58 protein-coding genes and 1 riboswitch (1 of these 59 running past the window's edge) are annotated in these 57,671 nt (G+C 41.4%); of the genes, 38 read left to right on the forward strand and 20 right to left on the reverse strand.

Translation table 11 applies throughout. The features are described 5' to 3' along the window. The first annotated feature begins 166 nt into the window (after positions 1–166). On the forward strand, positions 167–691 hold the full coding sequence (locus J7I93_RS11990; RefSeq protein ID WP_214726098.1) for a D-glycero-alpha-D-manno-heptose-1,7-bisphosphate 7-phosphatase: 525 nt from the start codon (positions 167–169) through the stop codon (positions 689–691). Positions 692–755: 64 nt separating this feature from the next. Here J7I93_RS11990 and J7I93_RS11995 read toward each other — a convergent pair whose 3' ends face one another. Beyond that, positions 756–956, reverse strand: a complete 201-nt coding sequence (locus J7I93_RS11995) for an alpha/beta-type small acid-soluble spore protein (protein WP_144543346.1) — start codon at positions 954–956, stop codon at positions 756–758. Positions 957–1,115: 159 nt separating this feature from the next. Between J7I93_RS11995 and J7I93_RS12000 the strand changes: the two genes are divergently transcribed. Beyond that, a complete protein-coding gene (locus J7I93_RS12000; protein ID WP_214726099.1) occupies positions 1,116–2,027 on the forward strand; it encodes a TIGR01777 family oxidoreductase in 912 nt (303 codons plus the stop codon). Between the two features lie 157 nt (positions 2,028–2,184). Here J7I93_RS12000 and J7I93_RS12005 read toward each other — a convergent pair whose 3' ends face one another. The 4 genes from J7I93_RS12005 to J7I93_RS12020 are packed head-to-tail and all read right to left on the reverse strand — an operon-like array spanning position 2,185 to position 5,832. Continuing rightward, a complete protein-coding gene (locus tag J7I93_RS12005; protein WP_214726100.1) occupies positions 2,185–2,964 on the reverse strand; it encodes an energy-coupling factor transporter transmembrane component T family protein in 780 nt (259 codons plus the stop codon). Next, positions 2,951–4,645: an ABC transporter ATP-binding protein gene (locus tag J7I93_RS12010; protein WP_214726101.1), complete on the reverse strand. Its 1,695-nt coding sequence runs from the start codon at positions 4,643–4,645 to the stop codon at positions 2,951–2,953. The genes J7I93_RS12005 and J7I93_RS12010 overlap by 14 nt, the downstream gene beginning before the upstream one ends. After that, a complete protein-coding gene (locus J7I93_RS12015) occupies positions 4,629–5,225 on the reverse strand; it encodes an ECF transporter S component (protein ID WP_214726102.1) in 597 nt (198 codons plus the stop codon). The genes J7I93_RS12010 and J7I93_RS12015 overlap by 17 nt, the downstream gene beginning before the upstream one ends. After that, a complete protein-coding gene (locus J7I93_RS12020; protein ID WP_214726103.1) occupies positions 5,218–5,832 on the reverse strand; it encodes a YkoF family thiamine/hydroxymethylpyrimidine-binding protein in 615 nt (204 codons plus the stop codon). Before J7I93_RS12020 ends, J7I93_RS12015 begins: the two co-directional genes overlap by 8 nt. A gap of 262 nt (positions 5,833–6,094) precedes the next feature. Next, positions 6,095–6,195, reverse strand: a riboswitch (TPP riboswitch). Positions 6,196–6,422: 227 nt separating this feature from the next. Here J7I93_RS12020 and J7I93_RS12025 point away from each other — a divergent pair. The 4 genes from J7I93_RS12025 (at position 6,423) to J7I93_RS12040 (ending at position 11,961) form a co-directional block, all read left to right on the forward strand. Next, a complete protein-coding gene (locus J7I93_RS12025) occupies positions 6,423–7,289 on the forward strand; it encodes a Cof-type HAD-IIB family hydrolase (RefSeq protein ID WP_214726104.1) in 867 nt (288 codons plus the stop codon). 446 nt (positions 7,290–7,735) lie between these two features. After that, on the forward strand, positions 7,736–9,253 hold the full coding sequence (locus tag J7I93_RS12030) for a coproporphyrinogen III oxidase (protein WP_214726105.1): 1,518 nt from the start codon (positions 7,736–7,738) through the stop codon (positions 9,251–9,253). A 140-nt stretch (positions 9,254–9,393) separates the two neighbouring features. Then, entirely contained in the window at positions 9,394–11,019 is a 1,626-nt protein-coding gene (locus J7I93_RS12035) for a long-chain fatty acid--CoA ligase (RefSeq protein ID WP_214726106.1), read from the forward strand. A gap of 150 nt (positions 11,020–11,169) precedes the next feature. Continuing rightward, positions 11,170–11,961, forward strand: coding sequence for an enoyl-CoA hydratase (locus J7I93_RS12040; protein ID WP_214726107.1), 792 nt, complete (start codon positions 11,170–11,172; stop codon positions 11,959–11,961). Between the two features lie 297 nt (positions 11,962–12,258). Here the strand turns inward: J7I93_RS12040 and J7I93_RS12045 are convergent, their stop codons facing one another. Further along, the gene (locus J7I93_RS12045; RefSeq protein ID WP_214726108.1) at positions 12,259–12,444 is read right to left on the reverse strand and encodes a YhzD family protein; all 186 of its coding nucleotides are present in this window, start codon (positions 12,442–12,444) and stop codon (positions 12,259–12,261) included. A gap of 298 nt (positions 12,445–12,742) precedes the next feature. On the opposite strand from J7I93_RS12045, the gene J7I93_RS12050 reads away from it, so the two are divergent. Continuing rightward, positions 12,743–13,642, forward strand: a complete 900-nt coding sequence (locus J7I93_RS12050) for an ABC transporter ATP-binding protein (protein ID WP_214726110.1) — start codon at positions 12,743–12,745, stop codon at positions 13,640–13,642. Beyond that, positions 13,635–14,885, forward strand: a complete 1,251-nt coding sequence (locus J7I93_RS12055; protein ID WP_214726111.1) for an ABC transporter permease — start codon at positions 13,635–13,637, stop codon at positions 14,883–14,885. The genes J7I93_RS12050 and J7I93_RS12055 overlap by 8 nt, the downstream gene beginning before the upstream one ends. 51 nt (positions 14,886–14,936) lie before the next feature. On the opposite strand, the gene J7I93_RS12060 is transcribed toward J7I93_RS12055, so the two are convergent. After that, the gene (locus J7I93_RS12060) at positions 14,937–15,569 is read right to left on the reverse strand and encodes a LysE family translocator (RefSeq protein ID WP_214726112.1); all 633 of its coding nucleotides are present in this window, start codon (positions 15,567–15,569) and stop codon (positions 14,937–14,939) included. Between the two features lie 223 nt (positions 15,570–15,792). Between J7I93_RS12060 and J7I93_RS12065 the strand changes: the two genes are divergently transcribed. From J7I93_RS12065 to J7I93_RS12090, 6 genes are all read left to right on the forward strand, one after another. Continuing rightward, positions 15,793–17,028, forward strand: a complete 1,236-nt coding sequence (locus J7I93_RS12065) for a metallophosphoesterase family protein (RefSeq protein WP_214726113.1) — start codon at positions 15,793–15,795, stop codon at positions 17,026–17,028. A gap of 30 nt (positions 17,029–17,058) precedes the next feature. Next, entirely contained in the window at positions 17,059–20,058 is a 3,000-nt protein-coding gene (locus J7I93_RS12070) for an AAA family ATPase (protein WP_214726114.1), read from the forward strand. Positions 20,059–20,448: 390 nt separating this feature from the next. Next, positions 20,449–20,802 (forward strand): CidA/LrgA family protein, encoded by a 354-nt coding sequence (locus J7I93_RS12075; protein ID WP_214726115.1) that lies wholly within the window; start codon positions 20,449–20,451, stop codon positions 20,800–20,802. Positions 20,803–20,804: 2 nt separating this feature from the next. Beyond that, a complete protein-coding gene (locus J7I93_RS12080; RefSeq protein WP_214726116.1) occupies positions 20,805–21,494 on the forward strand; it encodes an LrgB family protein in 690 nt (229 codons plus the stop codon). Between the two features lie 239 nt (positions 21,495–21,733). Beyond that, positions 21,734–22,678, forward strand: a complete 945-nt coding sequence (gene yhaM, locus J7I93_RS12085) for a 3'-5' exoribonuclease YhaM (protein ID WP_214726117.1) — start codon at positions 21,734–21,736, stop codon at positions 22,676–22,678. A 125-nt stretch (positions 22,679–22,803) separates the two neighbouring features. After that, positions 22,804–22,989: a sporulation YhaL family protein gene (locus tag J7I93_RS12090; protein ID WP_214726118.1), complete on the forward strand. Its 186-nt coding sequence runs from the start codon at positions 22,804–22,806 to the stop codon at positions 22,987–22,989. Positions 22,990–23,103: 114 nt separating this feature from the next. Here the strand turns inward: J7I93_RS12090 and J7I93_RS12095 are convergent, their stop codons facing one another. Then, on the reverse strand, positions 23,104–23,988 hold the full coding sequence (locus J7I93_RS12095; RefSeq protein WP_214726119.1) for a peptidylprolyl isomerase: 885 nt from the start codon (positions 23,986–23,988) through the stop codon (positions 23,104–23,106). A 407-nt stretch (positions 23,989–24,395) separates the two neighbouring features. Here J7I93_RS12095 and J7I93_RS12100 point away from each other — a divergent pair, with 407 nt between their 5' ends. Both J7I93_RS12100 and J7I93_RS12105 read left to right on the forward strand, forming a co-directional pair. Further along, positions 24,396–24,482 (forward strand): YjcZ family sporulation protein, encoded by an 87-nt coding sequence (locus J7I93_RS12100; RefSeq protein ID WP_483297133.1) that lies wholly within the window; start codon positions 24,396–24,398, stop codon positions 24,480–24,482. A gap of 63 nt (positions 24,483–24,545) precedes the next feature. Then, the gene (locus J7I93_RS12105) at positions 24,546–24,635 is read left to right on the forward strand and encodes a YjcZ family sporulation protein (protein WP_214726120.1); all 90 of its coding nucleotides are present in this window, start codon (positions 24,546–24,548) and stop codon (positions 24,633–24,635) included. A gap of 64 nt (positions 24,636–24,699) precedes the next feature. Here the strand turns inward: J7I93_RS12105 and J7I93_RS12110 are convergent, their stop codons facing one another. From J7I93_RS12110 to J7I93_RS12125, 4 genes are all read right to left on the reverse strand, one after another. Continuing rightward, entirely contained in the window at positions 24,700–24,879 is a 180-nt protein-coding gene (locus tag J7I93_RS12110; RefSeq protein WP_009331432.1) for a hypothetical protein, read from the reverse strand. A gap of 165 nt (positions 24,880–25,044) precedes the next feature. After that, positions 25,045–25,593: a DUF3267 domain-containing protein gene (locus J7I93_RS12115; protein WP_214726122.1), complete on the reverse strand. Its 549-nt coding sequence runs from the start codon at positions 25,591–25,593 to the stop codon at positions 25,045–25,047. Positions 25,594–25,862: 269 nt separating this feature from the next. Then, the gene (locus tag J7I93_RS12120) at positions 25,863–26,438 is read right to left on the reverse strand and encodes an HTH-type transcriptional regulator Hpr (RefSeq protein WP_214726123.1); all 576 of its coding nucleotides are present in this window, start codon (positions 26,436–26,438) and stop codon (positions 25,863–25,865) included. Between the two features lie 301 nt (positions 26,439–26,739). Next, the gene (locus J7I93_RS12125; protein ID WP_214726124.1) at positions 26,740–27,099 is read right to left on the reverse strand and encodes a YtxH domain-containing protein; all 360 of its coding nucleotides are present in this window, start codon (positions 27,097–27,099) and stop codon (positions 26,740–26,742) included. 323 nt (positions 27,100–27,422) lie between these two features. Between J7I93_RS12125 and yhzF the strand changes: the two genes are divergently transcribed. Further along, a complete protein-coding gene (yhzF, locus tag J7I93_RS12130) occupies positions 27,423–27,632 on the forward strand; it encodes a membrane protein YhzF (RefSeq protein ID WP_214988108.1) in 210 nt (69 codons plus the stop codon). A 51-nt stretch (positions 27,633–27,683) separates the two neighbouring features. On the opposite strand, the gene J7I93_RS12135 is transcribed toward yhzF, so the two are convergent. The 3 genes from J7I93_RS12135 to J7I93_RS12145 form a co-directional block, all read right to left on the reverse strand. Next, a complete protein-coding gene (locus J7I93_RS12135) occupies positions 27,684–28,211 on the reverse strand; it encodes a tryptophan transporter (protein WP_214726125.1) in 528 nt (175 codons plus the stop codon). A 127-nt stretch (positions 28,212–28,338) separates the two neighbouring features. After that, positions 28,339–29,421, reverse strand: coding sequence for a 3-phosphoserine/phosphohydroxythreonine transaminase (serC, locus tag J7I93_RS12140; RefSeq protein ID WP_214726126.1), 1,083 nt, complete (start codon positions 29,419–29,421; stop codon positions 28,339–28,341). A 207-nt stretch (positions 29,422–29,628) separates the two neighbouring features. Beyond that, positions 29,629–30,048: an HIT family protein gene (locus J7I93_RS12145; protein WP_214726127.1), complete on the reverse strand. Its 420-nt coding sequence runs from the start codon at positions 30,046–30,048 to the stop codon at positions 29,629–29,631. Positions 30,049–30,725: 677 nt separating this feature from the next. Here J7I93_RS12145 and J7I93_RS12150 point away from each other — a divergent pair. From J7I93_RS12150 to J7I93_RS12160, 3 genes are all read left to right on the forward strand, one after another. Beyond that, a complete protein-coding gene (locus J7I93_RS12150) occupies positions 30,726–31,466 on the forward strand; it encodes an ABC transporter ATP-binding protein (protein ID WP_214726128.1) in 741 nt (246 codons plus the stop codon). After that, positions 31,459–32,667 (forward strand): ABC transporter permease, encoded by a 1,209-nt coding sequence (locus tag J7I93_RS12155; RefSeq protein ID WP_214726129.1) that lies wholly within the window; start codon positions 31,459–31,461, stop codon positions 32,665–32,667. Before J7I93_RS12150 ends, J7I93_RS12155 begins: the two co-directional genes overlap by 8 nt. Before the next feature lie 76 nt (positions 32,668–32,743). Then, on the forward strand, positions 32,744–33,469 hold the full coding sequence (locus tag J7I93_RS12160) for an EcsC family protein (protein ID WP_214726130.1): 726 nt from the start codon (positions 32,744–32,746) through the stop codon (positions 33,467–33,469). A 166-nt stretch (positions 33,470–33,635) separates the two neighbouring features. Here J7I93_RS12160 and J7I93_RS12165 read toward each other — a convergent pair whose 3' ends face one another. Next, the gene (locus J7I93_RS12165; RefSeq protein WP_214726131.1) at positions 33,636–34,844 is read right to left on the reverse strand and encodes a M20 family metallopeptidase; all 1,209 of its coding nucleotides are present in this window, start codon (positions 34,842–34,844) and stop codon (positions 33,636–33,638) included. 161 nt (positions 34,845–35,005) lie between these two features. Here J7I93_RS12165 and J7I93_RS12170 point away from each other — a divergent pair, with 161 nt between their 5' ends. Next, the gene (locus J7I93_RS12170; RefSeq protein WP_251025819.1) at positions 35,006–35,677 is read left to right on the forward strand and encodes a phosphatase PAP2 family protein; all 672 of its coding nucleotides are present in this window, start codon (positions 35,006–35,008) and stop codon (positions 35,675–35,677) included. Positions 35,678–35,693: 16 nt separating this feature from the next. Here the strand turns inward: J7I93_RS12170 and J7I93_RS12175 are convergent, their stop codons facing one another. Then, positions 35,694–37,100: a hypothetical protein gene (locus tag J7I93_RS12175; protein WP_214726133.1), complete on the reverse strand. Its 1,407-nt coding sequence runs from the start codon at positions 37,098–37,100 to the stop codon at positions 35,694–35,696. 249 nt (positions 37,101–37,349) lie between these two features. Here J7I93_RS12175 and liaF point away from each other — a divergent pair, with 249 nt between their 5' ends. From liaF to J7I93_RS12190, 3 genes are read left to right on the forward strand one after another with little or no spacing between them, the layout of a single operon-like run. Then, entirely contained in the window at positions 37,350–38,174 is an 825-nt protein-coding gene (liaF, locus tag J7I93_RS12180) for a cell wall-active antibiotics response protein LiaF (RefSeq protein ID WP_214726134.1), read from the forward strand. A 10-nt stretch (positions 38,175–38,184) separates the two neighbouring features. Next, positions 38,185–39,222: a sensor histidine kinase gene (locus tag J7I93_RS12185; protein ID WP_214726135.1), complete on the forward strand. Its 1,038-nt coding sequence runs from the start codon at positions 38,185–38,187 to the stop codon at positions 39,220–39,222. 1 nt (position 39,223) lies between these two features. Next, positions 39,224–39,880: a response regulator gene (locus J7I93_RS12190; RefSeq protein WP_214726136.1), complete on the forward strand. Its 657-nt coding sequence runs from the start codon at positions 39,224–39,226 to the stop codon at positions 39,878–39,880. A 20-nt stretch (positions 39,881–39,900) separates the two neighbouring features. Here J7I93_RS12190 and J7I93_RS12195 read toward each other — a convergent pair whose 3' ends face one another. Continuing rightward, positions 39,901–40,413, reverse strand: coding sequence for an antibiotic biosynthesis monooxygenase family protein (locus J7I93_RS12195; RefSeq protein ID WP_214726137.1), 513 nt, complete (start codon positions 40,411–40,413; stop codon positions 39,901–39,903). Between the two features lie 414 nt (positions 40,414–40,827). Here J7I93_RS12195 and hemE point away from each other — a divergent pair, with 414 nt between their 5' ends. The 5 genes from hemE to J7I93_RS12220 all read left to right on the forward strand — a co-directional run bounded on the left by hemE (position 40,828) and on the right by J7I93_RS12220 (position 47,356). Next, positions 40,828–41,874, forward strand: coding sequence for a uroporphyrinogen decarboxylase (hemE, locus tag J7I93_RS12200; protein ID WP_214726138.1), 1,047 nt, complete (start codon positions 40,828–40,830; stop codon positions 41,872–41,874). Positions 41,875–42,017: 143 nt separating this feature from the next. Further along, on the forward strand, positions 42,018–42,956 hold the full coding sequence (gene hemH, locus J7I93_RS12205; RefSeq protein ID WP_214726139.1) for a ferrochelatase: 939 nt from the start codon (positions 42,018–42,020) through the stop codon (positions 42,954–42,956). Between the two features lie 26 nt (positions 42,957–42,982). Then, positions 42,983–44,422 (forward strand): protoporphyrinogen oxidase, encoded by a 1,440-nt coding sequence (hemY, locus tag J7I93_RS12210; protein ID WP_214726140.1) that lies wholly within the window; start codon positions 42,983–42,985, stop codon positions 44,420–44,422. Positions 44,423–44,542: 120 nt separating this feature from the next. Then, positions 44,543–45,115, forward strand: coding sequence for a TetR/AcrR family transcriptional regulator (locus tag J7I93_RS12215; RefSeq protein WP_214726141.1), 573 nt, complete (start codon positions 44,543–44,545; stop codon positions 45,113–45,115). Between the two features lie 72 nt (positions 45,116–45,187). Beyond that, positions 45,188–47,356: a YhgE/Pip domain-containing protein gene (locus tag J7I93_RS12220; RefSeq protein WP_214726142.1), complete on the forward strand. Its 2,169-nt coding sequence runs from the start codon at positions 45,188–45,190 to the stop codon at positions 47,354–47,356. 48 nt (positions 47,357–47,404) lie between these two features. Here the strand turns inward: J7I93_RS12220 and yhfH are convergent, their stop codons facing one another. Continuing rightward, positions 47,405–47,539, reverse strand: coding sequence for a protein YhfH (yhfH, locus tag J7I93_RS12225; protein ID WP_069187882.1), 135 nt, complete (start codon positions 47,537–47,539; stop codon positions 47,405–47,407). Between the two features lie 358 nt (positions 47,540–47,897). Between yhfH and J7I93_RS12230 the strand changes: the two genes are divergently transcribed. From J7I93_RS12230 to J7I93_RS12260, 7 genes are all read left to right on the forward strand, one after another. After that, complete coding sequence (locus J7I93_RS12230) at positions 47,898–48,632, forward strand: MBL fold metallo-hydrolase (RefSeq protein ID WP_214726143.1); 735 nt, start codon at positions 47,898–47,900, stop codon at positions 48,630–48,632. Between the two features lie 13 nt (positions 48,633–48,645). Beyond that, positions 48,646–49,635, forward strand: a complete 990-nt coding sequence (gene lplA / locus J7I93_RS12235) for a lipoate--protein ligase (protein WP_214726145.1) — start codon at positions 48,646–48,648, stop codon at positions 49,633–49,635. A 193-nt stretch (positions 49,636–49,828) separates the two neighbouring features. After that, positions 49,829–51,385, forward strand: coding sequence for a fatty acid--CoA ligase family protein (locus tag J7I93_RS12240; protein ID WP_214726147.1), 1,557 nt, complete (start codon positions 49,829–49,831; stop codon positions 51,383–51,385). A gap of 119 nt (positions 51,386–51,504) precedes the next feature. Then, positions 51,505–52,281 (forward strand): enoyl-CoA hydratase-related protein, encoded by a 777-nt coding sequence (locus J7I93_RS12245; protein WP_214726148.1) that lies wholly within the window; start codon positions 51,505–51,507, stop codon positions 52,279–52,281. A 186-nt stretch (positions 52,282–52,467) separates the two neighbouring features. After that, positions 52,468–53,478, forward strand: a complete 1,011-nt coding sequence (locus J7I93_RS12250; RefSeq protein WP_214726149.1) for an ABC transporter substrate-binding protein — start codon at positions 52,468–52,470, stop codon at positions 53,476–53,478. A gap of 435 nt (positions 53,479–53,913) precedes the next feature. After that, complete coding sequence (locus J7I93_RS12255; protein ID WP_214726150.1) at positions 53,914–54,945, forward strand: ABC transporter permease; 1,032 nt, start codon at positions 53,914–53,916, stop codon at positions 54,943–54,945. Continuing rightward, a complete protein-coding gene (locus J7I93_RS12260; protein ID WP_214726151.1) occupies positions 54,920–55,714 on the forward strand; it encodes an ABC transporter ATP-binding protein in 795 nt (264 codons plus the stop codon). Before J7I93_RS12255 ends, J7I93_RS12260 begins: the two co-directional genes overlap by 26 nt. Before the next feature lie 313 nt (positions 55,715–56,027). Here the strand turns inward: J7I93_RS12260 and J7I93_RS12265 are convergent, their stop codons facing one another. Continuing rightward, the gene (locus tag J7I93_RS12265) at positions 56,028–56,579 is read right to left on the reverse strand and encodes a helix-turn-helix domain-containing protein (RefSeq protein ID WP_214726152.1); all 552 of its coding nucleotides are present in this window, start codon (positions 56,577–56,579) and stop codon (positions 56,028–56,030) included. Between the two features lie 134 nt (positions 56,580–56,713). Between J7I93_RS12265 and J7I93_RS12270 the strand changes: the two genes are divergently transcribed. Continuing rightward, the gene (locus tag J7I93_RS12270) at positions 56,714–57,442 is read left to right on the forward strand and encodes an AzlC family ABC transporter permease (protein WP_214726153.1); all 729 of its coding nucleotides are present in this window, start codon (positions 56,714–56,716) and stop codon (positions 57,440–57,442) included. Continuing rightward, positions 57,435–57,671, forward strand: partial view of an AzlD domain-containing protein gene (locus tag J7I93_RS12275; protein WP_214726154.1) — the 5' portion only. 69 nt of this gene lie beyond the right edge of the window; the window shows 237 of its 306 coding nt (coding positions 1–237); its start codon is at positions 57,435–57,437; its stop codon lies beyond the right edge, outside the window. The genes J7I93_RS12270 and J7I93_RS12275 overlap by 8 nt, the downstream gene beginning before the upstream one ends.

Below are 57,671 nucleotides of genomic sequence, written 5' to 3' on the forward strand. Positions count from 1 at the left end.
GTACGGTGGTGTGAGAGGTCGGGGGTTAGTCACCCCCTCCTACTCGATTTAGGCTGTTATCCAATTACTTCAGTTAAATCTTTTTCAACGGCATTTCTCTGTAATAAAGGTACTTTGAATTGGGTACCTTTATGATAGACGTTGGAAATAGGAAAGAGGGAGAAAAATGGGAAAAGCAGTTTTTCTCGACCGGGACGGTGTCTTAAATGAGGTTTTATCTGACAGGGTTAAATTTGTAAACAAGCCGGAACAGTTATTTTTGCTTGAAGGCGCAGCTGAAGCAGTTGCAGAATTGACAAAAGCAGGTTATGAGATTTTTGTCGTGACCAATCAGGGCGGCGTCGGACTGGGATACTTAAAAGAAAAAGAATTAATGAGAATCCATGATAGGCTGCAGGAGCTAATTGCAGAAAAAGGCGGCCATATAAAGGAAGTAGCTTATTGTCCGCATAAACCAAAAGCGGGTTGTGAATGCCGGAAGCCAAATGCAGGTATGCTGCTGGATCTAGCAGAAACATATAATCTTGATCTTGCGAGCAGCATTATGGTTGGCGATCACGAGCGAGATATTGAAGCAGGTAAGAAGGCAGGCTGTAAAACAGTTTTCATTGGTTCAGATCCGACAAAAGCTGATCTTCAGGCAAATTCACTGTTTGAGGCAGTAGAAGATATTTTGGAAATGCTTAATTAAGAGAATAAAAGCCGCTTCGCAGATTGCTGAAGCGGCATTTTATTTTTCGATAATTGCCTATAAACTAGCGTGCTCCGCCAAGCTGCTGTTCAGCCATTTGGACAAGGCGCTTTGTAATTTCTCCGCCTACTGATCCATTTGCTCTTGAAGATGTTTCCGGGCCAAGGTTCACACCGAATTCTGTTGCGATTTCATACTTCATTTGATCAATTGCCTGACTGACTCCTGATACTAAAAGCTGATTAGAATTGTTGCTTCTTGCCATGTAAATCATCTCCTTTGGTGTAGTTTTCTTGATTGTTACAATCATAGCTTCAGAAAGTGAATAAAAATTTATTCATAGGTCCAATTGGTAATTAAAGGTATTTTGACTGCCGGCAAGTTTGTTATACTTTTTCATAGGGAGCATAAAGGGGGAAAGGAAATGAGTAAAAGGATTGTGCTTGCGGGAGGAAGCGGTTTTTTAGGCCAAGCTCTTGCTGACCATGTAAAAAAAAGGGGCTATACTGCTGTGATTTTGACCAGAGGCAGTTCTGCTGAAAAGAACGGGATTACATATGTACATTGGGATGGCAGAACGCTGGAGGATTCTTGGGTTCGTGAAATCGAAGGCAGTTATGCCATCGTCAATTTTACAGGAAAAAGTGTTAATTGCCTGTATACAAAAAAGAATCGGGAAGAAATCCTTGCTTCAAGATTGGATTCAGTCAGGATTTTAAAGGAAGCTGTTAGGGAAAGTTCAGCGCCGCCGCAGGTATTTGTTCAGGCTGGTTCTCTTGCGGTATTTGGAGATACCACCGATGTATGTGATGAGGATGCAGCTCATGGTGATGGATTTTCAGTTTCCGTTTGCCAGCAATGGGAGGAGGCCTTTTTTAATGACACACTGCCGAAAACAAGGCAAGTCATGCTGCGAATCGGATTTGCGCTCGGAAAAGACGGCGGGGCACTTGGTCCGCTGCAAATGCTGGCCCGTTATGGACTTGGCGGTACGATTGGGTCCGGCCGCCAATATATCAGTTGGCTGCACATGGACGACCTGAACGCTATGTTTATGGCATCCATCGAAAATGAGAACTATGAAGGTATTTATAATGCTACTGGAACGGCCCCTGTTACCAATAAAGAATTCATGAGGGTATTGCGCAAGGTCATGAATAAAAGCTGGGCTCCGCCTGCACCTGCACCATTAGTAAAACTGGGTGCGTATACGATCATGAGGGCTGACCCCAGCCTGGCGCTGACAGGCCGGAACTGCATTCCGAAGAAACTGCTCGAGCACGGATTTAACTTTAAGTTTACAAATCTGGAAGCAGCTTTGCGGGATATTATTTAAATGGGAAAACAGACGTGCTTGGGCGGCACGTCTGTTTTTCTAGGGAGGGGATAGTCCTTTATGTGCGTTTATAGCCTTAAGATACTCTTTCAGTGTCTTACATGAAATTTTACCAGCATCTAAACTCTGTTTAACCGCACATATATTCAACATACCCTCACAGCTCACCGTTATACAGCTGCAAATAGCCAAGCTTCCAGGAGGTGTATGCACTTAATAAAACCGCTGCCACCATAATAACGGAAAATGCCAAGTCTTTCCACGTGACGGTGATTTTATGATAGAATTGCCTGTTCTTATCGCCGGTAAAACCTTTCGATTCCATTGCCATGGCTGTTCTTTCTGCTTTGCGTATGGCCCCGGCAAGGAGAGGGACTGCATATCTTTTAAGCTCAGCTAGTTTTTCGGAAAAAGACCTTGCTTTACCTACTCCCCTTATCCGGTGAGCACTTCTGATAATCTCAAATTCTTCTTTTATTAATGGCAGAAATCGATAGCCAGCCATAATGCCATATGCAAGCTTCGGTGAAAGCCGGCATTGCTGCATTAAACTGAGCAGAAACTCTGTTGGCTTTGTGGTTAAAATAAACAAAAGGGACAGCGATGTAAAGCTTAACACGCGCAGCCCAAGTGAGAGGGCACGCTGAAAGCCTTCCTCAGTTAATGTTAAGATGCCCCAAGTCCATAGGATGGTTTCTCCTTGATCTGTCCTTGAAAAAAGAACAGCTGACCAGATGTATATGAATGCCATAAATAAGAAAGGCGAGAATAACAACAGCCACTTCTTAATTGACACCCTTCCAAGTATGAGTGTAGTACTCGCTGTTATTATCAGGGTGAGCAAGGGTGTGAGCGGATCAAAAAAGATAGATAAAATTAGTACGCAAATCACTACAGTGAGCGCTTTTATACTGGGATTAATGTCATGTAAGAGCATAATCTCCACTCCCCGTACGGATATCGTTCTTGAACTTTTCATAGTATGGAAGCTGAAGGGAGGCCTGCTTCATTATTTCCTGTTTGTTCCATAGGTCATCTGGCGTTCCCTCATAAATCATTTCTCCATTTGAAAGAATAATCACTTTATGTGCATAGGACTGGATTAGATCCATATCATGGGTGACCATAATGACGGATCCTCCATCGTGTATCTTCTCCTCTAAAAGAGCCATAAGTTCACGTGCAGTATTGGCATCCTGTCCAAATGTAGGCTCATCAAGCAGCAGCAAATCCTGCTTATTCACAAGCATGGTTGCAACACTTAACCGCCGTTTTTGCCCTTGGCTTAAGGAAAAAGGGTGAAGATGTGCCTGCTGATGTAAACGAACCTGCTTCAGTATAGTTTTAGCTGTTTCATTTATTTCCGCTTCTTCCATCTCCATAACTTTTAGGCTGAAAACAATTTCTTCAAACACAGAATCTGTAATAAACTGATGTTCCGGATTCTGGAAAATGTAGCCCATTTTCTGCCTCAATTCATTCTCCTTCCATTGGGGGAGAGAACGTCCAAGAAAGGAAATCTCCCCGGAGGAACCCCAATTTAATCTGGAGAGAAGTCTGGAAAGTGTGGTTTTACCGGATCCATTCGGTCCTGCTATTGCAATAAATTCCCCCTTTTTAACAGAAAAACTAATATCTTTTAACAGTTCATTTCCGCCTTTGCTAAAAGAAAGTCTTTGGACTTCAAGAATACTTTGATCCGCTAAGCCAGTTAAGACATTTTTCTTTTTTTCAAAAAGCCGAACTGCTGAATCAGGGTCTGCTAATCCCTTAATTAGTTCATTTTGGTTTAGCGGAAGGGCGGACCCGGAGTAAAATCCGGCTTTCTTTGCTATAAGGCCAGCTCTTACTGTGCTTGGCAGCCAGATTCCTTCTGACTGAAGCTCCTCTGCATAATCAGTAAAGCAGGCATCCGGCTTGCCATTAAATAAAATTTCGCCTCCTCGGTTCAAAACCAGACAGCGGTCAATTTGATCAATCCACTCATCCAGTTTGTGTTCAATGATCAGCAGTGTAAGTGAAAGCTTAGTTCTAAGCTTCTTGATGATGCTGGCAAGCTCGCTGCTTGAGGCAGGATCCAGATTTGCTGTCGGTTCATCAAGGATCAGGATCTCCGGTTCCAATGACAAAACACATGCCAAAGCCAGCTTCTGCTTTTGCCCTCCTGAGAGGGTGTGAATCCTAGCATGTTTATATGGGAGAAGGTTGACAAGTTCAAGTGCATGATCAATCTTTGGCCCAATATCCTCAGGAGGAATATTCATGTTTTCCAGTCCGAACGCCAGTTCATCCTCGACGGTTACCATACAAAACTGGCTTTCAGGATCCTGAAATACCATTCCAATGCTTCTATTAATCTCACCTGGTCTGAATGCGCTCAGCCATTTTCCCTTAAAAGAGACCAATCCTTCAAGATGGCCATCTACAGCCTCGGGGTACAATTTATTTAGGCAAAGTGCAAGTGTACTTTTTCCGCAGCCGCTGGGCCCGAGAATAAGAACTGCCTCCTCAGGAAAAAGGTTTAAATTCACACCATTAAAAACAGGGTTTTTCTCTTCTTCATGCCTAAAAGTAAGCTGCTTTGTCTTTAGAATAGCCTCGTTAAGCCGTAATTCCATTGTCCGGTTTTCCCCTTTTCCGTTCCTTGCCGATCGGGAAGCTGCTCAATGCACCTGTTTTTGCCAGACTTTCACTCAGCCATTTTCCGAGTAAACCTGCCAGTAAAGCGCCGCTTGCTAGCCGGACGAAAAACATGGCTGTCACATAACCTGGTGAAAGTGCAGCATAGCCTGAAATAAAATAACCCCATATAAAGCTTGTGACAGATGAGCCCATACCTGCCGCGATTAAAATCCAAGTGCGGTAATTACTCCATTTTGCAGCCGCAAAAACAGCTTCTGCGCCAATTCCTTGTATCATGCCCGAAATGATAAGGCGTGGACCGACGGCATTGCCAATCATGACCTCGACCGTTGCGGCAATGGTTTCCGATAAAAAGGCAGCCCCGGGCTTTCTGATAATATAGGCAGCAATAATCGAAACGATAAACCAGATTCCAAAGATAATATCATAGCCAATCAAGCCGAACATCCCAAAAAGTACGTTCCCGAATTGAAGAAAAACGAGATAAACCACCGCAAACACAACAGCCAAAACAGAAAGGACGATCACTTCACGAAGCTTCCATTTTTCAAGCATATGATTCAGCCCCCTTATTGGAAGGGCTGTTCGCAGACATATTAACTGTCATAACAATATGGGTGGAATCACTTTTTTTACATCCCTCGAATGCATCTTCAAGCGTTTTAAAAACAGCATGTGCATCTCCATCAAGTCTTGAAGCATAATGGACACCTTTTGAAAAAGTGCCCTGTGATTTTGCCAGCTCCACCTGGTCCATTATGACATCCATATATGTAGGGATTCCCATTGGATAAAGGGCAAATTGGGCGGCAACTTTCTGAAGGATACTTGAAGACTTTTCCTTATTTGCTCTCTCTTCATTTTCAGCTAGGTAGGCATCGCCTGCCGTATCTCCAGGACAGCCGTTTGAAAAAGTGCCATTGAAAACAACATGGTCGCCATGCTTGGCTGCTTCCAGGTAAATGGCTTTTACAACATCAAAGACATGAATGGAACGGCCGCGCACACATGTGCTGACATCATCAGTTTCCATCCATACCTTGCTTGTGTCCACTTCATTCAGTGCCGATAAAATAATATCCACAAACCGGTCAGACATAGGATAAATAGAAAATCTGCACCCTGTAATCTCGCTTGTTCCACATAAGAAATTTTCTTGCATACTGTCATTCCTCCTAATTTTTTATAAAAATAGGCTCTGTTAATCTTGCCTGTTGATTTCCGCTCCACGCACTCAGCGAACCGCAGGCGGTCCGGAAGCCTCCTCGGCGTCTAGCGCTTGTGTGATCTCCCTATGACTCACTTCACCCGCAACAATCAACAAGGGGCTGAAATCAACATTTAGCTTTATCACAGCCTAAAAATAAAAAACTGCATTTCCATGAGGAAATGCAGTTGAATGTTATCAATACATAAAAAATGATAGCCGTTCACCTGCACTTCCCCACGCTGGTATTATCCAGATCGGGTCATAAGGGTCAGAACGGAATGTTCTTCTCAGCCAAAAGCTCCCCTAGTGCAAACTTGATATGCAGTTTTTATTTGACTCCATCTTAATACGCGAACATTGAATTGTAAATGGATAATTTATAATTCTTTGAATTAAACAGTCTCTCAAATTGAAGTAGTCATTGCCAATTCCTACAAGCTAAAGAAAAATGTTTGCATTGTCCATGTCATGTTCTAATCAATTGCATTTCTTCATAAAAGTGTAATAGGACAATTTTACACCGAGAATAGGGGGCAAAGTAGATGATATACCGAATGCTTGCTTTAAATATTGATGGAACACTTCTCCAATCAAATGGAAGACTTCATAAATCCACTAAAGAAGCGATTGAATATGTACAGCAAAAAGGAATTTATGTAACGCTTGTAACGTCAAGGAGCTTTCCTTCTGCAAAGAAAGTGGCGAAAGCGCTGAAACTTAATTCTTTGCTGGTCACACACAGAGGGGCTTATATTGCCGCTTCTCCGGAAAAACCAATTTTTGTAAAACGTATACAGGAAGATGAAACGTTTGAAATAGTGCGCCTGCTTGAAGGCTTCACATGTCAAATCAGGCTGGTGCACGAAAAATATTCCCTGGCAAACAAAACAAAACTAAATTCCAATATGCTTGCTAAAACAGTATTTACTACAGGAGATCCCATCTTTTACTCACAGCAATTTGTAGATTCATTGAGCGATACCATTTTGGATGAACCTGTCACACCTCCAAAAATCGAAGTCTACTTTGAAGATAAAGAGGACCTGCAAGATGCTCATGATTCTATTAAAGGCATGTTTCAAAACATCGACATCATAAAACTGAATGACCTTCGCATGGATATTGTTCCCGCAGGAGTATCCAAGGTGAACGGATTGCTTTATTTGGGAGAACATCTGGGAATCTCAAGAAACCAAATGGTCGTTATTGGCGACTCTATAGATGATCTGGAAATGATCGAAGCAGCCGGCCTCGGTGTGGCAATGGGCAATGCCCCGGCGGAAGTGAAAAAAGCTGCAGACTGGCTAACCCGATCCAATAACCAAAACGGAGTCAGCTATATGGTCAAAGAGCACTTCCGCAAACAGCAACCGATCGAATTCCTGAGGAAAATGAATCTATTAAAATAAAGCAAACAAAAGAGAGTGCGATTATGATAATCGGCTCTTTTTTGATGAAAATAAAATTGAGAAATTGACGCAAAAGCAAGAGCAATAAGGACGCAATGCAGGCTGGAGCGGGGAGATGATGCAAAAAGGAGAGAAAGACGCAAAGAGTCGTGAAAATAACGGAAAAAAGTGCCAGGAGGACGCAAGCCCATTTGGGCACGAAGCATAAAAGTAGCGGCACGACGCAAAAGCAGGATTCCGGCTTAACATATATCAATGCCACAAAATATAGCCATTAAGCAATTTACCAATCTAGTAGGAATCTTTTACCCTATATTGACCTCCTTTACCCGTTTCTGTACACTTAAAGAAGTTTGTCAGCAACAAAGAAAATCGACTTTTTAGCTGCCGTTAGCTAACAGAATGATGGCAGTTTTCATTATATTCTTTTTAAAAAGGTGATCGCTTTGAAAATTTCAATATTAGGTATACAGGATGAACGGTTTCATCGGCCGCTTCGGCTGATTGGAAATCTATTTTTCGAGGAGTGCGAAGTGGTTTTAGGAGAAGCTTTAGAAGCTGATTTAACGATTGGTTTTCGCCTGGAACAAGGTGCCAGCTTTAAGGCACGAGCAGAACTGACCGACAAAGAAGGCCAAAAAAGGCTGGCTGTTTTTGAAAAAGCATTCGTACCTGCTAAAACGGAGAAAGAGAATTTCAAACAAGTGAAAAATGCTGTTTCTCATGTATATTTGACAGTTCTGCAGAACTGGACAGGCATTACGCAAAAGTGGGGGATTTTAACTGGGGTTCGCCCTACGAAACTTCTTCATCGCGCAATGCAAAACAAGACGCCACAGCATGAAGTCCATCAGCAGCTGAAGGAAGAATATTTGATTACGGACGAAAAAATTCGGCTAATGCAGAATATCGTTGATAGGCAGCTGGCTGTTGTTCCGGATTTATATAACCTCCAAAATGAGGTCAGCATTTATATTGGAATTCCTTTTTGTCCGACAAAGTGTGCTTATTGCACGTTCCCGGCATATGCTATTAACGGCAGACAGGGGTCTGTGAACTCCTTCCTTGGCGGTCTGCATTATGAGATGCGTAAAATTGGTGAATGGCTGAAAGAAAATAATGTTAAAATTACGACTGTTTATTACGGCGGCGGGACACCAACAAGCATTACCGCGGATGAAATGGACATGCTTTATGAAGAAATGTACACGTCTTTCCCTGATGTACAAAATATCCGTGAGGTAACAGTGGAAGCTGGCCGTCCCGATACAATTACACCTGAAAAACTGGAAGTGCTGAAGAAATGGAATATTGACCGCATCAGCATCAATCCGCAATCTTATATCCAGGAAACGCTGAAGGCAATCGGCCGTCATCATACAGTGGAAGAAACAGTTGATAAATTTCACCTTGCCCGCAATATGGGGATGAACAATATTAATATGGATTTAATTATTGGTCTTCCCGGGGAAGGTGTATCCGAGTTTTCCCATACTCTGAATGAAACGGAGAAACTGATGCCGGAATCTTTAACTGTCCATACATTATCTTTTAAACGTGCATCTGAAATGACAAAAAATAAGCAAAAATATAAGGTTGCCGATCGGGAAGAAATCGAAAGAATGATGAAAATGGCGGAAAATTGGACGAACGATCATAACTATGAACCCTATTACTTGTACCGCCAGAAAAATATTCTCGGCAATCTTGAAAATGTCGGCTATGCACTTCCAAACCAGGAGAGCATCTATAATATTATGATCATGGAAGAACTGCAAACAATCATTGGCCTTGGTTGTGGAGCCTCAAGCAAATTCATTGATCCTCAAACAGGAAAAATAACTCATTTTGCCAATCCGAAAGACCCCAAGTCATATAATGACAGCTTCGAGCATTATGCTGACGAGAAATTGAAAATTTTAAATGAACTGTTTAATAAAAAACAAAGATCCCTGACTGAATAGGCAGGGATTTTTTGTATGTTTTTAGAAAATTTAGTTAAAAATTAAAGGACTTTATCTCAAATAAATAGAATGAAAGAAATAGGTATAACTGGTTATAAGCTAATATAAAATGAAAGCGTTTACAATAAGGAGGAGTAGCAATGATGATGCAAACACCTTTGACTATGACCCAGATGATTAAGAGGGCAGAACAGTATTTTCCAAAGAAAATGGTCGTATCCAGGACGTCCAGCGGAATTAAAAGATTTACATATAAAGAAATTGCAGAACGAACCCGCAAGCTCGCAGAAAGCCTGCAAAAGTTAGGGGTTGATAAAGGGGATAAGGTCGGAACGCTGGCCTGGAACCATCATCGCCATCTTGAGGCCTATTTTGCAATCCCATGCAGTGGAGCCGTCCTCCATACGATTAATATCCGCCTGTCGCCTCAGCATATTTCCTATATCATTAATCATGCTGAAGATAAGGTGCTGCTCATCGATCCCGACATTGTTCCGCTAATCGAGAAGGTGAAGGATGAACTCAAGTCCGTCAAGGCATATATTATTATGACCGACGACAAAGAATTGCCGGAAACATCGCTCTCCCCAGTTTACCATTATGAAAAATTGGTTGAAGAAGCAAGCGGAAATTATGAATATCCTGATGATTTGGATGAAAATTCAGCTGCAGGGATGTGCTATACCTCTGCTACAACCGGCAATCCAAAGGGTGTCGTATATTCACACCGGGGAATTGTCCTCCACAGCATGGCACTGGGAATGGCCGATAGTGCAGCTGTTAGCGAGAAGGACATCGCACTTCCTGTTGTCCCAATGTTTCATGTAAATGCCTGGGGGCTGCCATTTGCTGCTGTTTGGTTCGGGACGACACTCGTATTGCCTGGCCCTTACTTTACTCCAAAGCTGCTGGCTGAGCTCATCGAGTCAGAAAAAGTAACCATTACAGCCGGGGTGCCTACAATCTGGCTGGGCCTTTTAAAAGAGCTGGATGAAAACGAGTATGATATGAGTTCGCTCCGTTCGGTACTTTGCGGGGGATCTGCAGCTCCGAAAGGTATGATTAAAGCGTTTGAGCAAAAACATAAAATTCCTTTCATGCATGCCTATGGAATGACTGAAACAAGTCCGCTTGTAGTCATTTCGACTCTAAAAAGCTATCAGGAAGAGCTTTCTGCGGTGGAACAGCTTGATATTAAAGCCAGGCAGGGCATCCTTGTTCCAGGCTTGGAGATGAAAGTTGTCGGCAAGGATGGAGAAGCCGCATGGGATGGAAAGGAAATGGGCGAGCTTGCGATAAGAGGCCCCTGGATTGCATCCGAATATTACAAGGATGAACGGACAAATGAAGCGTTTCGCGATGGCTGGCTGTATACGGGTGATGTCGTGACAATAGATGAAGAAGGGTTTATGAAAATTGTTGACAGAACGAAGGACTTGATCAAAAGTGGAGGAGAATGGATATCCTCTGTGGATATAGAGAATACCTTAATGGCACACGAAGCTGTATTCGAAGCAGCAGTAGTTGCTGTGCCTCATGAGCAATGGCAGGAACGGCCGGTAGCATGTGTTGTCTTAAAAGAACCTTTTAAAGGCAAGACAATGAAAGAAGAATTATATGAATTCCTTAAACCGCAATTTGCGAAGTGGTGGCTTCCGGATGATATTTTGTTCCTTGAGGAAATCCCAAAGACTTCTGTTGGGAAATTTCTAAAGATGGCATTAAGGGATCAAGTTCAAAAAGAATATACAGGAAATACACAGTAACACATTAATTAAGGGCAGCATCCTTATTTTAGGTGCTGCCCTTTATCTATGAAAATAAATGACAAAATTTAAAATTTTTAGACATAATGCTTTTTAAATATAATAATACTCTTTATAATAAAAGAAACGAAGAAAAGGAGGGGAAGGATTTTGGCAATAGATTTTGTAACTGATACTGTCAATCTGCAAATCGAAGGGCGTGTTGCAGCCGTTGAGATGAACAGGCCGGAATCATTGAATGCATTAAATATTGAAATGCTAAAAGGTTTATTGGCGATAATGAAGGAAGTAAGCCATATGGATGAGGTAGATATCGTTGTCTTAAAAGGAAACGGCCGTGCATTTTCCTCAGGCGGAGATATTAAAACGATGCTCCTGGAAGCAAATGAAAGCGATTTCTCCTCGGTTATGGAATGTATCAATGAGCTGGTTGTAACCCTTTACAGCATGCCGAAGCTGACCATCAGTGCAGTTGCAGGGGCAGCAGCCGGCCTTGGCTTCAGTCTTGCATTAGCAACAGATTATATATTGGCAGAGAAATCCAGCAAACTGGCTATGAATTTTATTGGAATAGGATTAATCCCGGATGGAGGCTCTCATTTCTTCCTCCAGCAGCGTATAGGCGAGGATAAAGCCAAGCAATTAATCTGGGAAGGAAAAGCACTTTCTGCGGACGAAGCGCTGCAGATAGGCCTTATTCATGAAGTGGCTGAAGACGAATTACGCACCGCTGTTGAATCGAAGCTAAGCAAATGGCTTAACAGCCCAACAGAAGCCATGATCAAGACGAAGAAAATCCTTGCAGATAAAAACCGTCCTCTTTTACTAAAAGTACTGGAGCTTGAGAAACTCGGTCAGCATAAGATGAGACAAACCGAGGATCATCAGGAAGGTATCCAGGCCTTTATTGAAAAAAGGAAACCTGTCTTTAAAGGAAAGTAAATAGATTTTAAAGAAAGGCTCTGTTAAAGCTTATTGTTGTTGTTAGAAATCCTGTTGATTGGAGTGGAAGGCACTAATCCCGCGAAAATGCATGCGCATTTCCTTACGACGAGGTGTTTATACAAGGATGCTTATTCAAAGCCCTGCGGGAGTAGCGCTCCAAGGAAGACCCCGCAGGCGCACAGCGTCGAGGAGGCTCCCGGTAGCCCCGTGTTCGCTGAGTGCCTCGTGCTGAAATCAACAGCCAAATTTAATAGAGCCTAAAGAAAAAGCAAAGGGCAAGCGCCCTTTGCTTTTTTATCTATGAAACAAAATAAGTTTTCCTGCTGGAGAAGTGCAGCGGTGAGTTTTTTCATCCAAGCCCTTTTCCTTGAGCATTTTTTCTCCGAGACCCTTTGCGTCATCATCATTTGCTGCCTGGAAGGACTCTTCCAAAATCTTTTCCCCGTCCTGCTCAAAGGCAGTAAGTTTGTATGTTTTCATCTTCATTCCCCCTCTTTATTATAAAATTCAGATAGTTACTATTATTCTTGCATAATTTTTGTGAATGTGCAAAAGAAATTTATAAGCCAAAGCCTCGTCGGGCTGAAATGGGCTGAAGGGCAATTACAGGAGTCAATAGCTCCCATTGAAGCAGAGAAAACAAGCTGAAGGCCTTAATTTAAAACGAATCTTGCCTATACGGAAGAAAAACTTAATACTTAATATTTTTTTTTGTGGAAAATTGAACCTTTTTCGCCTTTTGTCCGTATTACAAGTTAGGCAAAGGAGGAGTTAGAAAATGTCATTGCAGCTTGAACATGTTACAAAGCGTTTTGGCCAGTTTACGGCTGTTGATAATTTGTCTCTGTCGATACCCGAGAGTGAGATGTTTGGATTTCTTGGGTCAAACGGAGCAGGTAAAACGACAACGTTTCGGATGATTCTGGGATTGCTGGATCCTAGCGGAGGGAAGATTACTTGGAACGGAAAGCGGATTGATTATTCAACTAGTCCGCTGATTGGCTACCTTCCTGAAGAAAGAGGGTTGTATCCGAAGCTTAAGGTAAAGGACCAGATTGTATATCTTGCAAAGCTCAGAGGAATGAACAAGCAGGATTCTTTAAAGGAATTAGACTATTGGCTAGAGCGCTTTAAAGTCCCGGAAAATGCAAATAAAAAAGTGGAGGAGCTCTCAAAAGGAAATCAGCAGAAGATCCAATTTATTACGGCTGTCATTCATAAACCGAAGCTTTTGATTTTGGATGAACCTTTCAGCGGGCTTGACCCTGTTAATGTGGAGCAGCTGAAGGAAGCGGTTTTGGAACTAAAAGACAATGGTACGACGATTGTTTTTTCTTCTCATCGGATGGAACATGTGGAAGAGCTTTGCGAGCATTTATGTATTATGCAGAAAGGCAGGCCTGTCGTACATGGTTCTCTCAAGGAAATTAAACGCTCCTTTGGAAAGAAGAATCTTGTAATCCACGCTGATTATGATTTAAGCTTTTTGACCAATAGCCCTGGTGTAATTAAGTCCAGGAAGACTGCGGAAGGAATACATATACAGATTTCAGGAGAAGAAGCGGCTGAGGGAATATTTAAGGAGATTGCTGAGAGGGGCTTTGTCCGTAAATTTATGCTGGAAGAGCCATCCCTGAATGACATTTTCATAGAAAAGGCAGGTGCTTCCTATGAATAATTTTATGACTATCCTTCTTCATACCTATCTTAGCAAGCTGAAAACCAAATCGTTTATTATTACGACCGTTATTACTGTGCTGATTGTGGTAGGTCTTGCGAATCTTTCCGGCATTATTGACTTTTTTAATAAAGAAGATGAAGAAAAAATCGCAGTTATTGACCAGACCGGTGTGCTTTTTAGTTCATTGGAAGAGCAAATGAAGGTCATAAACAAGGACATCGTCCTAGAAGCTTACAAAGGTACAGAAGAAAGAGGAGAAGAAGCTGTCAAAGAGGGTAAATACAAGGGTTTGCTGCTGCTGTCTTTTAACAAGGAGAATCTCCCCGAAGCAGCCTATAAAGCAAGAAGTATTGCTGATTCTGCCGTTCCTTCCGAATTGCAGAGCGGACTGCAGCAGCTAAAAACCCAGCTGGCTGCTTCGCAAATTAATCTTAGTCCTGAGGAGCTGGGTAAATTATATGAACCTATTGATTTTAACCAAATAGCCCTGGAGGAAAATGCTAAAACTGAGGAAGAACTGAACCAGGCGAGAGGCCTGGTTTACGTCCTGTTATTTGTCATCTATTTTGCTGTTATCATGTATGCAAATATGATTGCCATGGAAGTAGCGACTGAAAAATCCTCCCGGGTGATGGAAATTCTAATTTCCAGTGTGTCGCCGATCAAGCAGATGTTTGCCAAAATACTGGGCATCGGACTGCTCAGCCTGACACAGATGGCATTGATTTTACTGGTAGGCTACTATTCAATTAAACAAAATCTCGATTCAATGGAAGGCGGCTTTTTTGAATTCTTCGGATTTGGGGATATTCCTGCCTCTACAATCGCCTATGCACTTATCTTTTTCTTGCTTGGATATTTTCTTTATGCGACTTTGGCGGCTTTTCTTGGTTCGCTTGTCAGCAGGATAGAAGATATCCAGCAGATGATTACACCGATGACGATGATGGTTGTTGCGGGCTTCATGATTGCCATGTTCGGTTTGAACCAGCCGGAAGCACCCTTCGTGACGATCACATCTTATATTCCATTTTTTACGCCGATGCTAATGTTCATGAGGGTCGGAATGCTGTCATTGCCTGCATGGGAGCCTTTGCTAGGTATTCTTATTCTTTTGGTAACCATTACAATACTAGCTGTGTTTGGCGCAAGAGTTTATAGGGGCGGCGTATTAATGTACGGAAAATCCAACTCTTTTAAAGATATTAAAAAAGCTCTTCAGCTAACCAAAAATGAATAAGAAAGGGAAAAGCTCCGTTCCAAGCGGAGCTTTTTTCATGGCTAAAATTTTTTAAGCAAACAATGCCTTTAATCCTTCGAATGCAAAGTAAACGCCAAATCCGATCAGGGATAATCCAGAGAGAATGGAGATGAGAATAATACCTTTCGATGTCAGGAACTTGCGGAAGCCTGTTGTCAGGCCTGCTACAAAAAGATCCCAGAGCATAAGTCCGATAAAAATCATCGTACTGTACAAAAAGAGTTCGGCTTTTCCATAAGCAGCTGCTGTTTTTGCCAGAACTGATCCGTAAATGCCAAGCCAGAACAGGATAGAAAGTGGACTTGAAACGGACATAATGAAGCCAGAGAAAAAGCATTTGAACAATGAATCTTTGCTGCGGACGTAGTTAATGGATATTTTATTGGCATTAATAATGCTCTCAAATCCTGTATATAAGAGAATAAATCCCCCAAATAGCCACAGAAAGATCTGTACGATTGGAGTGTCCAAAAAGTGCACAAGACCGAGGTATACAATCAGCATATAAAAGGCATCCGCAAACATGGAGCCTACTCCGACAATCCAGGCATGCCAAAAGCCGTTTTTAATGCCTTTTTCAAGTCTGACTGCGTTAACCGGCCCTATTGGGGCTGCTAAAGACAGTCCGAGAAAAACATAACTTAAATAAATTCCAATTCCCAACAATGACCACTCCGCCCATTTATTTTTCCGCAGGCTGTATTTTCATCCCTTGGAAAGAGTACTTGTACATTTTTATGCACAAGCCTCCATGGTTAAAACCGGATAGGGATTTTCCCGAAAACTTTTTAGGAAAAAAAGAAGTTTATCAACTAATTATAATAGGAACGTGCATTCGCTTTTTGGATGAGTTAAAATGGAAGAAAAGGAATGAAAGGAAGTTAATATGAAGAGGGTAACGTTTATTCATGCTGCTGATCTGCATCTGGATAGTCCGATGGCAGGGTTGAAGAGTTTGCCTCAAGCTATTTTTAAAAAGCTACAGGAAAGCACGTTTGCGGCATTCTCCAAAATTGTTGATGCAGCTATTATCAATGCGGTGGATTTTGTTATTCTGGCTGGGGATTTGTTTGATGGGGAAGACAGGAGCATTAGGGCGCAGACCCGCTTTCGCAAAGAGATGGAGCGTCTGGCTGAGAGAGGGATTCCTGTTTTTGCGGTTCATGGAAACCATGATCATATGGAGGGACAATGGGTCCATATGCCAATGCCCGATAATGTCCGTATATTTTCGCATGAAGTTGAAGTGATGAAGCATACAGTTGAAAATGGCACCTCTGTCCATTTATATGGTTTCAGCTATCCAAGGAGACATGTGCTGGAGCGGATGATTGACCGTTACACAAGGAAGGCTGGAGCCGATCTGCATATCGGGATCCTTCATGGCCACTTTGAAGGAAGCAGTGAGCATGACAAATATGCTCCATTCCGATTAAAGGATTTGATTGAAAAAAACTTTGATTATTGGGCGCTCGGTCATATACATAAACGGGAAGTATTAAACGAACAGCCTCCAGCCATTTATCCTGGCAATATACAGGGGCGAAACCGGAAAGAAACGGGTCCGAAAGGATGCTATTTGGTTGAATTGACTGAAACGGGTGCAAAGACAGAGTTCCTGGAAGCATCAGCTGTAATATGGGAAGAAGTGAGAGTGAATGCTTCAAATGCTGATTCTTTTCATGATCTATTTGAAATGTGTAAAAGACTGATTGAAGATAAAAGGCAGAACACGAAGGGGACAATAGTTAGTCTTACATTAAACAATGTCACCCTTTCTGGCCACGAAATGAAAAGTATCGCAAATGGTGAGATGCTTGACGCCTTGCAGGAGGAAGAAACAGAAGAGGAAGCATTCGTGTGGGTTTCCAATCTGGCTGTAAATGAAAAAAGAATCTGGAGTAAAGAAAAACTGGTAAAGGAATCCGATTTTTTCAGCGAGCTTTTTAAAACAGCAGAGCAAATTGCAGATAATGCAGATAATAACGAAAGTTCTCTTCCTTTGTATGGTCACCCGCTGGCAAGAAAATATTTGGAAGAGCTTCAGGACGATGAAAAGCGCAGGCTTGCCGGGGAGGCAGAGGCCCTGCTTATAGACCTTTTATACAAAGAGCATGCTTAAACAGCTGTATATATTGAAGGAGGTGGGGATATGAAAATAACCGATATACATATTTATGGGTACGGAAAGTTAACGGATTTTAGTTTAACGGATATTCAATCCTTTCAAGTGATCTACGGTGAAAATGAAGCTGGCAAATCCACCATCATGTCTTTTATCCATAGCATCCTTTTTGGCTTCCCGACTAAGCTGCAGTCAGAGTTAAGGTATGAGCCAAAGGAAGGAGCAAAGTATGGAGGGAGGCTTAAAGCGGTTTTTCCTGGAGAGGGGAAGGCTATTATCGAGCGTGTAAAGGGAAAGGCTGCCGGAGATGTTAGCGTTATTCTTGAAGATGGAACAAGGGGAGGGGAAGAGCTATTAAGCGAACTTCTTCACCATGTTGATAGGTCCCTCTTTCAATCTATTTTTTCCTTTAACATCCATGGTTTGCAAAATATAAACCAAATGAAGGGTGAAGACCTGGGACGATATTTATTTTCAGCAGGCTCATTGGGGACTGACCAGCTGGTAACAGCGGAAAACACGCTTCAAAGAGATTTGGAAAGCCGCTTTAAGCCAAACGGAAAAAAGCCGAGTTTAAACATAAAGTTAAATGAATTGAAAAAGCTGCATCAGAATCTGAAAAAAGCGGAGCAGCAAAATGAACAGTATTGGACATTACTACATGAAAAAGAAACGCTTGAAAAGAAGATAACAAGGATGCAGGATGACCAGCAGTATACACAGCAGAAGCTGTATCGCTTAAAGGAATGGCGGGAGCTTTATCCGCTGATTACAGAGGAAAGAGAGCTAAAAAGAGAAAGGGAACAATTTAAAGACATTTCATTCCCTGTTGATGGAATGGCGAAGGTTGAAAAACTTGAAAGTCTCATTCACCCGCTGGAGGGGCGTAAAGCAAGTCTGGAGGCCAGGATAGGCACTCTTAGACAGGAGCTGGAGAAGAATAAGCCTGATTATAATCTGCTGGAGAATGAGCCGCAAATAAATGCAGCAATTGAGGGAATTCCATTATTGGAAAAGCTTAGGCAAGAAGAAAGCGAATTATCATTGAAGCTTGCAAACCTTACAGAGGAAATTTTGATCCTTCAGGAAAAGCTTCATCTTCAAATTGATGAAACACAGCTGGAAGAAGTAGACACCAGTGTGTTCATGAAAGAAAAGGTAAATAAAGCTCAAATGCGCCATAATCGCTTGCTTACAAAAAAGTCGGAGCTGGACGAGCGCTTTAACGATGAAAGGTCAGCATTGGAGGATATCGAAAGCAAATTGGACGGGCTGAAAGACCAGCTGCTAACGGAAACGGAACGGGCAGCTATTAAGGAAAAACTGAGCCTTTCAGCAGATAGGAATCTCCTTGAAAAAGAACTGGAGGATACACAGGAAAGGATTCTTTTCCTCCATAAAGCTGAAGAAAAAGAGCGGAAAAATAGTTCTAAAAAAAGAAAGCAGGAAAAAGCTCAGCTTTTAGTAATAGGAATTCTTTTTGCTGTATTGTTTGGATGGGGATTGTGGAGCCAAACGTGGGTTCTTGCATTTGCAGGTTTGATAGGAATAGCATATTGTGGCTTCATGGTTACTAAAAAGCATTCGCAGGAAAATCACAGCTTTATAAAAGATGAAATAGTCGCTCTTGCTGAAAAAGAGAGCACACTAAAGGACAAATTGAAACAGCCTCAAATTCAGCATGCAGCTAAATTGGAGGCACAGCTTCAAGAAGACAGCGAATTGCAAAGCCTGCTCCGTCAATATAAGTTTCAGCATGTGCAGGCCAATGAGAAATATGAAAAAGTCATTGGATCTTTTGAAGAATGGGAAAAGGAATATGCTGATGTTGACAAAGAAATGATTGGACTTGGGAATTTGCTATTCCTTCCTGCCGATATCTCCAAATCCCATTTGCCTGAGGCTTTTAGCCTTATTGAACAGCTAAAGGCGCTTTACAGGGAGAAGAGTTATGTAATGGAAAGAAAAACTGCAGCAGCCCAGGGAATCCAAGAGAAGCTAATCAATTTTCAGCACCTAAAGGAACTTTTGAATGAGCAGCAGGGCAGTGTCCAAGAAGTCGCATACCAATTTAGAAAAAGACTGAAGGAAGAAACGGAGAAACATATTAAGCTGGCAGAAAGAAAAGCCAAGCTCCATGAGCTGGAGGATGAATATAGCACAGTTCTTGCTGAACTCGAACACTTTAATAAAGAATACGATCAGCAGCTGGCACTTGCGGGAACAGAAACAGCTGAAGATTATCGAGAAAAAGGTATAGCAGCACAGAAATTAGCTGAGCTTGATGAACAAATTAAACAAATCCGTAAACAAATTAATATTCAATCCTTCTCACAGAATGAAATTGATAAATATATGAATGTGGAAAATCCAGAAATGGCCATTCATAATCTTACTGAAGAATTAAACAAGCTTCGTGACAGTATCCCTTCTCTGCAAAGCAGCCTGGCAGAAATAAAGTATGAGATTCAGCTGCTTGAAGAGGGAGGGACTTATGCTGAACTGCTTCACACATTTGCTTTATTAAAAGCTGAATTTGAGGAAGAGGCCAGAGAATGGGCCAAGTATGCCGCTGCGAAGGATATTCTGGAAAAAACGATTAGCAGCTTTAAAAATGAACGTCTGCCTAAAATGCTTGAAACGGCAGAAGAATATCTTTCATGTTTAACAAATGGGAACTATGTCCGCATTTACCCTAAAGAGGAAGGGCACGGGTTTCTTATTGAAAGCAAGGAAGGTGCAACTTTTGAAGCAAAAGAGCTGAGCCAGGCAACTGCGGAACAGATATATGTTTCCTTTAGGCTCGCGCTGGCGATGACTATTTACGGAAAATATCCCTTCCCGATCATTATTGATGACAGCTTTGTTAATTTTGATCATGTCCGGACTGAGAAAATGATCAGCTTGTTAAAAAATATTCCAGACCGGCAAATTTTATTTTTTACCTGTCATAAACATCTGCTTCCATATTTTCAGGAAGAACAAATAATGTCGGTTACGAAGGAAAAGCTGCCTGTTCGAAAATGACAGGCAGCTTTTTATATTTAGGCTCTATTATACTTGCCTGTTGATTTCCGCTCCAGGCACTCAGCGAACAGCGGGCAGTCCGACGCTCCTTGGCGCTTAGCGCCTGTGAGGTCTCCCTTTGACTCGCTTCTCCCGCTGGACTTTGAAAAGCTTCCTTGTATAAACACCTCGCCGTAAGGAAATGCGACTGTATTTTCGCGGGATTAGTGCCTTCCGCTCTAATCAACAGGTGCTAAAATCAACATTTAGCTTTAACACATCCTATATTTAAGAGAAGGAAGAAAATCTAACAAAAAGTTAAAAAGTATGTAAGGAAACCTTACACATTTCATGTTTTTCCTGATTTTATGCTTTATGCTGGTAAAAAGTATTCAGGAAGGAGAATAAAAGTTGCCATGGCCCATTCAAATATTTATACTTGCTGTTTTTCTTCTTGCAGGGAATTTTGTTGTTGCCGTCTTTCATATTCCGCTCCCCGGCAGTGTAGTGGGGATGATTATGCTATTAGCCCTTTTGGTAAAAGGTTTAGTTAAACTGGATTGGATAGAGAGAATAGCAGCCTTTCAAATCAAACACATGACCCTATTGTTTATCCCCTTTATCATTGGATTGTTTTTATCTCCCAATTTTATTCCACTATTGGATTTTCATTTTATTCTAGTACTGATTGTAAGCAGCTTCTGCTGTCTATTGGGAACAGCGTACTCTGTTCAATGGGTTGAAAAAATAAAGAGGAGGAGCTAAAAATGAGTTCAATTTTATTCACCAGTATAGGTTGCATAACGATGACTCTTGGCAGTTACATCGCGAGCTTGCAGATCTTCAGAAAGTTTAAGAAAAGCTGGCTCAATCCCCTGTACACTGGAACAGCCCTTCTGATCATCATTCTCCTTTTATTTAATATCCCTCTTGCTGACTATCAAAAAGGAAGCAGTTTATTTGAGCTGCTTTTGCAGTTGTCCATCGTCTCTTTTGCAGTACCATTGTATAAAGAATGGCCACTAATGAAGAAACATTTTAAGAAGATATTATCGGGTGTGTTTTTTGGAACCTTTTTAGGTATATTTGCGGTTTATCTGATGTCCCATGCTTTCCATTTTAGCGAGGAAATCAAGGCGTCTCTCATTCCGCGCTCCATAACGCTGCCTGTTGCCTTAACCGTTTCTGATGGCCTTGGAGGGACCACTGCCTTTACTGTTTTTTTTGTTCTTTTTTCAGGCCTGTTCTCTGTCATGTTAGGCCCCAGGCTTTTGCAACTTCTTGGAATTAAAAGCAAAGCAGCAAAAGGCCTTGCGATGGGCACCTCCGCTCAAATGCTTGGCGCCAATCGGTCGCTTCTGTGGGGAAAGGAAGAAGGGGCCATGGGATGCATAGCAATGACAACATCCGCGATTTTGCTATCTTTATTGATTCCAGTGTTTTTGCTTTTACTGTAATAAAATATCAAAAAATGGAGAACGCCTATTCATCCAATGATGAATGGGCTTTTTGTGCTGGATAAAGCAAAAAACGCAGTCAGACCGTTAGAATGGTAAATGATTAGTTTAGTAGGGGAATGGGTCTGTATGGTATACTAGGTTAATAGAATTGCGTGTTTAAAAAGGAGGAAAAAAGCCTGCTTGGAATTTTTCCCGGCCTTTTTGAACAACCTCTTGAAGGGAGCGTCGGTGCACGTATGTCAAAAGGAATTGTTTATTACGAAGTAGGAGAACAAATCGAGCTTTTTTTACTGATTAAAAGTGCAACTAAAGGGATCGCCAGTAATGGAAAGCCATTCTTGACACTTATTTTCCAGGATCAAAGCGGAGAAATTGAAGCGAAGCTTTGGGATGTTTCAGATGATGATGCGAAGAATTATAGCCCTGAAACGATTGTTAAGGTGGCAGGGGACATCCTGAATTATCGAGGCCGCAATCAGCTTAGAATCCGCCAAATTCGGCCGGCGTCCCCGGCAGACCCGGTAAAGCTGGCAGATTTCCTCGAAACAGCGCCATTAAGTACTGATGAAATGATGAGTAAAATCACCCAATATATATTTGAAATGAAAAACCCCAATATCCAAAGAATCACTCGCCATTTATTGAAGAAGCACCAAAAGGATTTCCTTGAATACCCGGCCGCAACCAAGAATCATCATGAGTTCGTATCTGGCCTTGCGTATCACGTTGTATCCATGCTTGATTTGGCCAAAGCGATTGCCGGGCTGTATCCAAGCCTGGATAAAGATCTATTATACGCCGGAGTCATATTGCATGACTTAGGGAAGATAACGGAACTGTCTGGACCGATATCAACATCCTATACGGTAGAAGGAAATCTACTGGGACATATTACGATTATGATTAATGAAATTGGCAAAGCAGCCGAGGAACTGGGCATCAATGGTGAAGAAATCATGATTCTGCAGCACCTGGTTCTCTCCCATCACGGCAAAGCTGAATGGGGCAGTCCGAAGCCGCCTCTTATCAAGGAAGCAGAAATGCTTCATTACATCGATAATATTGATGCGAAAATGAATATGCTGGACAGGGCTCTTGAGAGAGTGAAACCGGGAGAATTTACTGAACGGGTATTTGCACTCGACAATCGTTCATTCTATAAGCCAACTTTTCATAATTAAAATTAGCCGCCTTTCCCATTTGGGAGGGGTGTTTTTTTGTTTCCCTCCCAATCATATTTTTTTAGTACAAGCATACATTTCTATAATAACTGGATAAACATTTTGATAGAAAGAGGGGAAAAATAATGATTCCATTATGGGTATATTTTGTAGCAGCCGGGATCGTTGCAAGTGCATATATGGCTGTCAAGACAGGCAGGGAAGAGAAACAGGTAGAACACGACAGCATTGAACGTGAAGGCGAGATTTATATGAAACGTCTAGAAAGGGAAAAAGAAGAGCGAAAAACTTCCCAGCAATCTGCAGGGTGAAATATAATTTACAGCTGCTGTATATTTTCTCATCTATGGCATCCGTAAACTGACAAATAGATCAATAAAAAACAAAAACGGGTCTCCTAAGGAAGGCCCGTTTTTTAAATGAATTTATTTTTCTTCAGTTCCTGCTTCAGCTTCAGGTTCTTCAAGGATGCCTTTAAGCTCTTTATCCTTAATGTCTACATCAGCAGCCTTTAATTCGCGCTCCATCGCCTGCTGAATTTTCTCACCGTCAAGCTTGGACACTTTAACTTGGTATTCCATTTCTTCCTTCATTTCTTCAAATGACTTTTTCTCTTTTTTCTCTGTTACTTGGATGATGTGGAACCCATGTTCAGACTTTACTGGATCGCTAATTTCGTTCACATCTAATGCATAAGCTGCTTCCTCGAATTCAGGTACCATCTTTCCAGGGCCAAACCAGCCTAAATCACCGCCATTAGCAGCAGAGCCTGGGTCTTTTGAATATTCTGTTGCCAAATCTTCAAATTTTCCGCCCTCTTTAAGCTTTTTCTTTACTTCCTTTGCTGTCTTTTCATCTTCGACAAGGATATGACGGGCCTTTACCTCAGGCTTGTAGTTATCGTAATATTCTTTGACTTCTTTTTCTGTTGCTTCAATATCTTTAATGGCTGCTTTTTCCTGCATTAAGCCAGTTTTGAATGTTTCCCTTAGATCTTCTTCGTCTTTATATCCATATTGCATTAGTGCCATTTCAAAGTTAGCGCCAAGCTGCTGCTTTAATTCATCTACTTTCTCATTTAATTCCTCATCTGTTACTTCGTATTTATCAGAAAGAACCTTTTCATAAATGAGCTCTTGAAGAGCCTGTTCCCCGTATTTGTCCTTCATCGCTTCATAAAGCTCGTCCTTTGTAATGTTTCCGCTCTTTGTTTCAACGACTACATCACCAGACTCATCACCAGCATTGTTGCATGCGCTTAGCCCGATTACTCCGGCTGCAATGGAGAGGGATATCATCCATTTCTTCATGTTGAACACTCCTAATTTTTTTTTCAAAGCCCCGTTAAACTTGTCTGTTGATTTCCGCTCCAGATACTGGCGGCTTCGTTCCAATCAACAGGGTGCCATAACCAGAAATGCGCTTTAACAGAACTTTTTTCAATTTAATCACAATCCCTACTATACCATAAATGTAAAAAATAACAAAAGCAGAAGGGCGGTATAAAATTCATCTTTAGTGGTTGTTTATCCAACGTGATTTTTAGAAAATCTGGGTATTTGCCCATCCCATTACGTCCTTTTGTACATATGATACATGGAAACCCTCTGATGGGAGGTTTCAAGCAGCCTGAAGAAGTCGGGTTAGCCGGGTAAAAGCCTATCCGACCACAGAGGCGAATGATTAGGATATGGTAGCAGCCTGAAGGGGAGGTGTTATCATGGGTGCTGGATACGGCGGAGGTTTCGCGTTAATCGTTGTATTGTTCATTTTATTAATCATCGTAGGCGCAGCGTGGCTGTAAATCTAAGAGGGCACAGGGCCGGTTAACTGGGCCCTGTGCCGCAATTCGAAAGGAGGCAATCATATGTCTGGAGGACATGGATGCGGCGGAGGTTTTGCCTTAATTGTCGTGTTATTCATTTTGTTAATCATTATTGGAGCATCTTGGCTGTAATAAGGTTTTGATGCTTAATGATAAAAGTATATAAAAAGCGGCGGAAACAATTCCGCCGCTTTTGCTATGCATACAAGATTTCTACAAAGGAAGATATAAGCAGTATGGTAATAAGAATGTTAATCGTTCTAAATACTTTAGGCTGCCGTTCCTCAGGAATCTCTTTTTGGAGACAAAGTGAATTTGTCATCTTGTTAATATAAAATAATATAAACACGGCAAAAATAATAAAAATGGAGATCATCCAAGATTCCCTCCTTGGGCAGTCATTTAGTCGCTTTTTATGTTTTGTCTGTTATTTACAATAACAAAATTCACAAAAAAAAGATAGTATAAAAGATTGCCTTTGAAGAGGCAATGTTATGTAAAAGGTATCCTTTTTCAGGATACCCGCTATCATCCTATAAAGTTATTGATGTGTATGCAGCAGAATCTCAAATCCGTCTTCGTTTTCTTCAATATATGAATGATTTGGTGCAGTAAGCACATTTTTGGCACAAACCATATCGGAAAAGGAAATTCCAGCATGAAATGCAAACAAGATAACTAAATAATGAACATAATTCGGAAAAATAAAGCATGCAGCTAACAGTAAGCTGTTAATGATCAAAGTCGGCGCCATAATAGCTGTCAGGAAAAGCCATTTTGAAATAGGTTCAGTAATCCTTATATATATAACTGGCAAAATGCCATATCTAAATGATACGCGCTTTTTAACAATTTTCCCTAGATGGGCAATAGGCAAATAATGTATCAGTTTATGCAATGGATACATAAACCATAAGCCTGCCGCAAAGAAAATAAAATAATTATCGTAAAAGGTTTCTGGCACGAATAAGTATGTTGCAGGAACATAAGTAAAAATAAACGTAGCCAGCATGGTTAAGGAAGACAATATAAAAAGTCTTTGCGATCCATATTGCTTCGTGAAGTTAATCGTCTTCCAGCAATTCATCATATCAATACCTCCGAAAGGAGAAATTAGTTTTCTTCCAAACTCACTAAGATACTTTACGATGAATATAGAAAAAAATCAATAGGGAAATTTAAAGCATTTTGTCGAAAAAACTCTTTTTAATTTTAGGGGAATCGGATTATATAAAAGAGGGATAGTATAAGAAGAATGTGAAGAAGTGAGCATGGGAAATCAAGATGGAAAGCGAATGTGATTCATCCGCTTTGTAAGGGTTTACATACTATTTTATAAGGTAAGGAAGTTTTCTATTTCTATACAAGTTCCTTTTCCGCTGTTTCTTTTTTCTTTAATTTACCTTCTTCTTCATCGAATTGATTCTCCAGATTAGCGAAGGACTTTTCAAAGATTTCCATAAAGTCATCACCGTAAATATTGCGGACAATAGCCATGATTTCAATGATATCAGGGAACTTTCCATACAGTTCCCTTAATGGCATTGCACCGGAGAATACGGCATTTTTTTCAGGTGAATAGGTCTCCATAAGGCTTAATAACACCTTTTCTCCCTCTTCAGTCAATTTGATATAAGTATTTCTTTTATCGCTTTCTTTCTTTGAAAATTGGAGAAAACCCCGTTCCTCAAGTTTTTTGGAGAAATTGAATGCAGTTGAAACATGCATGACACCAAACTTTGCAACATCCGAAATAGAAGCACCGTTCAAATGATAGGCAATCCATAAAATATGATGTTCGTTAATATTCAAGTCATAAGGCTTAATCCATTGCTGCCAGTCCTTCTCAATCGACTTCCAAAGGGCTTTGCTCAGTTGTGCAATTCTTTGGCTGAAAATCATTGCTTCCTTCATTGAAATTGGTTTATCCGTCATTCAGTAATTCACCTACTTTGTAAAATTAATAAGAAAGCTTTCATTTCTGGACGAAAGCCCAGCTGTTCTATTGCTTTTCTTATTATCATTATGCCAATAAAACAAAAATTAATAAAGATATAAATTTACAAAATTTTTAGAAATATCTTTTCGCATTTCTGTAAAAGGCTCTACGACAAGGATTGTAGCAACTTTTGATATAAAATAAAAAAATGAAGCATTTTTATAATATATTGGTTTTCGGCTAAAGATGAAAAAATCCTTCTTTTTAACTAAATAAAAAGAAGGATTTTTTGGAAAATTATTTATTTGAATTTAAGTTTGTTTCAAGCTCTCGGATGGCAGCTTCAATTTCTTGTAATTCACGCTGCAGTTCATGCTGATGGGGGCGAATCTCATTTTTCCAATTATTAATGGAAAATTTAATGTCTTTTGAGAATTCTTTAAATGCAGATTTTCCTTCCTTAGATGCAAAGGAAGCAGAGTTTTTTATATCCATTATTTCAGCCTTAAGCTCTGTTAGTTGGTTTTTTAGAGTGTATTTACTGTCTTTTAAATATTGCCTTGCTTCCCTTCCTGAAGCAGGTGCTGTTAAAAGAGTGGAAATGCCGGCAGCAGCGCCGCCAACTAAGAATCCAAGCAATAAAGATTTGGCTTTCATAAACTTCACCTCAAAATGTTGATTATATTTCTATTTTACTACATTGTTCCATTTTCTAAAGCTAAAAATTAAGTTATTAACTTTGCCAGCTGATTTCGCTCAAAGCGCTCCGCGAACTGACCGGTCTTTAGAATCTCTTTGGCTCCTTGTGCCCTTCCGCTTCGATCAAAAAGTGCAAAGTCACCATTGGGCTTTGACACACTCAAAAATTAAAGGATCATTCCTGTATCTATATCACAAAAGCAGGCAGAGTAAACCATATCCTCTCATAGCTGGCCAGAAACAGGCATACAATTCACTAAGGGATACTTACAGGATGGTGTTTGAAGGGAGGAGATCGGTTGACGGGAGCGGCGGCTGGCTTATTTGCATTAAGTGTGGTGTTGTTTTTGGGGGGGATCCATTTTTTGCTTTCAATAAAAAAACCGGGAGTCTATCCACCGAAATATGTTCTTAAAAAAAGAGCCGCTGCTTTAGCGGCAGGGGGGGCACTCTTATTCCTGATTGGCCTGATTGTGGGGAGTTTTCAATAAGTGAAATATAGAAAAGCCCGCAGTCTGCGGGCTTTATATTTTAATATTGTATTATTGACTGATAGGCTGCTGCGTCAGCTTTGTTCTGCTTGCTATAGATTGGGCAACAGGGTAAAGAATTACCATAGCCACTGTATTAACCGCAGCGGCCGGCAATACGACTGCTGCGAACAACGCTGCAAATGGCCCAGGAAGTCCGACAATCAGGAATGCCGATGTTAAAAACACAACCCCTGAAATAACTGTTCCGACTGCTGTTAGAACAGCTGCACTGACAATGGACTTGCTGAATTTCGTTAATGCTAAAAACAAAGCAAAAAATGCAAATGCTGTGACTGGCTTATCAATAATATTAGGTAATAATCCGCCAGGAAAGGTTGTAGTTAGGCCGGAAATTAAGCCAGTTACCAATCCCAAAAGCAAAACACTTTTTCTGTCAGGAAAAAGGATAATTCCCAAAAACATCATTGTAAGCATCATATCGGGTTTCATTCCCAGGAAAAATCCAGGAACTACGGCATGCAGTACAGCTCCCATCCCAACTAATAGGGAAAGGGCCACTAAATTCTTTGTATTCACTTCTCATCTCTCCTCTGCTATTCTAAAGCTCAAAAATTTGTTCCTCCTGCAGTGCACTCATTGCCTGCAGCGAAAAACGTTAACTCATTATAACATATATTATTTGAATAAAAAGTGTTAATATTTTTTAATTTTTGTTTTTGAAAGCTTTCATGAAATCAGCAAGCTTTTGGACATGCTCTGCAGGAACAGCGTTGTAGATGGAAGCGCGGCAGCCTCCAATAGAACGGTGGCCGCCCAGTCCGACGAATCCCGCTTCTTTTGCTTGGTTCAAGAAGTCCTTTGAAGCTTCTTCGTTGTGCAGGTTAAAAGTGACATTCATTCTCGACCTGCTGTCTTTAAGAGCATGCCCCAGGTAAAAGCCTTCACTTTCATCTATTACATCATAAAGGATTTTTGCTTTTTCATCATTGACTCTCTCGATTTGCAGAAGGCCGCCTTCCCTGTCCGCCCATTCCAGCACTAAGGCCAGCAAGTAAATTGCCAGGGTAGGAGGTGTGTTATATAGGGAGTTGTTATTGGCATAAGTATTATAATTCAGCATGGATGGCAATTCTTCAGATGATTTTTCCAAAAGTTTTTTGCTGATGATTACTACTGTAACGCCTGAAGGTCCAAGGTTTTTCTGGGCCCCAGCATAAATTAAGTCGAAATTGCTCATATCTAATGGCCTGCTTAGAATATCGCTGGACATGTCTGCAATCAATGGTGTTTTCTCATTTGAAGGAAATGAATGCCACTGGGTTCCGTAAATTGTATTGTTGCTTGTGATGTGAAGGTAAGCTGCATTTTCCAAATTTGCATCTTCATGATATTTAGGTATAAAACGATATTTTTGATCCTTGCTTGAAGCTGCAATATTAGTTTTGCCGAGTTTGTTTGCTTCTTTTAACGCCTTTTCCGACCATGAACCGCTTAAAACATAATGGGCTGTTTGGTCCTTACTAAGCAGATTCATTGGAACCATTGAGAACTGGAGACTAGCTCCGCCTTGGATAAACAACACTTCATAGTCATCGGGGATGGATAATAATTTCTTTAGCAGTGAGATTGCTTTATCATGGACAGCTTGATATTCCTTGCTTCTATGGCTAAGTTCCATAATTGCCATTCCTGTACCATTGAAGTTGAGCCAATTTTTTTCTGCTTCCTTTAAAACCGCTTCAGGCAATGCTGCAGGTCCTGCATTAAAATTTAGTGCACGGTTCATGTTTCTCCCTCCAAATTCAAGTGAAAATATTATCTTTTTACTATAACGCTGTGAAGAAATAAAGATAGTTTATATGTTATCAAAATTTATTGTTTTGTACAGAGAAAATAATGAACATTTAGAAAATTAATTAGGAGGTCATGCATATGATTTAAGGGATGGTTAACAGCAAAAAAGCTTTCCTGTGTGAACAGGAAAGCCAGAGTACTAAAGATGTTTTTTTATGCCTTCTGAAATTTCTTGAAGGTCGGATGCAGTATATTCTGATTGGTGTGACTTCCAGACAACTCCCAACCCGTCACCCTCGCCATAGCGGGGAATAAGATGCGAATGGAAATGGAAAACGGTTTGCCCTGCAAGCTCGCCGTTGTTATTAATCAAATTTAAACCCACCGGATCAAACTCAGCTTTGATGGCTTTTGCAATTTTTGGGACAGCTTCAAAATAATTACGAGCTGTTTCAGGATCCATTTCATATAAATTTTCTTTATGTACTTTGGGGATTACAAGTGTATGGCCCTTTGTGACCTGGCTAATATCCAGGAAGGCCATCACATGTTCGTTTTCATAAACTTTGGCTGCGGGGATTTCACCGCCGATAATTTTACAGAAAATACAATCGCTCATTCAAACATCTCCAATCTTCATTTAGCTATTTTACACGATTTTACCATATTCACCAAAAAAACGATAAAGCGAAACTTCCAATAGTTTAGTTTTTTCCTGCAGGTCTTTTCCTTTAGAAAAGAGCCTTGAAAAAAAGTAAAGGCAGGATCCGCATGGAATCCTGCCTTCGTGAAGGGGAAGCTTCTATTTGACGTTTCTACTTCAGGAAATTCTCTTTGACAAACACCTCATTTTTAATGAATTGTGTTTATTTCTAGAGAAAATCGATCTTTGTTCAATCGGACCATCCCCTTATTTCTTTATATGTTTCTCAACGTATAAAGCCTGGATGATAGTCTTTAACAAACACCTCATTTAAAAATGACTTAGTGACCACTTACGGGTAAAGCGATCAAGTGTTTAAGATCTGCTGGTTTTTCACACTGTTGTGCAATGCAACCATCCCCTTGTTAGGAACGTTTGAAGCTTATACTGAAAGGAAACTGTCTGCGACAGACACCTCATTTCGAGTTTTGATCATTCGATGGATTCAAATGACTTGTTTCCCCTTCATAAATTAGAATGCCCGCTTTGGGTTTTTATATGTAAATGAATTTAAAGATTTTTTACCAAACTGGACAACTCGCTTTGGCTTTTTTTACAATGGTCTTACATAGCATAAGGGAAGGACGTTGAGAATGGCTCTTTTGGAGATAAAGAATGTAACAGGCGGCTATACTAGAAACCCGGTTCTGAAGGACGTTTCCTTTGAAGTGGGGGCAAATGAAATAGTAGGCCTAATCGGCTTGAACGGTGCAGGCAAGAGTACGACCATAAAGCATGTAATTGGCTTGATGGAACCGCATGAAGGCGGGATCACGATAAATGGCATGGAGTTTCTCAAAGATAAAGAAGGCTATCGCAAACAATTCACCTTTGTACCGGAAACGCCTATTCTATATGATGAATTAACACTAGAGGAGCATATGAGGATTACAGCAATGGCCTACGGTGTTCCGGAAGCGGAATATAAAAAAAGACAAGAGAGGCTTCTGAAGGAATTTAGGATGGAAAAGAGACTGAAGTGGTTTCCCGCTCATTTTTCAAAAGGGATGAAGCAGAAGGTAATGATTATGTGCGCTTTTCTTGTCCAGCCTTCTTTATATATAGTGGATGAGCCTTTCGTAGGGCTTGATCCGCTTGGAATTCAATCCTTGCTTGACCTCATGAAGAAGATGAAAGAGAGCGGGGCTGGCATTCTTATGTCTACACATATCCTTGCCACCGCAGAAAGATATTGTGACCGCTTTGTTATATTACATGAAGGAAAAGTAAGGGCAAAAGGCACGTTAGCAGAGCTGCAGAAGCAATTTGCCATGCCGGGAGCGACTCTTGACGATTTATATATTCAGCTCACAAAGGAAGAAGACTATGTTTGATGAAAAACGATTGTGGAAAGAGCGGTTTGGGAGGACAAGCAAAGAGCTTTCCCGCTACCTTAGATATATTTTTAATGGCCATATTGTCATTGTCATGGTTTTCCTGCTGGGCACAGCCGCATATTATTATCAGGAATGGCTAAAGACTCTGCCGGAGCATTTTCCCGCTCCCGCAGTGATGGCGGTTATTCTTGCCATTTTACTTACATACAGTCCGATCTATACGTTTCTTTCAGAAGCGGATAAGGTGTTCCTTTTGCCGCTTGAAGACCGGCTTTCAGGGTATTTTAAACGTTCGATGGTTGTCAGCTTTTTGGTGCATGCCTACTTGCTTATCATGGGCCTTGGGATTTTTATGCCAATGTATGCCCGTGTAAATGAAGGGAATTTCCAAGCCTTTTTGCCGCTTTTAGGGATTATTTTGGCCATAAAAGCAGTTAATTTGCTTATCCGGTGGAAAATTCAATATTATGTTGAAACAAACGTTCATTTATTGGATACCTTTGTCCGTTACGCGGTTAATGCGGCATTTCTTTATCTGCTGTTCTCAGGTGCCAATCCGATATTTATGCTGGCGGTCGGAGCCCTGCTTATCGTACTGTTTTGGTACTTCAGCACGAAGTCAAAAGGTATGGGACTAAAATGGGAGTTCTTAATTGACCAGGAGGAAAAAAGAATGACTTCTTTTTACCGGCTGGCCAATATGTTTACAGATGTCCCTAAGCTCAGGGATCAGGTAAAGAGACGAAAATGGCTCGATTGGCTGCTCGCAAGCATTCCTTTTAAGCAGGAAGAAACTTTCAAAAACCTGTTTGTAAGGACATTTCTCCGGTCGGGTGATTATTTAGGCCTGTATATTCGCTTAACAATTATCGGCGGTGCAGCGATTTACGTAATTTCGTTTGGATTAGGCCAAATTCTGCTGGTTTTGCTTTTTATGTATTTAACAGGCTTTCAGCTTTTGCCGCTTTGGAACCACTATCAAAATAAATTATGGGTGAACCTGTACCCTGTTCAAGAGAAGCTTAAAGAAAAATCCTTTAAACAATTGCTGTCAGGCATTTTATATTTGCAGTCCTTCTTACTATCAATAGCTGTTATGGCAAAGGGGGATTGGATGGCTTCACTTTTATCTTTTGCCGCAGGCATTGTTTTTGCCTATATGTATACCCATATGTATATCCAAAAGCATCTGAAATAAGCCAGATGGAATAAATTGAAACTATTTTCCGGTGATATGCGAATTAATATCAATCCTGACAAAAGGGAGGTATGCCATGAAGCAGTATGAATTAAAAGCATATCAGGAAATCGAGGAATGGAAGAGACAAATAAACAAACGCTCCAGCCTGCTAAATCGTCTCTCAAAAAAAGCGCAAACCAAGGTAAATAGCCTTATACCAGAAAAAGCACATCAAATCATCACAGATAGCATTAAAAATATGGTAAAGGCCACTTTGATAGGATCAAACGCAACCACAAGGAAAAAACAAGCTTCCGGCAGCAAATTGGCCAACATGGATGAAATGCTGAATCAAAAGATTGCGGCTTTCCGCAAAACGGCTGCTGTAGAGGGAGCTGGTACTGGAGCGGGAGGGATCCTCCTTGGCCTGGCTGATTTTCCTCTCCTGTTAAGTATTAAAATGAAATTCCTTTTTGAGGCTGCTGCCATCTATGGTTATGATACAGACGAGTATGAGGAGCGGCTCTTCATCCTGCATATTTTTCAGCTTGCGTTTTCAAGTGATGATAAAAGGAAGAACACTCTTAAGCTGATTGAAGAGTGGGATGACCGCAAAGACGGATTGAAAGAATTGGACTGGAAAGAATTTCAGCAGGAATACCGCGATTATATCGACTTCGTTAAAATGCTTCAGCTTGTGCCAGGAATAGGAGCTGCAGTTGGGGCATATGCGAACTACAACTTGCTTGACCACCTGGGTGAAACAGCAAAAAATGCCTACCGCATTCGAATATTGAAAACAGCTCCAAGGCCTGATTAGACTTGGGGTTGTTTTTTATGTGGGGGATCATGTGAGTTATTACATCGTCTCCCGATTTACTTCTGCTGATAAGGCTGGTCAGTATGTGTGTCAAAAGTAATTACGTCAAAAAGAATAAAGAAGCTGGCCGGTTAAAAGCCGGCCAGCTTCTCCAAGTCTTAAACTATTACTGTCCAACTTCAACTGAATCTTTGCTTCCCTGGAAGCTGTGATAATTTAAAGCAGCTGCACCCAGCGTTTTTGCAGCAATTAGCATAGCTTTTTCATCGATATCAAACTTTGGATGGTGGTGAGGGTAATTTTCATCTGTGTTTTCTGGTCTGGCTCCGGTAAAGAAGAAAGTTCCTTTTACATGCTGCAGATAATAGGCAAAATCCTCTCCGCCCATTTCAGGATCTGTCTCTTCTATACAAGTGACTTCATTAATTTTTTCGGCACATTCCGCTAAATATTCTGATTCAGCTTTATGATTTACGACAGCAGGGTAGCCTCTGTGATAGTTGTATTCATAAGAACTGTCAGCTGTATAGCATGTTCCCTTTACAACGCGCTCAATTTCTTCCTCAATATTTGTTCTCACTTCTTCATTAAATGTGCGAACTGTTCCGGTTAGTTTAGCTCTGTTGGCAATAACATTAAACGCGTTATCAGCGACAAATGAGCCAACTGTCACCACAGCTGAATCAATTGGATTTACCTTTCTGCTAACGATGTGCTGGAGATTAACAACAAGCTGTGAAGCTGTTACGATCGCATCCTTCGTTTTATGGGGCTGTGCTCCATGGCCGCCTTTCCCTTGGACGGTAATTTCAAATCGGTCTGCTGCCGCCATAAATGGACCTACGCGGTATTGTATTTTTCCTGTTGGCTCTGATGCCCATAAGTGGGTTCCAAAGATAGCGTCAACTCCATCCAGGCATCCATCTTTAATCATTGAAATAGCCCCGCCTGGTGCATACTCCTCTGCGTGCTGGTGAATCATTACATATGTACCTTCTAATTCTTCGCGCATTTCATGAAGCGCTTTTGCCAGAACAAGCAATGTTGCAGTATGACCGTCATGTCCGCAGGCGTGCATGACCCCCGGTACCAAAGATTTATATGGAACATCCTTTTCATCCTGTATAGGGAGCGCATCAAAGTCAGCCCGTAATGCGATTGTTTTGCCGGGTTTGCTGCCATAGACCTTAGCTACTACTCCATTTCCGCCGATATTTCCGCGGACTTCAATACCCAAATTTTCGTAATAGGATTTAATGTAATGGGCAGTTTTTTCTTCCTTGAAAGATACCTCTGGATGCTGATGAAGAAAACGGCGGATGGATACCATTTCATCGTAATAGCTTTCTAATTTTTTAAATAAACTCTCGGACATGATTCTCTCTCCCATCTGATTTAATTTTTACATTATTATAACATTCTTTATTAAGATAAAGAGGAATTTATCGTAATCAGTAAATTTTACACAATAAAAGGTAAAAAAGAATGATAATATAGATTAAGGTATATTATGGAAGGGAGTTAGCAAGATTGGAAATGAGAAGGTCTAAGTGGGCATATTTTTTTCTTGCTGCATCAGCAGCTATTTTTCTTTATTTTTTATATGCCGTCCAAAGCGGGGAAATATTAAGCTTTGATCGCTATCTTTCATCTTTCTTTACGGGCATATTTACAGAAGGCTCATATCCTTATTTTGAATTTATGGATAGTCTGGGAAATAAGGTTGGTGTTGGAATCGTTACTTTGTTTTTTATCGTTTGGCTTTGGGTTAAACATAGAGACTATGCAGCCATGGCAGCCCTCGTTTTTGCGGTTGCGATTGGAAATGAGGCAAACAAATGGCTCAAAGATGCGATTGGCAGGCCTCGCCCGGACGAGGAGCATCTGGTTAATGTGGCAAGCCTTAGCTTCCCGAGCGGGCATGCTATGATTGGGATGATCCTCTATACTTTTATCGGATTTATAATAATAAAAGAGCTAAAGTCCGCTAAAGCAAAATGGATTACAGGTATTATGGCAGGGATTTGGATATTCCTGATGGGAATAAGCCGGGTCATTATGAAGGTGCACTATCCTTCTGATATTGCAGCAGGCTTTGCCGCCGGCTTCATATGGGTCTTCCTCTCAATTATTTTATATGAAGCATTGAGGGCGATGTTCACTAAAAAGGCATATGAAAAGAGACTATCACTGATGATAGTCTCTTAAAGGTCTTAGGGCACTTTTATATCAGAAACATGGCTACAATGGTAGTCACAACTAAGCCAATAGTGACCGGAAGCAGGTTTCTGCGTGCAAGCTCAAAGGCGTCTACATTACAAATGGCTGCGGCAGGGATGAGCGCCCATGGGACAAGTGTACCACCGCCGACCCAAATTGCGGCTACCTGGCCAAGAGCCGTTAGCGTGGCTGCGCCGGTGCCAATAGCAGTTGCAAAAAGATTGGCGATGGAACCTGCAAGTGAAATGCCAGAGAAACCAGATCCATCAAGGCCAGTAATGGCGCCAACTGCTGTTAAGGTGATCGCACCGACTTCCTTGCTTAATGGTACTACAGATGCAAGCCCGACACCCAGATCATTGACGATTCCGAGAGAGTCTTTTGGCAGATGGTCTCCAATCATTTGAGTAAATCCTGAATCCCCTAAATAGAAGAAAGCTGCAATTGGAATGACGGGGCCAAATACCCTGAATCCAAACTGAAAGCCTTCGATTAAGTAACTGGTTGTTTTTTCTAGCCCTTTATTTCTATGGGCTGCGAGTGTAATGATGAGCAGGATAAAGATTGAAGTTCCCCCTATTAAAGCTGTTGCGTCTCCACCTTGCAGGTCCAGTACAAACATGGCTGCCACGTCTGCTGCAAATAAAATAGGAATTAATATGGCAAAAATCCGTTTCTGAATAAGAGAAAGCAATTGCTCTTGGCTGACGTCTGTCCGAAGCTCGCTTGGTGAGTCTTTGGTTAGGCCAGTAGCAGCTGTCAATTTTCCGTTTTTCATATCTCTCTTAATTAGATAGAAAGCTGTAATCGTCGTAACTGCCCCCATGACGATTACAAGAGGAATACTCGCTGAAATAACGTCCCCGACAGGCAGTCCGGCTGCATCTGCGGTTAGCTTCGGAGCTGCCTGGATAATGAAATCACCCGATAAAGCAATCCCGTGTCCAAATAGGTTCATAGCCATTGCGACTCCAAGTGCAGGCAGTCCTACTCGAATCGCTACAGGAAGGAGAACTGCTCCCATTAGCGCCACAGCAGGTGATGGCCAAAAAAACCATGAAATAACCATCATAAGGATTCCTATTGTCCAATAGGCCAGTGAAGGTGTCCTGATAAACCTGGCAAAAGGTGAAATCATTACATCATTGATGCCGGTTGTGGTCAGCGTCCGGCTCATTGCCACTATAATTGAAATGACCAGTATAGTAGAAAGAAGTTCTGTAATGGCAAATATGAAACTTGTAAAAATACTGCTGACCGAACTGCTTAAAGAGCCTGTTGCAGTGATGGCAATTAAAAAAATCCCTGCAATACAAACAAGTGTTGTGTCTCTTCTCATGACCATGAAGCCAATGATAAACAGAATAAAAAGAATGTATATCCAATGAATAGCTGTTAATTCTACTCCCACCCTTTTTTCCTCCTTTCATAATTCCTTGAGAGAAGCGCCGCTCTGGGCGAATCGGAATGTAATACAGAATATGATGGAAAGGGAAAGTTGTGATATGTATTGAATCAGTCTGGAGGCGGAGGCAGGAACACCCCGGGGAATGTTTCAATGAAATGTATGATTGATAGAATAAAGTAGTAACAGTTTGAGAGGAAATATTATATGCTTCAGCGAAATATAGAATAGGAGAATAGAAGGAAGGGAACGTCAGTGAGATACAGGTCAGTCAATCAAATACTCTTCGCGGTAAGCTTATCGGCAATCGGAGTTTTGCTTCTCCTCATGAATATAGGTGTCATTTCCTTGGAAATAAAAGAGGTATTTGTCGTAATTTATCCTTTCCTTATATTTATTTTCGGTGCCCATTCCCTGCTGTCTGCTATCTTCAAGAAAAATCGCAGCGGAATGTTTCCAGGATTTTTTCTGACTGTCTTTTCTTTTCTGTTGATCCTGGATCGTCTGGAAGTGATTGAGTTTGGATTTATGGACTTATGGAAGCTTTGGCCGCTGCTTCTTGTTTTTATAGGAATAACCATTTTATTGAAAAAGGATCGCTTTAAGGTTCATTTCGAACAGGACTTTCCTGCAGACATTCATGAAAAAAGCGGAGATCATGCTGAAAGGAAAATCATTCATATCTCAAAACCCGAAAGCCCTCAGCCGCTAAAAAATATTAGAGGATTTTCTATTGGTGATGTTGACTTTAAACAGCCAAACTGGGCTCTGGAGCCTATGGATCTATATACCATGATCGGTGATTATTTCATTGATTTCAGCAAGGCGTTCATCCCTGAAAAAGAGACACCAGTCATTGTACGGGGATGGATTGGGGATGTAAAAATGATTATCCCTGAAAATATTCCAGTAATGATTCAATCCACAATCAATATTGGAGATATCCGGATTTTCGACCAAAAAACCGGTGACATAAACAGGAGCCTTCATTATAAGTCGCCAGGTTATGATGAAGCATCAAGGAAGCTAAAAATAGCTGTCCAAGTAAAAATAGGATCCATACGGATCGATAAAGTTTAGAGGTAATATCATGAAAAAAACTGGAATCAGATATTGGTTTGTACAAAGCTTTATCATGATGGCGATTATTAGTTCACTGATTTTTTTTGTCGGTCTACAGGTTTATTTATTTTATAATCCCGATGCCCCTCTGACTATACAAAGCACATTCTGGCTATTTTTGTACTCATTATCCATTTTATTGCTTACCGGTGCATATTTCGGGCTGAAGGGCAGCTACTTAATCAAAGGGCGGCTAGGGGATATTTTAATATTTGTTTCCACATTAAGGAGCGGAAAATATACAGACAGAATGGAATCATATGAAAAAGATGAAATAGGCTTAATATCAGAGGAACTTAATCAGCTGGCGGAAAATATTCAAGAGCAGGTATTTTCCATGCAAAGGCTGGCTGATGAAAAGTCCGCACTGGCACAAACAGCCCACTCTGCTGCTGTAATGGAGGAGAGACAGCGTTTGGCGAGGGACCTTCATGATGTGGTAAGCCAGCAGCTTTTTGCTCTAAGTATGATGTCTTCAGCTGCACTTAGGGTTTTTGACCTCGACATTGACAAAGCGAGGGAGCAGTTAAATGAAATATCGGAGATCGCTGCCAAAGCCCAGGGAGAAATGAGAGCGCTCCTCCTTCACTTAAGGCCTATCCAGCTGAGTGATGACAGGCTTTGTGATGGAATTATTAAGTTAATTCAGGAATTAAAGGCTAAGACAAATATTGATTTTCAGGCAAGCATTGATGAAATTGAAAATCTTTCGAAAGCAGCTGAAGAGCATTTGTTTCGAATTGTTCAGGAGGCGCTATCAAATGTTCTCCGCCATGCTGATGCAGGAAAAATTAAAGTTTCCTTAACAGAGGAAGAAGATTATGTTTATCTTTTTATTGCAGATAACGGAAAGGGTTTTAATCCTCATAAAGAGAGGATTGCTTCCTATGGCCTGAAAACAATGAGAGAACGCTGTGAGGAAGTTGGAGGTATATTTAAAATTCGTTCCAAGGAGAATGAAGGTACCTATATAGATATTAGAATTCCAGCAAAGGGGAGGGGTTAAGGTGATTCGTGTGGCTGTTGTTGATGATCATGAGATGGTAAGAAAAGGGATTATTTCCTATTTGGCTACTGAGGCAGGAATAAAGGTTATTGGGGAAGCTTGCAGCGGAAAAGAAGCTGTACAGCTGGTTCTAAAAGAAAGGCCGGAAATAGTCCTTATGGATCTGCTAATGGAAAACGGAAACGGAATTGAAGCAACCAGGGAGATTCTAAAAAGTTACCCAGGCTGCAAGATCATCATCATTACAAGCTACTACGATGATGAGCAGGTTTTTCCTGCCATCGAAGCGGGTGCATTCAGCTACATGCTTAAAACAGCAAATGCCTTAGACGTGGTAGCTGCGATTAAGAAAGCTGCACAAGGGGAGCCTGTTATAGAATCAAAAGTAGCAAATAAGATGGTTAGCCGTTTCCGTGCGCAGGAAAAAAAACCGCATGATGATTTGACTGAACGGGAGTTTGACGTTCTAATGTGCATTGGAGAAGGGATGACTAACCAGGAAATCAGTGATGAACTATTTATTGGCATTAAAACGGTTAAAACGCATGTCAGCAACATCTTGAGCAAACTGGGCGTGTCTGATCGGACTCAGGCAGCCGTATATGCCAACCGAAATGGAATCATAAAAAGCAGCGTAAAAAAGGATGAGCGGGTATAGCTCATCCTTTTTTTATGCACTTAGTTGTCCTTTTTGGGGATATAATATTTTGTCACATACGAAGGGCTTGAGAATATTTGCGGCTGCTTGTCAATGCCGCTTTCAGTCCCGCGGTTTTCATGTGCTTTTTCGTATGCTTTGGAGCTCTGCCAGTCTCTAAAGGACTTCTCATCTTTCCATAGGGTCAGGATGATATACGTGTTCGATTCAAGCGGCCGCAGTACCCGGATTGCTGCAAATCCGGGTTCATTTTCTATTACTCCTGCCCTGTTTTTAAAGCGGTGCTCAAAAAGAGGCCTGCCTTCATCTGTAACAGGAATATTATTCAGAACAGCAAAGCCTGCAGGGGCAAAGACACCTGAAGAATCAATTACTTCGTAGGAACGCGGCTCTCTAAAAAGGGTTGTACCTGATGTTTCGTGAATTAATACGGCATTGTCAGGATTCTGCATTGTTACCATTGTTTCATTTGGGTGCTTGTCTTCAATCTTTTTTAAATAATCATAAGTTCCGCTAGTCATATATAAGTTCATTTCTTTCACCTCGCCTATTTTTTACCCATTATATGCAGATGGGCATGCAATATAAAAAAATTAAATGGTTTTAAACTTCCAATCTTCTAATTATTTCCCTTATATCAATAGTAAAAACGTCAATTTTTTGACATTTGGCCTTCAAATCTATACAAGAACAGTGAAAAAAGGATATATTCATTAAGGATAGACACTAGCGTTCTTTTTAATAGTCTCAGTCTAACGGGCAATTGAACTCCTACTTTAAGAATCAGAGGAATCGCAGGAGGATAGGTGGGATTCAAACTGCCCGTAAAGGCCGATTGGATCAACTAACAATCAGAAGGGAAAGCCTCCCTCCGATTGAAGTTTCACTTTATGTACATATATATTACAATAATATGCAGACAAGTCTTGAAAGGTGGATAAAATTTAATGACTAAATCATTTAACGATACATTCCTGAGGGCCGCCAAAGGAGAGAAGACTGAACATGTCCCTGTATGGTATATGCGCCAGGCAGGCCGTTCACAGCCTGAATACAGAGCAATTAAAGAAAAGTATTCCCTTTTTGAAATTACACATCAGCCTGAGCTTTGTGCTTATGTGACTAGATTGCCGGTTGAACAATATAACAATGACGCTGCTATTCTTTATAAAGATATTATGTCACCGCTTCCTGCTATTGGTGTGGACGTGGAAATAAAGTCAGGCATTGGCCCTGTGATCTCTAACCCGGTCCGTTCTCTGGCTGACGTGGAAAAGTTAGGAGAAATTCATCCTGAAGAAGACGTGCCATATGTACTGGATACCATTAAGCTGCTTACACAAGAACAGTTAACTGTACCTTTAATCGGATTTGCAGGGGCTCCATTTACTCTTGCCAGCTATATGATTGAAGGCGGTCCTTCAAAAAACTATAACAAAACAAAAGCTTTTATGTATGCCGAACCCAAAGCATGGTTTGCTTTAATGGAAAAGCTTGGAGAAATGACGATTACGTATGTAAAATCCCAAGTCAATGCAGGGGCAAAAGCTATCCAGATTTTCGATTCGTGGGTAGGTGCATTGAATGTTGAAGATTATCGTTATTTTATCAAGCCGGTTATGAATCGTATTTTCTCTGCATTAAAGGAAGAAAATGTACCGCTAATCATGTTCGGTGTTGGCGCAAGCCACCTGGCAATGGAGTGGCATGATCTGCCGCTAGATGTAGTGGGGCTCGACTGGCGCCTGCCTATACAAGAGGCAAGAGCGAAGGGAATAACCAAAACTGTACAAGGAAACTTGGATCCAGCTATATTGCTTGCTCCTTGGGAAGTTATCGAGGAAAAAGCCAAAGCCATTTTGGACCAGGGGATGGCACAGCCAGGCTATATCTTTAATCTGGGGCACGGGGTTTTCCCTGAAGTAAACCCTGATACACTGAGAAAGCTAACAGCATTTATCCATGAGTACTCTTCATCAACACTGAGCAAGTAGCCCTTTTTCACTAGAAACTGGCATGCTGCAGGACCGGCAGCTGCATACCGGATTAGCATTTTTCATGAGCATTAGTTTTGGTAATCCGGCTGTTTTTTGGCACAATAAGGGACTAGAGACAGAAAAAAATAGAGGTGGATAACATGGGTAAGAAGACATTGGGTTTACTTGTAATGGCTTATGGAACTCCTTATAAGGAAGAAGACCTGGAGCGTTACTATACACACATTCGCAGAGGAAGAAAACCGTCTGAAGAAATGCTAGAAGATCTGCGAAGCAGATACGAAGCAATCGGCGGAATATCCCCGCTTGCAGAAATTACGAAAGAACAGGCTGAAAAGCTTGAACAGCATTTAAATGAAATTCAGGATAAATATGAATTTAAAATGTACCTTGGCTTGAAGCATATTGAGCCTTTCGTGGAAGATGCAGTTAAAAAAATGCACGAGGATGGGATCGAAGAGGCCGTCAGCATTGTCCTTGCCCCCCACTTTTCTACCTTTAGCGTGAAGTCCTATAACGGAAGAGCAAAAGAGGAAGCAGAAAAGCTCGGCGGCCCTGATATAAAGTCTGTTGAAAGCTGGTATAAAGAGCCTAAGTTCATTAAATACTGGGCTGATCGGGTGAAAGAGACGTTTGATAAGATGCCTTCCGAGGAAAAAAATTCGGCAGTGTTAATCGTTTCTGCCCATAGCTTGCCGGAAAAGATTCTTCAATCAGGGGATCCGTATCCGCATCAGCTGCAGGAAACAGCTGATATGATTGCTGAGCAGGCTGGAGTCAGCGACTATGCTGTTGGCTGGCAAAGTGCAGGAAACACGCCTGAACCATGGCTTGGCCCTGATGTTCAGGATTTGACGAGAGAGTTATATGAGAAGAAGGGATATAAGGCATTTGTTTATACTCCTGTTGGCTTTGTTTCAGACCATTTGGAAGTCCTTTACGACAACGATTATGAATGCAGAGTCGTAACAGATGAACTTGGTGCAAGCTATTATCGTCCTGAAATGCCTAATTCCAAGCCTGAATTTATTGATGCAATGTCAGATGCCATTTTTAAATTGCTGAATGGGAGCAAGTGAAAATTAAGTAAAGAAGGCGATTTACCGTGCAGGGAGAGAGACAGAAGGTTGTTATTATCGGCGGGGGAATTACCGGGTTAACTGCAGCGTATTATTTGCAGAAAGAAGCCAAAGAGAAAGGGATGCTTTTGGATGTAAAGCTTGTGGAAGCTTCCCATCGTCTTGGCGGCAAAATTCAAACGATAAAAAGAGACGGCTATGTCATAGAAAGAGGTCCTGATTCATTTCTGGCCCGCAAGCAAAGTGCATCCCGGCTTGCAAAAGAAGCTGGCATGGAGAAAGAGCTTATCAGGAATGCATCAGGAAAATCCTATGTGCTTGTGAGGGAGCGGCTTTATCCAATGCCGGGCGGGTCCATAATGGGTATCCCAACTCAAATCGCTCCTTTTATCACAACCGGACTATTCTCGCCTGCTGCAAAGGCAAGAGCAGCAGCTGACTTTGTACTTCCACGTTCCAATCCTGCACAGGATCAGTCGCTTGGCCAATTTTTCCGTAGAAGGCTTGGGGACGAAGTGGTTGAAAACTTGATTGAGCCGCTTCTATCCGGCATTTATGCAGGAGACATAGACCAATTAAGCTTAATGTCAACGTTTCCGCAGTTTTACCAAGTGGAGCAGAAATATAGAAGCCTGATTTTGGGAATGAAAAAGGCTACAGGCTCACAACAGAAAAAAGCAGGGAGCCCCAAGAGAAAAGAGGGGATGTTCCTCACGCTTAAATCTGGACTGCAATCGCTTGTAGATGCAATTGAAAACAGGCTGGAGCCTGGCTCTGTACTTAAGGGATACCGTGTGGAATCTATCGGTAAAAACGGCAGCGGCTATACAATTGCTGTCAATGGGGGAGAGGAGCTGCAGGCAGATAGTATTGTTATGGCAGCTCCTCACCAGACATTACACTCAATATTTTCTCACTGGGGACTATTTGATCAGTTTATAGAAATGCCGTCCACTTCTGTAGCAACTGTAGCTCTTGCTTTTCCAGAAGAAGCCATTGCAAAGGATATTGACGGTACTGGATTTGTCGTCTCGAGGAATAGCGATTACACGATTACAGCATGTACATGGACACACAAAAAATGGCCCCATTCCACGCCAAAAGGAAAGGTGCTGCTGCGCTGTTACGTAGGAAGAGCGGGTGACGAGGCCGTTGTGGATTTATCAGACGATCAAATTGTTAAAATTGTGCTCGATGATTTAAACAAAACTATGAATATCACAATGGACCCTGATTTTGCATACGTAACAAGGTGGAAAGATTCGATGCCCCAATATACTGTGGGACATAAAGAGCGTATTGAAAGTGCCAAAAAACAGGCTAAAGAAAAGTTGCCGGGTGTTTTTCTGGCAGGCAGCTCCTATGACGGATTAGGAGTGCCTGATTGTATTGACCAGGGAGAAGCCGCAGTCCAAAGTGTTTTAGATTATTTATATAGCACCAAGAAAGAAGCTGTCCATTCGTGACAGCTTTTCTTTTGGAATTGGGCAACAGCATGGTTGCTTTTTTATAACGAAGTATGTTAAATTACTATTTGAAGAAAATGACCACATTGTTCATTTAGTCATATTGCATGAGGTGATGAAATGCCAATCGATCGGAAACAGCAGATATTAGAAGCAGCCACAAAATCCTTTTCCTTGTTTGGCTATAAAGCAACAACAATGGATCAGGTTGCAAAGCTTGCGAATGTGGGAAAAGGAACCATTTATACTTTCTTTAAAAATAAGGAAGAGCTCTTCGATGAAATTATCCATTCACTTATTACGGAGATGAAGGCTGCTGCTGATGAGGCTATTGATCCATCCCTTTCTTTTCATGCAAATGTTCACCGCGGCCTATATAAGATATTGGAGTTTCGCTTAAAACATCAGCTTACCATAAAGCTTTACCAGGAAGAAAAAGAAATGGGAACGCCTGCCGTAATGGAAGTTATAGGACAATTGGAGGATGCCATTTTAAATTACTTGAAGGAAAAGGTCACACAGGCTATCGGAAAAGGTGAAATCCGGGAGTGTGATCCAGAGCTGACTGCGTTTGTTATGCTAAAAGTCTATATTGCGCTGATCTTTGATTGGGAGCAGCGCCACAAACCTTTGGAGAAATCAAAAATAGCCATGCTTTTTGAACAATATATCATGAAGGGATTATCTCACTAGATAATCCTCTATTTTTTGAGTGAATTGACTAAATGAATAATTTGGTCAAATAGTAAACTGGAGGGGTACACCATGAAAAGCAGTCTTTTTAAAAAAGAATTATCAGCGGTAGTAAAAGATAAAAAGCTCTTAATTCCAATCATAGCCGTTTTGTTTATCCCAATTTTATATAGCGGTATGTTTCTTTGGGCATTCTGGGATCCATATGATCATTTGGAGGATTTGCCAGTTGCGATTGTAAATGAAGATGCGGGTGCATATTTTGAGGATAAAGAACTGAAGCTTGGCAATGAACTTGTGGATAAACTGAAGGAAAGTAAGGACTTTGATTTTAAATTTGTTAATAAAGAAGAAGGCTATAAAAATCTCGAAAATCAGAAGTATTATATGCTTGTTGAAATTCCGGAGGACTTCTCTGAAAATGCCACTACCTTATTAAATGATCGGCCGCAAAAAATGAAGCTGATTTATGTGCCTAATGAAAGCTATAACTTTTTATCAGCACAAATAGGGGGTACAGCAGTTGATAAAATTAAAGAGTCTCTTTCTGAAAAAGTCACAGAGACCTATGCAGAAACCATGTTTGAAAAAATGGGAGAGCTTTCTGATGGATTGGAGCAGGCCAGTGAAGGAGCGAATAAAATCAGTGAAGGAGCAGCCGAGTTAAAAGCCGGTTCACTTACATTGCAAGAAAAATTAGCTCTTTTGGCAGACAAGTCACTAAAATTTCAGGGAGGCCTCAGCAGTGCTTCCGAAGGATCACAGGAAATAGCCGCTGGTGCAAGGTCCCTATCTGATGGACTGGTGCAGCTTGAAGAAGGGCAAATTAAACTGAAAGATGCTTCAACCCAATTAGAGTCGGGAAGTGAAGAACTTTCTTCGGGAATATCCCAGGTGAAAGAGGGGATGTTCACCATCAATGAAAAATTTCCAGGGATGATTTCCGGAACTGAACAGCTTCAAAATGGAGCAATAACACTATCTTCTTCACTGGAGCGATGGCAATTCGAAGCACAGAATCTTAGTGCAGGGGCTGCACAGCTCGAGCAGAACCTGCAAGCAGTCATTTCAAAGCTTCCTGAAGACTCTGCGGAAAAAGCTGAGCTGACAGCTGTTTTGGATCAGCTTAAAACAGGTTCTGCACAGCTTGCACAGTCTGCTGGCCAGATATCGGCTGGCGGAGCGGAAATTTCCCAAAAGGCAGGACAGCTTAATGAAGGACAAAAACAGCTTCAGCAAGGAATAAACCAGCTGACAGAAGGTAGTGCAAAGCTGGAAACCGGTTCGCAGGAGCTCGTGAAAGGCCACCATGACTTCCAGGCAGGCATGGATATGTTCGGCCGAAAATTTGCAGAGGCAAGGGAAGGTGCAGGCCAGCTAGCTGATGGAACGGCTGAATTATCCGGTGGACTTGCCCAATTATCCCAAGGATCCCTCGCTTTTGCAGGCGGAGCAAAGCAGCTTGAAGACGGAGCAGTTAAAATGGCTGAGGGAAACTTTGAAATTTATGAAGGGTCTTCAGAATTAGCTGGAAAACTCGCTGAAGGTGCAGAGAAGTCATCTTTGGCAAATGCGAATGATGAAACGTTTAATATGCTGGCCAAACCTGTAAAAGTGGATAATGAAAAAATGAATGAGGTCCCAAACTATGGTACAGGATTTGCTCCTTATTTCTTATCTCTTGGTCTATTTGTAGGGGCATTATTGCTGTCTATTGTGTTTCCAATGAGGGAGCCTGCGGCGATACCCCGTTCAAGCGTGAGCTGGTTTTTAGGAAAGTTCCTTATCCTATGCGGAGCAGGGATCATTCAAGCTGTAATTGCAGCATTAATCCTGCTAGGTGGGCTGGGACTTGAAGTGCAAAGTGTAACATTATTTATTTTATACACGATCATAACAAGCCTGACGTATATATCTCTTATTCAATTCCTGGTGACAGTGTTCGGAGATCCAGGCCGTTTTGCAGCGATTATTATACTAATTCTGCAATTAACAACCAGTGCTGGTACATTCCCGCTCGAACTCATCCCAAATGCGTTACAGCCAATTAATGCCTATTTGCCGATGACTTATTCAGTTTCTGGATTTAAAGCAGTAATTTCTAGCGGCAACTTCGACTTTTTGCAGGAAAATGCTGTGATTCTATTATTATTCACTGCACTGTTTATTGCAGGTACATTTATCTACTTCACTGCTATGTATAAAAAGAGATTTGCCGCTGTAGTACAACAGTTGGATTAAAACAAGAACAAAGCCAGCCCATGTCGGGCTGGCTTTTAGTATAGTAACCTATAAATCTGTCATTCCCATGCACTTATCACATTTGTTTCCGTAGCACTCATGCTGCTCTTCAATTGATTTTCCACACTCTGAACATTGTTTTGCCGGTAAATTTCTAAAGAATTCCATAATGTTTTGAATCATGTTGAAGCCTCCCAATAAATTTGTTTTTTTTGTTCTAAATAGTTTGATTATTTAATAATATTGTATTATAACAGATTAATGTTGTCAACGGCTGTTTCAATACAATTTTAAAAAAGTGAAAAAATAGGCATAATCGAGTATATTGGACTTAGGAAAATGAGAGCTCATTTAGGCGTAGAAGCTTTGCCTGCTTTGATCCCTGAACCTTAATAATTTTCTAACTCGGGCGCAATGCGCTCTCTTGGAAAAGATTTTACATTTGAGAATTTGATTGTTGTCTAGCTCCAGGCGCCAACGGCTCGAGGTCATTTCGCCGATAAGCAGGCGCATTGGGCTTTTCTAATAAGGAGGAATAGTGATGAAGTTAACAGTAATCGGCGGCTGGGGCGGTTATCCTAAAGCTGATGGGGCAAGCTCAGGCTATTTACTGGAGCATGAAGGATTTCATCTGCTGATTGACTGCGGCAGCGGGGTACTGGCAAAAATGCAGAATTTTATCCAGCCGGAAGATCTGGACGCTGTGATCATTTCACATTATCATCCAGACCATATAGCCGATATTGGGGTTCTGCAGCATGCCAGGCTGATCCAGGGCTTTTTGGGCAAAAAAACAGACACACTTCCCATCTATGGACATGCTTTGGATCAGCCGGAATTTGCCAAACTTACATACAAAGCCATTACCCAGGGAGTGGCCTATAATCCTGAGGATGTTCTGTCAGCAGGGCCATTTCAAATCAGGTTTTTAAAAACAAATCATCCGGTTCCATGCTATGCAATGAGAATTGAAGCAGGTGGAAAAACGCTAATATATACTGCTGATACTTCCTACAAAGAAGAATTGGAAATATTTAGTGATAAAGCGGATTTGCTCGTTTGCGAATGCAATTTTTATGGGCATCAAAATGTGAAAAACGCAGGACATATGACAAGCTTGGATGCGGGAACATTAGCCAGCAAAGCGAATGTTAAGAATTTACTGCTGACTCATTTGCCTCATTATGGTGAGCTTCAGAAGCTGAAGGAAGAGGCCGCAAGTAAATATAATGGGCCTATATCAATAGCTGACTATCAATGGTCACATACTTTTTAAGGAGTGAAAAAGGATGTTATTTATAGACAACCAGGGCATAACGGATCCAAGAATAAATCTTGCAATTGAAGAATATGCGCTGAAAAACCTTGATATTAATGAAACTTATTTACTGTTTTACATTAATGAACCATCTATTATCATCGGAAAAAACCAGAATACCATTGAAGAAATTAATACAGAGTATGTAGAAAGCAACGGAATCCACGTAGTTAGGCGGTTATCAGGCGGGGGTGCCGTGTATCATGATTTAGGGAACTTAAACTTCAGCTTTATTACAAAAGATGATGGCGAGAGCTTCCACAACTTCTTAAAGTTTACCGAGCCAGTTATTAATGCTCTAAAGAAACTTGGTGTTAATGCCGAACTGAGCGGACGAAATGACCTGACGGCAGAAGGCAGAAAAATCTCCGGAAACGCCCAATTTTCTACTAAGGGCAGAATGTTCAGCCATGGCACACTCTTGTTTGATTCGGAAATTGAAAGCGTGGTTTCAGCACTAAAGGTAAAGAAGGATAAAATCGAATCAAAAGGCATTAAATCCATCCGAAGCCGGGTCGCAAACATTTCGGAGTTTTTGGATAATAAAATAACAATCGAAGAGTTCCGTTCAATGCTTCTTAATAATATTTTCGGAGATTTGGATGAAGTCCCTGAATATAAGCTGACAGATGAAGATTGGGAAAAAGTTCACCAGCTCTCAAAAGAACGATATCAAAATTGGGAATGGAATTATGGGAAGTCACCTAAATTTGATCTCCAGCATTCCCACCGCTTCCCAGTGGGGCAAATTGATATCAGGCTGAATGTGACAAAAGGGAAAATCGAAGACTGCAAAATTTACGGCGATTTCTTTGGGGTGGGCGATGTAAGCGATATTGAAAACAAGCTCACAGGAATCCGCTATGAAAAAACAGAAATTGAAAAAACGATGGAAGAAGTCGACATTAAACATTACTTCGGCAATGTAACAAAAGAAGAATTCATCAATCTTGTGTATTAATTCAGAAACCGGCATCCTGCCGGTTTTTCTATGCTTGTATAAAGATAGACAGTGAGGTGATTCAAGCTGCTAAAAGAAATTGTGAACAATTTGCTTTACTACTTGAATACAAAAATTTCTTTCAATATAATAAATTTAGAAAATTTTTTAAATAAAAATGAATGATTATTCATTCACTAAAGGGGATGTGAAGATGAATTTAACTCAGCAGCTGCATGAAACTGCGAAAAAGATGGGGAATAAAACCGCCTATTATTTTATGGATCAATCAAGTACATATGCAGAGCTTGATGGTGCTGTAACGAAATTCGCAGATGGACTCTCAAAATTGGGAGTGAAGAAGGGGGACCATATTGCCTTATTATTGGGAAACTCGCCTCATTTCGTAATCGGTCTGCATGGTGCACTGCGCCTAGGGGCTACTGTCATTCCGATTAACCCGATTTATACACCGGATGAGATTGGCTATATTGTTAATAATGCCGATGTTAAAGCAGTCGTCACACTTGATTTATTAGTGCCACTGGTTGAAAAAATGCATAAGGCTCTTCCAATGGTAGAGAGTTACATCATTTGTGAAACCCCGCAGGGAAAGGCTTCTGACTTGGATGTGACGGCTTTATCTGTTTATCCAAAAATGAAATCGTTTACACAGCTCGTAACTTCTGGTGATTTAGGATTTCAGGGGCCTGAGCTTGAGGAAGATGAAACAGCTATAATCCTGTACACATCAGGTACTACAGGAAAACCAAAAGGTGCCATGCTTTCCCACAAAAACTTATACAGCAATGCGAAGGGTGTCAGTGATTATCTGCATATGAACGAAGATGATAGAGTTATTACGACACTGCCAATGTTCCATGTCTTTTGTTTAACGGTTGCTTTAAATGCACCGCTGATGAATGGGGCTACTATTCTCATAGACCCTAAATTCAGCCCTAAAGAAATCTTCAGACTGGCCAAGAAATTTGAACCTACCGTTTTTGCAGGAGTACCAACTATGTACAACTTCCTCCTACAACATGAGGACGGGAACCCGGAGGACTTAAAGTCATTGCGCCTTTGCATTTCAGGAGGGGCTGCTATGCCGGTTGCGCTTCTGCACGGTTTTGAGAAAAAATTCAATGTTATGATTTCTGAAGGCTATGGCCTTTCTGAAGCATCTCCGGTTACTTGTTTCAATCCGCTCGACAAGCCGAGGAAAGCAGGGTCTATTGGCCAATCAATCGTAAATGTTGAAAATAAAGTAGTAAATGAGCTTGGAGAAGAGGTTCCAGTAGGAGAAGTAGGAGAACTCATCGTTCGCGGGCCTAATGTAATGAAGGGGTACTACAAGCAGCCAGAGGAAACAGCCGCAACCATCCGTGACGGCTGGCTTTATACCGGAGACTTAGCGAAAGTCGATGAAGAAGGCTATTTTTACATCGTTGACCGCAAAAAGGATCTTATATTGGTCGGAGGATACAATGTTTATCCAAGAGAGGTAGAAGAGGTGCTTTACAGCCATGATGACGTTGTTGAAGTAGCTGTATTGGGTGTGCCGGATCCTAACCTTGGTGAAGCAGTAAGATGCTATGTTGTTTCGAAAAATCTGCAGCTCACTGAAGATCAGCTTATGGCATACTGTGCTGAACATTTAGCTAAATACAAAGTGCCTGCCTCTATTGAATTCCTGGAAGAACTGCCGAAGAATACAACAGGAAAAATATTGCGAAGAGCATTGAAGAATCAAATACTTCAGACAAAATAAAAAGCAAGGGCAGACCTGATCCCGACGTCTGCCCTTTTTTCTTTTAAATATGAAAGGGTTTTCATTAGATTTATCGAATAGAAATTATGTAGCTATGGAAATGGAGGAGAGATGTACATATGAGTTCTATCACAGTTGAATTTAAAGAACATATTGCGGTCGTAACGATTAACCGCCCGGATGCGCTGAATGCCTTTAATTATGAAACATTAGCAGAGCTTCAGGAGTCTGTTGAAAAATTACGCACCAATCCTGACGTACGTGTGGTTATTTTTACAGGAGCCGGTGAAAAAGCTTTTAGTGTTGGTGCTGATTTAAAAGAGCGCAGAACTTTAACAGATGAACAAGTCCGCAGGAATATTTATAAAATAGGAGAGGTATTCTCTTTAATCGATCAGCTCCCGCAGCCAACAATTGCAGCAATAAACGGATTTGCCTTTGGGGGTGGAATGGAACTGGCTCTATCATGCGATTTCCGTATAGCAGTCTCGGGAACTTCCATGGGGCTTACAGAAACAAGCCTTGCTATTATTCCGGGAGCAGGAGGTACCCAAAGGCTGCCGAGATTAATCGGCCAGGCAAAAGCGCTTGAATTAATCTTAACGGCTAAAAGGCTTACTTCTGAGGAAGCGTTTGAGTATGGAATACTTACAAAAGTAACGGATAGAGATAATCTGTTAAATGAATGCCTTGAATTTGCAAATGGAATGCTGGCTAATGGACCGCTGGCACTGCAGCAGGCAAAGTTTGCAGTTAAACAGGGAATGGGTGTTGACCTTCAAACTGGGTTGCAAATTGAGAGAAAAGCCTACGAAGTCATTATCCCGACAGAAGATAGAGTAGAGGCACTAGAAGCTTTTGCTGAAAAAAGAAAACCAGATTTTAAAGGAAAATAGGTTGGCAGCCAAAAAACACGGCAGAATTTGCCGTGTTTTTTCTATTAAATTATTAAATTTTTAGAAAATAATAAAAAAGGTCTTGAATATTAAGCGTCTTAACTATATAATTTAGTGAATAAAAGCATAAAAGCATAAAAGTGTTGAAGCGAAGAGAGACAGAGAATAAGAGGGGGATCATCTAAAATGCTTGGAAAATTAAAATCTCTTAAACCTATAGCTGCGGCAGGTGTTCTGGGAGCGGTGCTTCTTAGCGGGTGCGGCAGTGAAAGTACTAATGGAGGCAGCAGCTCTTCAGATAGCAATAAAGAAGATTCATTTAAGGTAGGGGTGACCCAGATTGTGGAACACCCTTCATTGGATGCCGCATTGGAGGGCTTTAAGAAAGCATTGGAAGAGGAAGGACTCGAAGTAAGCTATGATGTACAAATCGCCCAGGGCGATCAAAATAACAACCAGTCGATTGCGAATAATTTTGCAGGTGACGGAGTGGATTTGATTTTTGCCAATTCCACGCCAAGTGCATTGAGTGCTCTTAATGCAACAAAGGATATACCTATTGTGTTTACTTCAGTAACGGATCCAGTAGGGGCTCAATTGGTCAAATCTATGGAAGCTCCGGATGGAAACATAACAGGTACAACCGATACTCATCCTGACGCCATTCCAAACATGGTTAAATTTATCGATGAACAGTTTGATGCTGGCACTGTGGGCGTTATCTATAATTCTGGCGAACAAAACTCAGAGGTGCAGATTGAAAAGGTGAAGGAAGCTCTTTCAATCACAGATATGAAGCTTGCTGAAGCTACCGTTTCCAATTCATCAGAAGTAAAACAGGCGGCTGAGTCACTTGTAGGCAAAGCGGATGTAATCTACATCATTACCGATAATACAGTCGTTTCTGCTTTGGAATCAGTTATTCAGGTTTCAAATGACAATGATATACCTTTATTCGTAGGGGAGCTTGACTCTGTAAAACGCGGAGGATTTGCAGCTTACGGGTTTGACTATGAAGATATCGGTTATGAAGCAGGAGCAATGGCTGCGCAAATATTAAAAGAAGGCAAAAAGCCATCCGAACTTCCGGTTCAATATCCTCAGAATTTAAAGCTGGTTATCAATAAAAAAGCTGCTGAAGAGATGGGGATTGAACTGAAGGAAGAATGGAACGGCCTTGCTGAGTTTGTTGAATAACACCAGCAAATAATTAGCGCTTAAGCTTTTCTAATAGATAAACATCGAGAACTGTCTAGCTCCAGCACCTACCCCTCGAGGACACAAGCTTGTCTTGTTGCGGCTCCTAGGGACTCGGGGTCATAAGCCGTTTCCTTCCAGAAGGAAAAACACCTTCTTACAGGTACCGTCTTATGCCTGTCGTCCCTGTACAGTCGCCTCCACATTTCGGGCAATCCTCCATAAAGGCGAAGAACGCCTTTCCGTGAGGCTCGCCTTGTGCTTGAGGCCCCCAGGACAAGGAAGGCTTCGTCAGCATAATCATCGCACGACCAAAAGCGGCAGCTTTTGGGAGGATGGGGGTCATGCAGACGTTGCCACAGGACGTGGCGTTCTTAGTCTGCGTTCCTTCGTGGGTAAGGCGCTTGCGCTTTTCTAATAGAAAGGAAGATTACTATGCCAACAGCCATCTTTGGTTCCATCGAGGCGGGAGCAATATATGCCTTGATGGCGCTGGGCGTTTACCTATCATTCAGAATACTGGATTTTCCCGACCTGACGGTTGATGGAAGCTTTGTCACAGGTGCATCTGTAGCAGCTGTCATGATTGTAGGAGGATTTAATCCGTTTTTGGCTACAATTGCAGCCATGCTGGCGGGTTTTGCGGCAGGCTGCTTAACCGGGCTGCTTCATACAAAAGGAAAAATCAATGCGCTCTTATCAGGAATTTTAATGATGATCGCATTGTACTCTATTAATCTCCGGATAATGGGCAAGTCCAATGTGCCTCTTTTGTCAGAGGAGACTGCTATGACGAAGCTTACAGAATTCTGGCAGGGACTTGGGGTTGATCAGGCTATCCAGAGCATGACGGCTGCACTGGGAATGAGCTTTGTACCGAAAACCTGGGGGATTCTTATCTTAATGCTTATTCTAGCACTTGCTGTAAAAGTACTGATTGACCTATTCCTAAAGACAGATGTCGGTTTGGCGATTCGCGCGACAGGTGATAATGAAACGATGATCCGCAGCTTTTCGGCCGACACAGATCTTCTTAAGATTTTTGGATTGGGCATTTCAAATGCGCTGGTTGCTTTTTCTGGAGCACTAGTGGCGCAGTATAACGGGTTCAGTGACGTCGGCATGGGAATTGGCATGATCATTATCGGCCTTGCATCCGTTATTATCGGTGAAGCTATTTTTGGAGCAAAAACAATTGTAAGAGCTACTTTGGCCGTAATCGGCGGAGCCATTTTATATCGGATTATTGTAACGCTGGCATTAAGAGTTGAGTTCCTGGAAACAGGAGATATGAAGTTGATTACAGCAGTAATCGTTATTAGTGCACTTATCCTTCCAAAGCTGATTCAGCAGCAAAAAGAAAAGCAAAGAAAGCGTCGGAGGCTAATGGAAGCAAAAAAAAATCAGGCATCTAATGCTTACGGGAAAAGTGGTGAACAGCTTGCTGCAGTTAAATCAGATTCATAAAGTGTTTAATGAAGGAACACCTGATGAAAAAATCGCTTTGCACCGTATTGACCTGCAATTAAAGCCAGGCGACTTTATGACGGTTATCGGCAGCAACGGGGCGGGAAAATCAACTCTTATGAACATGATTTCAGGAAAATTGATTCCTGATATGGGGGATGTTTTGATTGATGGTTCCGATGTTACCCTTGTAAAGGAGCATAAAAGATCCAAGCTAATTGGGCGGGTTTTTCAGGATCCTATGGCAGGTACGGCTCCATCCATGACGATAGAGGAAAATCTGGCCATTGCATACTCCAGGACAATGAAACGAGGTTTACGCAAAGGCGTTTCTAAAAAAAGACGTGAATTTTTCCAGGAGAAACTGGAAATGCTGCACCTTGGACTTGAGAATAGGCTTTCAGCCAAAGTCGGGCTATTATCAGGCGGTGAGCGGCAGGCCTTATCCTTATTGATGGCTACTTTTACAGAACCGAAAATTCTGCTGTTGGATGAGCATACAGCTGCATTGGATCCGGCACGTGCAGAACTGATTACCAATCTTACAAAAGAAATTGTTGAAACTTACAAACTCACAACCTTAATGGTAACGCATAATATGCAGCAGGCACTAGACCTCGGGAACAGGCTGATCATGATGGACAAAGGCCAGATCATCTTTGAAACGAATGAAGAACAAAAACAAAATCTGACTGTGGAAAAATTGCTGGAAGAATTCCAGAAAATCCGCGGCGAAAAAATGAGCAGCGACAAAGCTGTATTGATTTAAATAGGAGACCGGACAGGGCGTAATGCTTGGTCCGGTTTGTTTAGTTGGAAAAGACAGCGCTTGTGCGATAGAGGTCCACAATGAAACCAAGATTTATTATTAATGGGAGAGCAAAATTGTCACACCCAGGATGAATTGTGCCAAATGTAAGATACATTTTTTAGATGCTAGATAAATTTTCAATCTAGTAAGATAAAAAGAATTCGATGCCGGATAAATGCCTAATGCTGTAAGATAAAATGGAAAATATACTGGATAAATGGAAAAAGCCCAGAAAAAAAGCATACCGCCTGTCAGCGATATGCCAAAAATTTTATGGATAATACATAACTGCCTGATACCGGATCAATACCTCGCCCTTATTTTTATATGTGTGGGCTTTATTCGCCAGGAATTTAACGGAGTTGCCTGTACGGACTGTAATCCGCTGGTCGCCAATTATTAATTCAAGTGTGCCTGACATAACGGTGATATATTCTTCAACACCTTCATTATGCTTATCAGATGTATGCTGGCAGCCTGGCTCAATTTCTACAGTAAAGATTTCAAATTTTTTGCGCGGGTCAAACGGAAATACGGGATATACCCTGTAATTGCCCATGCTTTCCATAATGGGGGTAATCGTTTGCAATTCTATAAAATGCACATCAGAGGACTCCTCATTAATAAGTGAGGAAAATGAGACTTGTAGGCCGCTGGCAATTTTCCAAAGGGTAGTGACAGTTGGATTGGATTCTCCCCGTTCAATTTGCCCAAGCATTGCTTTGCTGACACCAGTCAATTCTGCAGTAGCATCAAGGCTGTATCCTCTTGTTTTTCGAATATTCCTCAGGTTTTCCCCAATACTTTTTTGAATATTCTCCATGATATCCTCCAAAATCATTGTGTAATATAACGCACGAATGTATAATATGTTATATTAAATTGTCGTACTTTATATTATGTCTATTATAGTATATTTTTAGAACCTATTATTATATTTTTGGGGCGGTGAACGAAATGGCAGAAATTGCAGTCAACAAGCCTGCTACTGAGTACAGGAAAGGATTCCAGTCAGGGATCAGCATCGCGATTGGATATGCCCCGGTTGCCTTGACATTCGGGCTGCTGGCAAAAACAACCGGGCTTTCAATTGGTGAAACAGTATTAATGAGCTTTCTCGTGTTTGCCGGTGCAGCGCAATATATATCGCTGAGCCTCCTTTCATTGGGAACAGGAATTTTTGAAATTATCCTGACGACCTTTATAGTGAATATCAGGCATTTTTTGATGTCCACTTCCCTTAACGAAAAATGGGAGGACGACCAGATAGCGAATAAAGCTATCCTATCCTTTGGAATTACTGACGAAACCTTTTCAGTTGCTGCAGTCCGCGATGAAAAGGTAACAAGCGGATATATGCTTGGACTTATCTCTATTTCTTACACCAGCTGGGTGGTCTGCTCGGGGCTTGGGCACCTGATTGGGGCGAGTCTTCCGCAAACCCTGCAGGAAAGTATGTCTGTTGCGCTATATGCCATGTTTGTTGGCCTCCTTGTTCCTTCAATGAAAAAAAGTGCTAAGGTAGTATTCCTTGCTGCACTGGCCGCATGCTTTAATATTATTTTTACTTTGACCAATGCTTTATCAACTGGCTGGGCAATCGTATTGGCAACCCTTTTATCTGCTGTAATGATTGAATTGATTGAAATGGTGAAAAATAAGCAAAGGGGGCAGGAGCATGAGTAGCCAAATGGTATGGATGATAGCTGGCATGGCATTAGTTACCTATATTCCGAGACTCTTGCCTTTTGTGCTGTTCAAAGGCAAAGAACTGCCGGGCTTTGTTCAGGGAGTTTTAAAAAATGTTCCCTATGCCACATTAGGGGCACTTATTTTTCCTGGAATCTTGTTTATAAATGAGGATATTTGGTTCGGGCTGCTGGGCGCTGGTGCCGCTTTTATTGCAGCCTTTTTA

The sequence above is a fragment of the Bacillus sp. ISL-47 genome, assembly GCF_018613175.1.
GTDB lineage: Bacteria > Bacillota > Bacilli > Bacillales > Cytobacillaceae > Cytobacillus.

Coding starts and splice junctions, on each gene's coding strand:
- hemE (WP_214726138.1), top strand. CDS start 40,828: ATGACTAAATCATTTAACGATACATTCCTGAGGGCCGCCAAAGGAGAG.
- J7I93_RS12015 (WP_214726102.1), bottom strand. CDS start 5,225: ATGCTTGAAAAATGGAAGCTTCGTGAAGTGATCGTCCTTTCTGTTTTG.
- J7I93_RS12195 (WP_214726137.1), bottom strand. CDS start 40,413: ATGAACTTATATATGACTAGCGGAACTTATGATTATTTAAAAAAGATT.
- yhfH (WP_069187882.1), bottom strand. CDS start 47,539: ATGATTCAAAACATTATGGAATTCTTTAGAAATTTACCGGCAAAACAA.
- J7I93_RS12145 (WP_214726127.1), bottom strand. CDS start 30,048: ATGAGCGATTGTATTTTCTGTAAAATTATCGGCGGTGAAATCCCCGCA.
- J7I93_RS12255 (WP_214726150.1), top strand. CDS start 53,914: ATGCCAACAGCCATCTTTGGTTCCATCGAGGCGGGAGCAATATATGCC.
- J7I93_RS12120 (WP_214726123.1), bottom strand. CDS start 26,438: ATGACGGATAAACCAATTTCAATGAAGGAAGCAATGATTTTCAGCCAA.
- J7I93_RS12125 (WP_214726124.1), bottom strand. CDS start 27,099: ATGAAAGCCAAATCTTTATTGCTTGGATTCTTAGTTGGCGGCGCTGCT.
- J7I93_RS12045 (WP_214726108.1), bottom strand. CDS start 12,444: ATGAAAACATACAAACTTACTGCCTTTGAGCAGGACGGGGAAAAGATT.
- J7I93_RS12070 (WP_214726114.1), top strand. CDS start 17,059: ATGAAAATAACCGATATACATATTTATGGGTACGGAAAGTTAACGGAT.
- J7I93_RS12220 (WP_214726142.1), top strand. CDS start 45,188: ATGAAAAGCAGTCTTTTTAAAAAAGAATTATCAGCGGTAGTAAAAGAT.
- J7I93_RS12050 (WP_214726110.1), top strand. CDS start 12,743: ATGTCATTGCAGCTTGAACATGTTACAAAGCGTTTTGGCCAGTTTACG.
- J7I93_RS12270 (WP_214726153.1), top strand. CDS start 56,714: ATGGCAGAAATTGCAGTCAACAAGCCTGCTACTGAGTACAGGAAAGGA.
- J7I93_RS12170 (WP_251025819.1), top strand. CDS start 35,006: ATGAGAAGGTCTAAGTGGGCATATTTTTTTCTTGCTGCATCAGCAGCT.
- J7I93_RS12215 (WP_214726141.1), top strand. CDS start 44,543: ATGCCAATCGATCGGAAACAGCAGATATTAGAAGCAGCCACAAAATCC.
- serC (WP_214726126.1), bottom strand. CDS start 29,421: ATGAACCGTGCACTAAATTTTAATGCAGGACCTGCAGCATTGCCTGAA.
- J7I93_RS11995 (WP_144543346.1), bottom strand. CDS start 956: ATGGCAAGAAGCAACAATTCTAATCAGCTTTTAGTATCAGGAGTCAGT.
- J7I93_RS12065 (WP_214726113.1), top strand. CDS start 15,793: ATGAAGAGGGTAACGTTTATTCATGCTGCTGATCTGCATCTGGATAGT.
- J7I93_RS12010 (WP_214726101.1), bottom strand. CDS start 4,645: ATGGAATTACGGCTTAACGAGGCTATTCTAAAGACAAAGCAGCTTACT.
- J7I93_RS12150 (WP_214726128.1), top strand. CDS start 30,726: ATGGCTCTTTTGGAGATAAAGAATGTAACAGGCGGCTATACTAGAAAC.
- J7I93_RS12230 (WP_214726143.1), top strand. CDS start 47,898: ATGAAGTTAACAGTAATCGGCGGCTGGGGCGGTTATCCTAAAGCTGAT.
- J7I93_RS12165 (WP_214726131.1), bottom strand. CDS start 34,844: ATGTCCGAGAGTTTATTTAAAAAATTAGAAAGCTATTACGATGAAATG.
- J7I93_RS12105 (WP_214726120.1), top strand. CDS start 24,546: ATGTCTGGAGGACATGGATGCGGCGGAGGTTTTGCCTTAATTGTCGTG.
- J7I93_RS12020 (WP_214726103.1), bottom strand. CDS start 5,832: ATGCAAGAAAATTTCTTATGTGGAACAAGCGAGATTACAGGGTGCAGA.
- J7I93_RS12240 (WP_214726147.1), top strand. CDS start 49,829: ATGAATTTAACTCAGCAGCTGCATGAAACTGCGAAAAAGATGGGGAAT.
- J7I93_RS12025 (WP_214726104.1), top strand. CDS start 6,423: ATGATATACCGAATGCTTGCTTTAAATATTGATGGAACACTTCTCCAA.
- J7I93_RS12250 (WP_214726149.1), top strand. CDS start 52,468: ATGCTTGGAAAATTAAAATCTCTTAAACCTATAGCTGCGGCAGGTGTT.
- J7I93_RS12160 (WP_214726130.1), top strand. CDS start 32,744: ATGAAGCAGTATGAATTAAAAGCATATCAGGAAATCGAGGAATGGAAG.
- J7I93_RS12005 (WP_214726100.1), bottom strand. CDS start 2,964: ATGCTCTTACATGACATTAATCCCAGTATAAAAGCGCTCACTGTAGTG.
- J7I93_RS12000 (WP_214726099.1), top strand. CDS start 1,116: ATGAGTAAAAGGATTGTGCTTGCGGGAGGAAGCGGTTTTTTAGGCCAA.
- J7I93_RS12245 (WP_214726148.1), top strand. CDS start 51,505: ATGAGTTCTATCACAGTTGAATTTAAAGAACATATTGCGGTCGTAACG.
- J7I93_RS12155 (WP_214726129.1), top strand. CDS start 31,459: ATGTTTGATGAAAAACGATTGTGGAAAGAGCGGTTTGGGAGGACAAGC.
- J7I93_RS12035 (WP_214726106.1), top strand. CDS start 9,394: ATGATGATGCAAACACCTTTGACTATGACCCAGATGATTAAGAGGGCA.
- J7I93_RS12185 (WP_214726135.1), top strand. CDS start 38,185: ATGAAAAAAACTGGAATCAGATATTGGTTTGTACAAAGCTTTATCATG.
- J7I93_RS12055 (WP_214726111.1), top strand. CDS start 13,635: ATGAATAATTTTATGACTATCCTTCTTCATACCTATCTTAGCAAGCTG.
- J7I93_RS12110 (WP_009331432.1), bottom strand. CDS start 24,879: ATGATCTCCATTTTTATTATTTTTGCCGTGTTTATATTATTTTATATT.
- J7I93_RS11990 (WP_214726098.1), top strand. CDS start 167: ATGGGAAAAGCAGTTTTTCTCGACCGGGACGGTGTCTTAAATGAGGTT.
- J7I93_RS12090 (WP_214726118.1), top strand. CDS start 22,804: ATGATTCCATTATGGGTATATTTTGTAGCAGCCGGGATCGTTGCAAGT.
- J7I93_RS12115 (WP_214726122.1), bottom strand. CDS start 25,593: ATGATGAATTGCTGGAAGACGATTAACTTCACGAAGCAATATGGATCG.
- lplA (WP_214726145.1), top strand. CDS start 48,646: ATGTTATTTATAGACAACCAGGGCATAACGGATCCAAGAATAAATCTT.
- J7I93_RS12095 (WP_214726119.1), bottom strand. CDS start 23,988: ATGAAGAAATGGATGATATCCCTCTCCATTGCAGCCGGAGTAATCGGG.
- hemH (WP_214726139.1), top strand. CDS start 42,018: ATGGGTAAGAAGACATTGGGTTTACTTGTAATGGCTTATGGAACTCCT.
- J7I93_RS12080 (WP_214726116.1), top strand. CDS start 20,805: ATGAGTTCAATTTTATTCACCAGTATAGGTTGCATAACGATGACTCTT.
- yhaM (WP_214726117.1), top strand. CDS start 21,734: ATGTCAAAAGGAATTGTTTATTACGAAGTAGGAGAACAAATCGAGCTT.
- J7I93_RS12265 (WP_214726152.1), bottom strand. CDS start 56,579: ATGGAGAATATTCAAAAAAGTATTGGGGAAAACCTGAGGAATATTCGA.